The organism is Paracoccus onchidii (genome assembly GCF_028294535.1).
GTDB classification, from domain to species: Bacteria; Pseudomonadota; Alphaproteobacteria; order Rhodobacterales; family Rhodobacteraceae; genus Paracoccus; species Paracoccus onchidii.
This window is the reverse complement of sequence record NZ_JAQBIE010000009.1, coordinates 56,324-113,994: the sequence shown is the minus strand read 5'-3', so window position 1 is coordinate 113,994 and position 57,671 is coordinate 56,324. Positions and strand designations below refer to the sequence as shown.

General features: G+C 61.4%; 49 protein-coding genes and 1 other annotated feature (2 of these 50 running past the window's edge). Of the genes, 27 read left to right on the top strand and 22 right to left on the bottom strand.

What is annotated here, in order from left to right:
* Window positions 1-1,604, top strand: partial view of a gamma-glutamyltransferase gene (gene ggt, locus PAF17_RS08460; protein WP_271888663.1) — the 3' portion only. It extends 208 nt beyond the left edge of the window; 1,604 of the gene's 1,812 nt are visible here — the last part of the coding sequence; its start codon lies off the left edge, out of view; the stop codon is at window positions 1,602-1,604.
* A gap of 69 nt (window positions 1,605-1,673) precedes the next feature.
* On the opposite strand, the gene acnA is transcribed toward ggt, so the two are convergent.
* On the bottom strand, window positions 1,674-4,445 hold the full coding sequence (gene acnA, locus PAF17_RS08455) for an aconitate hydratase AcnA (RefSeq protein WP_271888662.1): 2,772 nt from the start codon (window positions 4,443-4,445) through the stop codon (window positions 1,674-1,676).
* Between the two features lie 306 nt (window positions 4,446-4,751).
* On the opposite strand from acnA, the gene PAF17_RS08450 reads away from it, so the two are divergent.
* Window positions 4,752-5,612 carry a DUF1223 domain-containing protein gene (locus tag PAF17_RS08450; RefSeq protein WP_271888661.1) on the top strand — a complete coding sequence of 287 codons (861 nt, stop codon included), beginning with the start codon at window positions 4,752-4,754 and terminating at the stop codon, window positions 5,610-5,612.
* 76 nt (window positions 5,613-5,688) lie between these two features.
* Window positions 5,689-6,297 (top strand): inner membrane-spanning protein YciB, encoded by a 609-nt coding sequence (locus PAF17_RS08445; protein ID WP_271888660.1) that lies wholly within the window; start codon window positions 5,689-5,691, stop codon window positions 6,295-6,297.
* 19 nt (window positions 6,298-6,316) lie between these two features.
* Here PAF17_RS08445 and PAF17_RS08440 read toward each other — a convergent pair whose 3' ends face one another.
* The gene (locus PAF17_RS08440) at window positions 6,317-7,213 is read right to left on the bottom strand and encodes a DUF726 domain-containing protein (protein WP_271888659.1); all 897 of its coding nucleotides are present in this window, start codon (window positions 7,211-7,213) and stop codon (window positions 6,317-6,319) included.
* 683 nt (window positions 7,214-7,896) lie between these two features.
* Here PAF17_RS08440 and PAF17_RS08435 point away from each other — a divergent pair.
* The 14 genes from PAF17_RS08435 to recN all read left to right on the top strand — a co-directional run bounded on the left by PAF17_RS08435 (window position 7,897) and on the right by recN (window position 25,696).
* The gene (locus PAF17_RS08435; RefSeq protein ID WP_271888658.1) at window positions 7,897-10,638 is read left to right on the top strand and encodes an Rne/Rng family ribonuclease; all 2,742 of its coding nucleotides are present in this window, start codon (window positions 7,897-7,899) and stop codon (window positions 10,636-10,638) included.
* A gap of 124 nt (window positions 10,639-10,762) precedes the next feature.
* Window positions 10,763-11,506, top strand: a complete 744-nt coding sequence (locus PAF17_RS08430; protein WP_271888657.1) for a cytochrome c biogenesis CcdA family protein — start codon at window positions 10,763-10,765, stop codon at window positions 11,504-11,506.
* 130 nt (window positions 11,507-11,636) lie between these two features.
* On the top strand, window positions 11,637-12,800 hold the full coding sequence (gene ftsW / locus PAF17_RS08425; RefSeq protein WP_271888656.1) for a putative lipid II flippase FtsW: 1,164 nt from the start codon (window positions 11,637-11,639) through the stop codon (window positions 12,798-12,800).
* Window positions 12,800-13,885, top strand: coding sequence for a UDP-N-acetylglucosamine--N-acetylmuramyl-(pentapeptide) pyrophosphoryl-undecaprenol N-acetylglucosamine transferase (locus tag PAF17_RS08420; RefSeq protein WP_271888655.1), 1,086 nt, complete (start codon window positions 12,800-12,802; stop codon window positions 13,883-13,885). The genes ftsW and PAF17_RS08420 overlap by 1 nt, the downstream gene beginning before the upstream one ends.
* Window positions 13,882-15,303 (top strand): UDP-N-acetylmuramate--L-alanine ligase, encoded by a 1,422-nt coding sequence (gene murC, locus PAF17_RS08415; protein ID WP_271888654.1) that lies wholly within the window; start codon window positions 13,882-13,884, stop codon window positions 15,301-15,303. Before PAF17_RS08420 ends, murC begins: the two co-directional genes overlap by 4 nt.
* A complete protein-coding gene (locus tag PAF17_RS08410; RefSeq protein ID WP_271888653.1) occupies window positions 15,300-15,557 on the top strand; it encodes a DUF2484 family protein in 258 nt (85 codons plus the stop codon). Before murC ends, PAF17_RS08410 begins: the two co-directional genes overlap by 4 nt.
* Before the next feature lie 74 nt (window positions 15,558-15,631).
* Entirely contained in the window at window positions 15,632-16,552 is a 921-nt protein-coding gene (gene murB / locus PAF17_RS08405) for a UDP-N-acetylmuramate dehydrogenase (RefSeq protein WP_271888652.1), read from the top strand.
* Between the two features lie 214 nt (window positions 16,553-16,766).
* Window positions 16,767-17,657, top strand: coding sequence for a D-alanine--D-alanine ligase (locus tag PAF17_RS08400; protein WP_271888651.1), 891 nt, complete (start codon window positions 16,767-16,769; stop codon window positions 17,655-17,657).
* The gene (locus PAF17_RS08395) at window positions 17,645-18,601 is read left to right on the top strand and encodes a cell division protein FtsQ/DivIB (RefSeq protein ID WP_271888650.1); all 957 of its coding nucleotides are present in this window, start codon (window positions 17,645-17,647) and stop codon (window positions 18,599-18,601) included. Before PAF17_RS08400 ends, PAF17_RS08395 begins: the two co-directional genes overlap by 13 nt.
* A gap of 6 nt (window positions 18,602-18,607) precedes the next feature.
* Complete coding sequence (gene ftsA / locus PAF17_RS08390) at window positions 18,608-19,942, top strand: cell division protein FtsA (RefSeq protein WP_271888649.1); 1,335 nt, start codon at window positions 18,608-18,610, stop codon at window positions 19,940-19,942.
* Between the two features lie 222 nt (window positions 19,943-20,164).
* Window positions 20,165-21,808 carry a cell division protein FtsZ gene (gene ftsZ, locus PAF17_RS08385; protein WP_271888648.1) on the top strand — a complete coding sequence of 548 codons (1,644 nt, stop codon included), beginning with the start codon at window positions 20,165-20,167 and terminating at the stop codon, window positions 21,806-21,808.
* A 230-nt stretch (window positions 21,809-22,038) separates the two neighbouring features.
* Window positions 22,039-22,971 (top strand): UDP-3-O-acyl-N-acetylglucosamine deacetylase, encoded by a 933-nt coding sequence (lpxC, locus tag PAF17_RS08380; RefSeq protein WP_271888647.1) that lies wholly within the window; start codon window positions 22,039-22,041, stop codon window positions 22,969-22,971.
* A 187-nt stretch (window positions 22,972-23,158) separates the two neighbouring features.
* Complete coding sequence (locus PAF17_RS08375) at window positions 23,159-24,010, top strand: outer membrane protein assembly factor BamD (protein ID WP_271888646.1); 852 nt, start codon at window positions 23,159-23,161, stop codon at window positions 24,008-24,010.
* Between the two features lie 39 nt (window positions 24,011-24,049).
* On the top strand, window positions 24,050-25,696 hold the full coding sequence (gene recN / locus PAF17_RS08370) for a DNA repair protein RecN (RefSeq protein WP_271888645.1): 1,647 nt from the start codon (window positions 24,050-24,052) through the stop codon (window positions 25,694-25,696).
* Here recN and PAF17_RS08365 read toward each other — a convergent pair.
* From PAF17_RS08365 to PAF17_RS08345, 5 genes are all read right to left on the bottom strand, one after another.
* On the bottom strand, window positions 25,693-26,025 hold the full coding sequence (locus tag PAF17_RS08365) for a hypothetical protein (RefSeq protein ID WP_271888644.1): 333 nt from the start codon (window positions 26,023-26,025) through the stop codon (window positions 25,693-25,695). The genes recN and PAF17_RS08365 overlap by 4 nt on opposite strands.
* A 120-nt stretch (window positions 26,026-26,145) precedes the next feature.
* A complete protein-coding gene (gene mmsB / locus PAF17_RS08360; RefSeq protein ID WP_271888643.1) occupies window positions 26,146-27,021 on the bottom strand; it encodes a 3-hydroxyisobutyrate dehydrogenase in 876 nt (291 codons plus the stop codon).
* Entirely contained in the window at window positions 27,018-28,025 is a 1,008-nt protein-coding gene (locus tag PAF17_RS08355; protein WP_271888642.1) for an enoyl-CoA hydratase/isomerase family protein, read from the bottom strand. Before PAF17_RS08355 ends, mmsB begins: the two co-directional genes overlap by 4 nt.
* 3 nt (window positions 28,026-28,028) lie before the next feature.
* On the bottom strand, window positions 28,029-29,174 hold the full coding sequence (locus PAF17_RS08350) for an acyl-CoA dehydrogenase family protein (RefSeq protein WP_271888641.1): 1,146 nt from the start codon (window positions 29,172-29,174) through the stop codon (window positions 28,029-28,031).
* A gap of 324 nt (window positions 29,175-29,498) precedes the next feature.
* Window positions 29,499-30,998, bottom strand: coding sequence for a CoA-acylating methylmalonate-semialdehyde dehydrogenase (locus PAF17_RS08345; protein ID WP_271888640.1), 1,500 nt, complete (start codon window positions 30,996-30,998; stop codon window positions 29,499-29,501).
* Window positions 30,999-31,097: 99 nt separating this feature from the next.
* On the opposite strand from PAF17_RS08345, the gene PAF17_RS08340 reads away from it, so the two are divergent.
* From PAF17_RS08340 to PAF17_RS08325, 4 genes are all read left to right on the top strand, one after another.
* Entirely contained in the window at window positions 31,098-32,009 is a 912-nt protein-coding gene (locus tag PAF17_RS08340) for a LysR family transcriptional regulator (RefSeq protein WP_271888639.1), read from the top strand.
* 58 nt (window positions 32,010-32,067) lie between these two features.
* Entirely contained in the window at window positions 32,068-32,529 is a 462-nt protein-coding gene (locus PAF17_RS08335) for a CBS domain-containing protein (RefSeq protein ID WP_271888638.1), read from the top strand.
* A gap of 79 nt (window positions 32,530-32,608) precedes the next feature.
* Entirely contained in the window at window positions 32,609-33,100 is a 492-nt protein-coding gene (gene coaD / locus PAF17_RS08330; protein ID WP_271888637.1) for a pantetheine-phosphate adenylyltransferase, read from the top strand.
* 72 nt (window positions 33,101-33,172) lie between these two features.
* Complete coding sequence (locus PAF17_RS08325) at window positions 33,173-33,994, top strand: DUF2189 domain-containing protein (protein WP_271888636.1); 822 nt, start codon at window positions 33,173-33,175, stop codon at window positions 33,992-33,994.
* On the opposite strand, the gene PAF17_RS08320 is transcribed toward PAF17_RS08325, so the two are convergent.
* The 8 genes from PAF17_RS08320 to pyrC all read right to left on the bottom strand — a co-directional run bounded on the left by PAF17_RS08320 (window position 33,991) and on the right by pyrC (window position 42,893).
* Window positions 33,991-34,713: an SDR family oxidoreductase gene (locus PAF17_RS08320; RefSeq protein ID WP_271888635.1), complete on the bottom strand. Its 723-nt coding sequence runs from the start codon at window positions 34,711-34,713 to the stop codon at window positions 33,991-33,993. The two genes, PAF17_RS08325 and PAF17_RS08320, sit on opposite strands and share 4 nt — an antisense overlap.
* 128 nt (window positions 34,714-34,841) lie before the next feature.
* The gene (locus PAF17_RS08315) at window positions 34,842-35,336 is read right to left on the bottom strand and encodes a bactofilin family protein (RefSeq protein ID WP_271888634.1); all 495 of its coding nucleotides are present in this window, start codon (window positions 35,334-35,336) and stop codon (window positions 34,842-34,844) included.
* The gene (locus PAF17_RS08310) at window positions 35,326-36,669 is read right to left on the bottom strand and encodes a M23 family metallopeptidase (RefSeq protein WP_271888742.1); all 1,344 of its coding nucleotides are present in this window, start codon (window positions 36,667-36,669) and stop codon (window positions 35,326-35,328) included. The genes PAF17_RS08315 and PAF17_RS08310 overlap by 11 nt, the downstream gene beginning before the upstream one ends.
* 148 nt (window positions 36,670-36,817) lie before the next feature.
* Entirely contained in the window at window positions 36,818-38,215 is a 1,398-nt protein-coding gene (locus tag PAF17_RS08305) for a helix-turn-helix domain-containing protein (RefSeq protein WP_271888633.1), read from the bottom strand.
* A gap of 170 nt (window positions 38,216-38,385) precedes the next feature.
* On the bottom strand, window positions 38,386-39,582 hold the full coding sequence (locus PAF17_RS08300; RefSeq protein WP_271888632.1) for a multidrug effflux MFS transporter: 1,197 nt from the start codon (window positions 39,580-39,582) through the stop codon (window positions 38,386-38,388).
* A 31-nt stretch (window positions 39,583-39,613) separates the two neighbouring features.
* Window positions 39,614-41,101, bottom strand: a complete 1,488-nt coding sequence (locus PAF17_RS08295; RefSeq protein ID WP_271888631.1) for a replicative DNA helicase — start codon at window positions 41,099-41,101, stop codon at window positions 39,614-39,616.
* An 80-nt stretch (window positions 41,102-41,181) separates the two neighbouring features.
* Entirely contained in the window at window positions 41,182-41,853 is a 672-nt protein-coding gene (locus tag PAF17_RS08290; protein WP_271888630.1) for an orotate phosphoribosyltransferase, read from the bottom strand.
* Window positions 41,850-42,893: a dihydroorotase gene (gene pyrC / locus PAF17_RS08285; RefSeq protein WP_271888629.1), complete on the bottom strand. Its 1,044-nt coding sequence runs from the start codon at window positions 42,891-42,893 to the stop codon at window positions 41,850-41,852. Before pyrC ends, PAF17_RS08290 begins: the two co-directional genes overlap by 4 nt.
* Window positions 42,894-43,042: 149 nt before the next feature.
* Between pyrC and PAF17_RS08280 the strand changes: the two genes are divergently transcribed.
* Complete coding sequence (locus tag PAF17_RS08280; protein WP_271888628.1) at window positions 43,043-43,357, top strand: antibiotic ABC transporter; 315 nt, start codon at window positions 43,043-43,045, stop codon at window positions 43,355-43,357.
* A gap of 20 nt (window positions 43,358-43,377) precedes the next feature.
* Here the strand turns inward: PAF17_RS08280 and PAF17_RS08275 are convergent, their stop codons facing one another.
* The 3 genes from PAF17_RS08275 to trpS all read right to left on the bottom strand — a co-directional run bounded on the left by PAF17_RS08275 (window position 43,378) and on the right by trpS (window position 47,027).
* Entirely contained in the window at window positions 43,378-44,232 is an 855-nt protein-coding gene (locus PAF17_RS08275; RefSeq protein WP_271888627.1) for a universal stress protein, read from the bottom strand.
* 13 nt (window positions 44,233-44,245) lie between these two features.
* Window positions 44,246-45,736 (bottom strand): SulP family inorganic anion transporter, encoded by a 1,491-nt coding sequence (locus PAF17_RS08270; RefSeq protein WP_271888626.1) that lies wholly within the window; start codon window positions 45,734-45,736, stop codon window positions 44,246-44,248.
* A 66-nt stretch (window positions 45,737-45,802) separates the two neighbouring features.
* Window positions 45,803-45,858: a sequence feature (sul1 is cis-regulatory element that is thought to sense ions involved in sulfur or methionine metabolism; They are found in Alphaproteobacteria), on the bottom strand.
* Window positions 45,859-45,992: 134 nt separating this feature from the next.
* Window positions 45,993-47,027: a tryptophan--tRNA ligase gene (gene trpS / locus PAF17_RS08265; protein ID WP_271888625.1), complete on the bottom strand. Its 1,035-nt coding sequence runs from the start codon at window positions 47,025-47,027 to the stop codon at window positions 45,993-45,995.
* 75 nt (window positions 47,028-47,102) lie between these two features.
* On the opposite strand from trpS, the gene PAF17_RS08260 reads away from it, so the two are divergent.
* Window positions 47,103-47,804 (top strand): rhomboid family intramembrane serine protease, encoded by a 702-nt coding sequence (locus PAF17_RS08260; RefSeq protein ID WP_271888624.1) that lies wholly within the window; start codon window positions 47,103-47,105, stop codon window positions 47,802-47,804.
* A 3-nt stretch (window positions 47,805-47,807) separates the two neighbouring features.
* Here the strand turns inward: PAF17_RS08260 and murJ are convergent, their stop codons facing one another.
* From murJ to PAF17_RS08245, 3 genes are read right to left on the bottom strand one after another with little or no spacing between them, the layout of a single operon-like run.
* Window positions 47,808-49,340: a murein biosynthesis integral membrane protein MurJ gene (gene murJ / locus PAF17_RS08255; protein WP_271888623.1), complete on the bottom strand. Its 1,533-nt coding sequence runs from the start codon at window positions 49,338-49,340 to the stop codon at window positions 47,808-47,810.
* A gap of 6 nt (window positions 49,341-49,346) precedes the next feature.
* Complete coding sequence (locus PAF17_RS08250; RefSeq protein ID WP_271888622.1) at window positions 49,347-52,124, bottom strand: [protein-PII] uridylyltransferase; 2,778 nt, start codon at window positions 52,122-52,124, stop codon at window positions 49,347-49,349.
* An 8-nt stretch (window positions 52,125-52,132) separates the two neighbouring features.
* Entirely contained in the window at window positions 52,133-53,341 is a 1,209-nt protein-coding gene (locus PAF17_RS08245) for a penicillin-binding protein activator (RefSeq protein WP_271888621.1), read from the bottom strand.
* Window positions 53,342-53,451: 110 nt separating this feature from the next.
* Between PAF17_RS08245 and rsmI the strand changes: the two genes are divergently transcribed.
* The 3 genes from rsmI (at window position 53,452) to gshB (ending at window position 55,772) form a co-directional block, all read left to right on the top strand.
* Window positions 53,452-54,363 carry a 16S rRNA (cytidine(1402)-2'-O)-methyltransferase gene (rsmI, locus tag PAF17_RS08240; protein WP_271888620.1) on the top strand — a complete coding sequence of 304 codons (912 nt, stop codon included), beginning with the start codon at window positions 53,452-53,454 and terminating at the stop codon, window positions 54,361-54,363.
* Window positions 54,363-54,758 (top strand): YraN family protein, encoded by a 396-nt coding sequence (locus tag PAF17_RS08235; protein ID WP_271888619.1) that lies wholly within the window; start codon window positions 54,363-54,365, stop codon window positions 54,756-54,758. Before rsmI ends, PAF17_RS08235 begins: the two co-directional genes overlap by 1 nt.
* A 66-nt stretch (window positions 54,759-54,824) precedes the next feature.
* On the top strand, window positions 54,825-55,772 hold the full coding sequence (gshB, locus tag PAF17_RS08230) for a glutathione synthase (protein ID WP_271888618.1): 948 nt from the start codon (window positions 54,825-54,827) through the stop codon (window positions 55,770-55,772).
* Here the strand turns inward: gshB and PAF17_RS08225 are convergent.
* Window positions 55,769-57,283 carry a YifB family Mg chelatase-like AAA ATPase gene (locus PAF17_RS08225; RefSeq protein WP_271888617.1) on the bottom strand — a complete coding sequence of 505 codons (1,515 nt, stop codon included), beginning with the start codon at window positions 57,281-57,283 and terminating at the stop codon, window positions 55,769-55,771. The two genes, gshB and PAF17_RS08225, sit on opposite strands and share 4 nt — an antisense overlap.
* A gap of 125 nt (window positions 57,284-57,408) precedes the next feature.
* On the opposite strand from PAF17_RS08225, the gene coaBC reads away from it, so the two are divergent.
* On the top strand, window positions 57,409-57,671 hold the 5' end (the start) of the coding sequence (gene coaBC, locus PAF17_RS08220; protein ID WP_271888616.1) for a bifunctional phosphopantothenoylcysteine decarboxylase/phosphopantothenate--cysteine ligase CoaBC. The gene runs 991 nt beyond the window's last position; the window shows 263 of its 1,254 coding nt (coding positions 1-263); it begins with the start codon at window positions 57,409-57,411; the stop codon falls past the right edge of the window.

Here is a 57,671-nt window from a genome sequence, read left to right as displayed (position 1 = left end):
TGACGGCGGCAAATCCGCTGGCGGTTCAGGCCGGTGCAGATGTCTTGCGGCAGGGCGGCAGCGCTGCGGATGCGATGATTGCCGTTCAGACCGTTCTTGGCCTTGTCGAACCCCAAAGCTCGGGGTTGGGCGGGGGCGCCTTTCTTGTCTGGTATGATGCGGCAAGCGGCAAGCTGACCACGTTGGACGCACGCGAGACCGCGCCAATGGCCGCGACGCCGACATATTTTCAGGACGAGAACGGCGAGCCTTTGGAATTCTATGATGCCGTGGTCGGTGGTCGTTCCGTTGGCACCCCCGGCACGCCGGCCCTGCTCGAAGCAGCGCATCGTCGTTGGGGCAAAACCAACTGGACCGCGCTGTTCGCGCCGGCGATCAAGCTGGCGCAGGACGGGTTTTCCGTATCGCCGCGCCTTGCCGGTGCTGTCGCCGATGATGCCGAGCGATTGGGCCGTTTTCCTGCCACCAAGGAGTATTTCTTTCCCGGCGGCACCGCGATTGCAGCCGGGGATACAATCGTGAACGAAGCCTATGGCGATGTCCTGCGGCGGCTGGCGGACGAGGGCAGCGATGCGTTCTACAAGGGTGCCATCGCCGAGGGTGTCGTCGAGACAGTGCGCAATGCGCAGGGCAATCCCGGATTGCTGTCCACCGAGGATCTGGCCCGCTATCGCGTGATCGAGCGCCCGGCCGTCTGCGCGCAGTATCGCGATCATGATATCTGTGGCATGGGGCCGCCGTCATCGGGCGCGCTGACCGTTGGTCAAATTCTGGGCATGCTTGGCAATTATGATCTTGCACAGCTTGGCGCCGATAATCCCGAAAGCTGGCGGTTGATCGGGGATGCGTCCAGATTGGCCTTTGCGGACCGTGGCCGCTATATGGCCGACAGCGATTTCGTGCCCGTGCCGACCAGCGGGTTGGTCGATTCGACCTATCTGGCCGAGCGGGCCGGCCTGCTGGTCGGCGACGACGCCTTGCCCGAGGTCAGTGCAGGATCACCGGGCTGGTCACACGCGATGAACTGGGGTTTGGACAACGCCATCGAATTTCCATCGACCTCACATATCTCGATCGTGGATGCGGATGGGAACGCGCTGTCAATGACCACCACCATTGAAAACGGTTTCGGGTCGCGCCTGTTCACGCAGGGTTTTCTGTTGAACAATGAATTGACCGATTTCTCGTTCACGACGCATGACGATGCCGGCTATCCGATTGCAAACCGGCTCGAGCCGGGCAAACGTCCGCGGTCGTCCATGGCGCCCAGCATCGTGATGAAGGATGACAAGCCGGTTCTGGTCATCGGGTCACCGGGTGGCAGTCGCATCATCGGGTACGTCGCCAAGGCGATCGTCGCGCATCTCGATTGGGGGATGGACATCCAGCAAGCCGTTGCCCTGCCAAATATCGTGAACCGCTTTGGCACGATGGATATTGAGGCCGGCAGCAAGTCGACCGAGCTGTCCCAGCCGCTGACCGATATCGGGTTCGAGGTGAATGAACGCGACCTTAATTCCGGCCTGCACGGAATCGCGATCACGCCTGACGGGCTGCAGGGTGGGGCCGACCCCCGGCGTGAGGGGATCGCCATCGGCGGTTAGATCCACCCCATCGCGAAAACGAAAAAACCCCCGGCATGACCGGGGGTTTTCTTTGCTGAGGCGGATTGATCAGGAGGCAGCCAGATTGCGCAGCACATAGTGCAACACGCCGCCATTGCGCAGATATTCGATCTCGACCTCGGTATCGACGCGGGCGCGCAGGGTGATCTGCTTTTCAGTGCCATCCACATATTTGATCGTGCAGGGGACCATCGCCAATGGCGCAAGATCGCCTTCCAGCCCGTCGATCGAGATCACCTCGTCGCCGGTCAGGTTCAGGGTCTTGCGGTTGTCGCCCTCGGTGAACTCGAAGGGAATGACGCCCATGCCAACCAGGTTCGAGCGATGGATCCGTTCAAACGATTCGGCGATCACCGCCTTGACGCCCAGCAGGTTGGTGCCTTTCGCGGCCCAGTCCCGTGACGAGCCGGCGCCGTATTCAACGCCACCGATTACAACCAATGGCGTGTCCTGTTCGGCATAGGCCATCGCCGCGTCATAGATGGCGGCCTGTTGGCCATCGGGCCCTTTGGTATACCCACCTTCGACGCTGTCCAGCATCTCGTTTCGGATGCGGATATTGGCGAATGTCCCGCGCATCATCACTTCGTGATTGCCGCGCCGCGACCCGTAACTGTTGAAATCGCGCGGAGAAACCTGACGCTCGGTCAGGTATTGCCCGGCAGGCGTGGTCGGCTTGAACGAGCCGGCGGGCGAGATATGGTCGGTCGTGATCATGTCGCCCAGCAACGCCATGATGCGCGCACCGTCGAGATTCTCGATCGTTCCCGGCTCCTTGGTCATGCCGCGGAAATAGGGCGGGTTCTGGATATAGGTCGAACTGGCAGGCCAGTCATAGGTTTCGCTGTCGGTGACCTCGACCGCGCGCCAGCGCTCGTCACCCTTGAAGACATCGGCGTATTTCGTGCGGAACATCTCGCGCGTGACAACGGTATCGACCAGTTCCGCGATCTCTGTCGAACTGGGCCAGATGTCTTTCAGATAGACCGGGTTGCCGTCGGGGTCGAAGCCCAGTGGCTCGTTGGTCAGGTCGATATTCATGTCCCCGGCAATCGCATAGGCGACAACCAGCGGCGGCGAGGCCAGGTAATTGGCCCGCACATCGGGCGAGATGCGGCCTTCGAAGTTCCGATTGCCCGAGAGGACCGAAACGGCAACAAGGTCATTGTCATTGACCGATTTCGAGATCTCGGGTTGCAAGGGGCCGGAATTGCCGATGCAGGTTGTGCAGCCAAAGCCGACAAGGTTAAAGCCAAGCGCGTCAAGATCTTCCTGTAGGTTGGCGGCCTTCAGATATTCCTCGACCACCTGTGAACCCGGTGCCAGCGATGTCTTGACCCAGGGTTTGCGGTTGAGGCCAAGCGCCCGGGCCTTGCGGGCAACCAATCCGGCCGCCATCAGCACATAGGGATTCGACGTATTGGTGCAGGACGTGATCGAGGCGATGACGATCGATCCGTCATGCAGTTTGTAATCTTCGCCGTCGACACTGCCGGATTTGTACCCTTCGTGATGACCGGGCAATTCGTTGGGCGCGGGCGACCCCCCCTCCGAGCTCCAGGCGCGGGTTCCGTTTCGGGTCGGTTCGGCCAGTTTGCGGGTGCCGGCGATATATTTGCGGAACTCGAATGCGGAATCGGTCAGAGCAACGTGGTCTTGCGGGCGTTTGGGGCCTGAAATCGCGGGAACGACATCGGCCTGATCCAGTTCCAGGGTCGAGCTGTAGACCGGGGCGTAATCTGCGCCGCGCCAGAACCCGTTTTCCTTGGCATAGGCTTCGACCAGAGCAATACGATCTTCGTCGCGCCCGGTTTGGCGCAGGTAGCGCAGGGTTTCGTCATCGACGGGGAAAAAGCCGCATGTCGCGCCGTATTCGGGGGCCATATTGGCGATGGTCGCGCGATCGGCCAGCGGCATATGGTCCAGACCGTCGCCATAGAATTCGACGAACTTTCCGACAACGCCGTGTTCACGCAGCATTTGCACGACCTTCAGCACAAGGTCGGTGGCCGTGACGCCCTCGGTCAGTGCGCCGGTGATCTTGAAGCCGACCACTTCCGGGATCAGCATCGAGATCGGCTGGCCCAGCATTGCGGCCTCGGCCTCGATGCCGCCGACCCCCCAACCCAGAACGGCAAGGCCGTTGACCATGGTGGTGTGGCTGTCGGTGCCGACCAGTGTATCGGGATAGGCGACTTCCTTGCCATCCTGATCCTGATCGGTCCAGACCGTCTGGGCCAGATATTCAAGGTTGACCTGATGGCAGATTCCGGTTCCGGGCGGAACCACGCGGAAATTCCGAAATGCCTTCTGACCCCATTTCAGGAACTGATACCGTTCGATATTGCGTTCATATTCGCGTTCGACATTGAATTGAAACGCCCGTGGCGTCCCGAATTCGTCGATCATCACGGAATGGTCGATGACCAGATCGACGGGGTTCAGCGGATTGATTTTCTGTGCGTCGCCGCCAAGCGCCTTGATGCCGTCGCGCATCGCGGCAAGGTCGACCACGGCGGGAACGCCTGTGAAATCCTGCATCAGGACGCGCGCGGGGCGATAGGCGATCTCGCGCGGGTTCTTGCCGCCTTTTTCCGCCCACTGGGCAAAGGCGCTGATGTCTTCAGTGCTGACGGTGCGGCCACCATCTTCAAAGCGCAGCATGTTTTCCAGAACCACCCGCAGCGCGGCGGGCAGTCTGGAGAAATCGCCCAGGCCCGCCTCGGTGGCGGCGGCGATTGAATAGTAATCGATTTTCTGTCCGCCAACCTCAAGAGAGCGGCGGGTCTTGGCGGTGTCGGTTCCGGTTTGGATGGGCATCTGGGCCTCCCTGTCTGAAAACTGGATGGGTCTGGCATGCTTCGTCCAAGCATTGCCCTATGGCGCCACCTAGCGCAAGCATACTGCCAACAGGAGTGTATGCAATGGTATACCGTTCACGATCCTGTTGCTCAGGAAGCACGGTGGTGTGTTCACGCATCGGCTAACAAAGCGTTGATTTGTTCAGGTGCGCCTGGTGCAGCTATGCAAGTTGGTATGTTCATTCGGCGCAAGATCAGTTTTGGCAGCAACGGCGTTATCGCTCGGACACATAACTTGTGCCGTGGGGCTATGGTTGCATTGTCATTGGCGATTCCCTGGGTTCCTTCGGCATTGCAGGCGCAGCAAGGTGATGGGGCGCCCGTGATTTCCGCGCCCGATGATCCGGGGCGCATGTCGCCGGATGCCATGAATTTCGCCACCGGGGGCGGGGCGTCATTCAACGGGTTCGCCTCGTCGGGGTCCGCTCCGCCGATGGATCGTATGCCGATCGCTGCAATGCCCGTGGTCGTCGAGCTGTTTACCTCGCAGGGATGTTCGTCCTGTCCCCCCGCAGATGCGATGATTGCGCGGATGTCGGATCAGCCCGGCATCCTGCCGTTGTCGTTTCATGTCGATTACTGGGACTATCTGGGCTGGACCGACAGCTTTGCTCAGCCGGAATTCACGCAGCGGCAGGAAGGTTACGCGCGCGCATCGGGCGAACGGGCCCTGTATACGCCGCAACTGATCATTGACGGGCGCGATACCGCGGTTGCCCCTGGCCCGGCGCAGGTCATGAACCTGATCGAATCGCATCGCATCGCCCCCGCAATGCTGAGCGTCCAGCGGGAAAGTACCGCAGATGGCGAGACGATCGAACTGATGCCCTTGTCAGAGCTGGGCGGACCTGTCGATGTCCTGCTGGTGCGCTTTGCGCCGGAACGGCAGGTGCAGGTGACGTCAGGGGAAAACCGCGGTCGCACGATTACCTATGTGAATGTGGTGCTTGGGTTGGACGAACTGGCCAACTGGACAGGGGAACAGCCGTTGCGCATGACGGTCCGGCCCGATGACACCAGCGGCGAACAATATCCACCCGATACCCGGCACGCCCTTTTGATCCAGCAGGAACTGGGGGATACCGAATTGCCCGGTCCGATTCTGGCGGCGATACCGCTGGACTGAGCGCGAGGCTTTGTCATTCAGCCCCTGCATACATATATATCGGGCTGATCGACCTGAACGGAAAGGCATACGGCAGATGAAAGATCAGAAACCCTGGGTGAAACCGGCCTTGGAACTGGGGCCTGTTCTTCTGTTCTTTCTGGTCTTTGTGCTCAAACGCGGTGACACCGTCACCCTCTGGGGGCAGGATTACAGCGCGTTCATATTCGCGACACTGGTTTTCATTCCGGCATTGGCCATCGCGACGTTGGTCCAGTGGCGCCTGACCGGAAAGCTGGCGCCCATGCAGATCGCCACGCTCGTTCTGGTTGTGGTGTTCGGAGGGCTTTCAGTCTGGCTGAACGATCCGCGGTTCTTCAAGATGAAGCCGACCATGATTTACATGCTGTTTGCTGCCTTGCTGGGCTTTAGCCTGCTGACTGGCAGGAACTGGTTGCAGGTGGTGTTGTCAGAGGCGTTGCCGATGGATGCAGACGGGTGGCGCAAGCTGACCCTGCGCATGGTCATTCTGTTTCTGGCGCTTGCGGTCGCGAATGAACTTGTCTGGCGCACGATGTCGGAAAACACATGGGTCTATTTCAAGACCTTTGGTCTGCCGCTGATGTTGTTTGCATTCCTGATCGCCAATGCAGGCTTGTTCAAGGCGCATGCGCTTCAGGACGGTGACAGCGACAAGCAGGGCTGATGTCAGGGCAGGGCTGATGTCAGGTGCGCATTGCTTCCAGCGTGGAGGGGGCGGCCAGCAGGCGTGACCAGCGGGGTTCGATACGTCCCGGCAGGCGCGTATGCAGCGCAGCCAAGGGCAGCGCCCAGGGCTGGCACAAGGCCGTACGATAGAATTCGAACAATCCGCGGCGCAAATAGGGCGTCCAATGCGACAAGCGCAATGGCCTGCGTTCCGTCGGGAACCCCATTTCTTCCAGCGCAGACAGGGTTTCGCCGTGGTCGATCTGCACATCGACCCAATTTCGTGCGGGCTTGTCGAGGCCAAAGCCCAATGCCTGCCGCCGACCCCGGGCCAGCCATTGTTCCAGTGCAAAATCGAACAGGTCGTTTTCACGCGAGGTGATGTTGATAATCTCGGCCCGACGGCCCGCATCCGACGTCAGCGCCAGCGCGGCGCTGTCACGAAACTCGGCGCCCGTAAGCAGGATGATGCGGCCGATGCTTCCGGGATCGGCATCATTCATTGCCTGAAGCGCGACGCGCGCCCCCAGCGAGTGGCCGATGATCGCGATCGGGCGCCGGGTCTGATCCGCCAGCCGGGAAACGATCCCCGCCAACGTCTTGCCTGCCTCGCCTGCGCGGCGATACGCGCGGCCCAGGCTGCCGCGGGCTTCCCATCCATATGCCAGCGCAAGGCCTTGCATCGGGTCACCGGTTCCAAAGCCCAAGGCGCGCGGCCAAGAGGTGGATCGGCGGCAACGCCGATCGGGATCGAGGGACAGAATGTGGCGGTGTGGGTCATGGGCTGGCTCCGAAGGTGAATAGCGATATCCGTGGACCATCACGATGATGGGCGCGCCTTCGGACAGCTTGTCGGCGGTCTGCCATAGCCGCTGTGACGGCTGGTGATGGGCATTGACCTTGACGACCGGCATTCCGGACCTCCTGAACAGCCACTTTCGGGCGATGGAATATGCCGATGTTGCGACAGAGGCGTGAAAGAACTGTTAAGGCTGCGTGAAGGCTGTTGCTGCAGGTGCGAACTATCCGCAAATTCCGTGCTTTCATGGGCTTGCGAACAAAAGTCAGACAGTTGTTGCGCGGTCGTTTGCCGCGCCGCGTCATTCCCGGCGGCTGCCGTAACGTCAGGTTCTGGAAGGCCGGGGACGGTGCCGGGCCATCAGGAAAGCGGCACGGGAATGGGGTTGGCGCGGTTTTGGCATTGAAATTTCCCCGCTACCGCCTCTATGTTGATAGGACGCGTATTGCGCCCTCAACTTGGGGTTGCCCTGCGCCATCAGTTTCGCAGCGCGGCACCTCTGGTTTCAGCCAGATCGGCAGACGATGTGCCACGCGGAAAACCCGCCTCAGGACGTGCTTGGTCGCGATCGGGGCGATGTCAGACAGTGGCCCGGTCAGTCTTCGACCGACGGGCCTTCGTAAGGAACAGACGCGATGACGCGTGCAGTGGACGGACAAGATCCCAGAGGGCAGGCCAGAGGCCGTGCCGGACTGATCTGCAGACCCATTGCCGTTTCCGCGTCCCAATCATCCAGCAGTATTCGTCATGCGGGCCAGTTGGCGCCGCCGGGCAGGATGCCGCGTGAAAGAAAAAACAATGGCAAAAAAAATGCTGATCGATGCCACCCATCCCGAGGAAACTCGGGTGGTTGTGGTCGACGGAACAAAAGTCGAAGAATTTGATTTCGAGACGGTAAACAGGCGCCAGATTTCAGGCAATATATACCTTGCCAAGGTAACGCGGGTCGAACCGTCATTGCAGGCCGCATTCGTGGATTACGGCGGCAATCGCCACGGCTTTCTGGCCTTTGCCGAAATACATCCCGATTATTACCAGATCCCCGCCGCGGATCGCGAAGCCCTGATGGCGGAAGAACGCGCCTATGCCGAGGCCCTCGAGGCCGAGGAAGCGGCGCGGCCGAAGAAATCGCGCCGCAGCCGGCCCGCGAAGGCAGAGGGCAAGGATGAAACCGTGTCGGCCGAGGTGGCTCTTCCCGAGGGGGCGGATGACGCGGCATCTGCGGGTGATCCCGTGCAATCGCAGGATGCTGATGGCGCGGCGGAACAGCCGACGAGTGACGCTGTTCCTGTTGTCACGCAGGATCAGGGCGATGCGGGTGATGATTCCGGTGACGACGCCAACACATCCGATGATGGCGAAGCGAAAGACGATTCCATCGAATCCGTCGCCGACGAGGATGTGACCGAGGAAATCCGCGCGCCCAGAAAGCCGCGGCCGCGTCGCTACAAGATCCAGGAGGTCATCAAGGTCCGCCAGATCATGCTGGTGCAGGTGGTCAAGGAAGAGCGCGGCAACAAGGGCGCCGCGCTGACGACCTATTTGTCACTGGCCGGTCGCTATTGTGTGTTGATGCCCAACACTGCCCGTGGCGGCGGCATCAGCCGCAAGATCACCAACGCCTCGGATCGCAAGAAGCTGAAGGATATTGCCTCGGAACTGGATGTGCCCAAGGGGGCAGGGCTGATCATTCGCACTGCGGGCAGCCAGCGCACCCGGACCGAGATCCGTCGCGATTATGAATATCTGCTGCGTTTGTGGGAACAGATCCGCGACCTGACCTTCAAATCCGTGGCGCCTGCCGCGATTTACGAAGAAGGCGATCTGATCAAGCGGACCATTCGCGATCTGTATTCCAAAGAGATCGACGAGGTGTTGGTCGAGGGCGAGCGGGGCTATCGCACGGCCAAGGACTTCATGAAGATGATCATGCCGTCCCATGCCAAGAACGTGAAGCATTATGGCGATCAGATGCCGCTTTTTGCCCGTTATCAGGTGGAAAGCTATCTGGGAGGCATGTTCAACCCGGTCGTGCAGCTGAAATCGGGGGGCTACATCGTCATCGGCGTGACCGAGGCGCTGGTCGCCATCGACGTGAACTCGGGGCGGGCGACGAAGGAAGGCTCGATCGAGGACACCGCGCTCAAGACCAATCTCGAGGCTGCCGACGAGGTGGCCCGTCAGTTGCGCCTGCGCGATTTGGCCGGTCTGATCGTGATCGATTTCATCGACATGGAAGAGCGCAAGAACAACACCGCCGTTGAAAAGCGCATGAAGGACCGGCTGAAATCGGACCGCGCGCGTATTCAGGTGGGTCGCATTTCGGGCTTTGGCCTGATGGAGATGTCGCGCCAGCGTCTGCGCCCCGGCATGCTGGAAAGCACGACCCAGCCCTGTCCGCATTGCCACGGGACCGGCCTGATCCGCAGCGATGACAGCCTTGCGCTGACCATCCTGCGTGCGATCGAGGAAGAGGGCACGCGCAAACGCTCGCGCGAAGTTCTGGTCAAGGCACCGGTCGCTGTGAGCAATTTCCTGATCAACGCCAAGCGCGAACATATCGCCGGTGTCGAACAGCGATATGGCATGGCTGTTCGGGTCGAGGCCGATCCGGCATTGGTATCGCCCGATTTCGTGATTGAGAAATTCAAGACGGCGACCCGTTTCGTTCCCGAAGCCTCGCAGGCGGCCTTGTCGGTCGATGCAGAGCTTATGGCTCAGATCGACGATGAAGATGATCTGCCCGAATCCGAAGAGGACAAGGATAACGTCGCTGAAAGCCGTGCCGAAAGCGCCGAGGATGACAGTGGCGAAAACGGCCGCAGCCGCCGCAGCCGCCGTCGCCGCCGCCGCCGGAAATCGGGCGATCGCAGTGATGATCATTCCGAGGCCGTGAACGCGAATGACGGTGACGTGAACGACGCTGACGGGGCCTTGGCCTCCGACGACGGCAAAGACGCTGCGCAAGATGACCGACCCGAGGGTGCTGAGGACACGAATGACCCGTCCCCTAAGGATGGCTCTGCCGAGGTGAAGTCCGAGGAGCAGTCATCGGAAACACCCAAGGCAAAATCCCGCAGCCGCAGTCGCAGCCGCAAGCCCAAGGCGAATCCGCAACCCGCACCTTTGCCCGAGGTGGTGGATCTGCGCGATCAGGCGGATGACAGCGCGGCTGAGGCATTGCCGGGGGTGAATCAAGGTTACGACAACGCTGCCTCTGACAAAGCGGCGGAGAAGGTCGAGGATGGCCCGCTGAAAGCACCGGTTGATCAGGTTGAGGCCGGGCAGGATGCTGCCGCGCGCGATGCGGTGGAAACCGGAACCATTGATCCGGCACCGTCGCAATCTGCCTCCGGCCAGGAAGAAGCTGTTGTTGCCGAGACCGCCGAACCTGCAGATGTTGCAACCTTGGAACCGGCGCCCGAGCCAACGCCCGAACCGGTGGTTCGGGAAAGCGCCAATGACATGGCCGAGCCCGCGGCGGCCAAGGCACCCGAAGCCAAGCCCAAGCGCCGTGGCTGGTGGTCGGCAGGCCGCTGAGCCCGGGGCAACTGATTGAACGGAACGGGCGTGGCAAAGGCTGCGCCCGTTTTTCTTTGCCACCCACGCAAGCGTGACGAAATGCCCTCTGTTGCCTGACGGGATAACGGGTAATCTGCGCGACATGTTTGGAATCGAACTCGCCACCGCCGCTTTTCTGCCCGCCGCCTTTATCGCGATGCTCGCGGGGGTCCTGTCGTTTCTTTCGCCCTGTGTGTTGCCGATCGTGCCGCCTTACCTGGCCTATATGACCGGTGTCGGGGTGAATGGCCTGAAAACGGGCGAGCGCAGCGCCGTTCTGCCGGCCATCTTCTTCGTGATGGGGCTGTCCACGGTGTTCCTGATCATGGGATTTGCCGCCTCGGCGTTCGGGCGCGCATTTCTGCAATATCAGGATCTTTTGTCCAAGGCTGCCGGGGTGGTGGTCATGGTCATGGGGCTGCATTTCCTGCACATATTCCGCATTCCGTTTCTTGACCAAGAGGCCCGGCTCGAAGCGGGGCAACAGGGCGGGGGTGCCGTTGGCGCATATGTGCTTGGGCTTGCCTTTGCCTTTGGATGGACCCCCTGCATCGGCCCGCAGCTTGGCATGATCCTGTCCTTGGCGGCGGCAGGTGGGGAAATGTCGCGGGGCACGGCGTTGCTGGCGGTCTATGCGCTTGGCCTCGGGATTCCGTTTTTGCTGGCCGCGATTTTCATCAAGCGAGCCGTCGGGCTGATGAATCGGATCAAGCCATATCTCAAGACGATCGAGCGAGTGATGGGGGTGTTGCTTGTCGTGGTCGGCCTGATGCTGGTGACGGGCGCGTTTTCGACCTTTTCCTATTGGCTGCTGGAAACCTTTCCCGCGCTGGCGACTTTGGGCTGATAGGCAATGATGCCCACGGCCTTGTGTGTTCAGGCCTGAATAGACGGTGGCGCGATGGTGAAAATCGCGCTATCCTAAGTGCCAGATCCGGAAAACCGGACAGAGCAGAGGCAGTGACGGCGGTATCCCCATGACCGAGATGGTCTTTGGCACCACGCCCGTGCGGGCGGGTGACCCGATTCTTCCACGTTGGTGGCGAACACTTGATAAATGGTCGCTGGCCTGTGTGCTGGGGCTGTTCACGATCGGCTTGCTTCTGGGCTTGGCGGCGTCGGTGCCCTTGGCAGAAAAAAACAATCTGCCGCGTTTTTATTATGTCCAACGTCAGGCCGTGTTCGGCGGTATGGCGCTGTGCGTGATGCTGGTCATTTCGATGCTGTCTCCGCGACAGATTCGCCGGATCGGTGTGCTGGGCTTTCTGCTGTCTTTTGCCCTGATCGTTGCATTGCCGTTCATAGGCACGGATTTCGGCAAGGGCGCGACGCGCTGGCTTAGCCTTGGGTTCGTGTCCTTGCAGCCATCCGAATTTCTCAAGCCCGGTTTTGTCGCGCTTTGTGCGTGGTTCATGGCAGCCAGCCAGGAGGTCGGGGGACCGCCCGGCAAGATCTATTCGTTCTTTGCCCTGGTCGTCATCGTCATGCTGCTGGCCTTGCAACCCGATTTCGGCCAGGCCTCTTTGGTGCTGTTTTCCTGGCTTGTGATGTATTTCGTGGCCGGAGCGCCGATGATCTTGCTGCTGGGCGTTGCCGGACTGGCCATTGCCGGCGGGTTCTTTGCCTATGGCGCATCCGAGCATTTTGCACGCCGCATCAACGGTTTTCTGTCCCCTGACATCGATCCGCGCACCCAGATCGGATATGCAACGAACGCGATTCAGGAAGGCGGGTTCTTTGGCGTAGGTGTCGGCGAGGGTACGGTGAAGTGGTCGTTGCCTGACGCGCATACCGATTTCATCATCGCCGTCGCCGCCGAGGAATATGGCCTGATCATGGTCCTGGCGATCATCACGCTTTACTGCACCATCGTTGTCCGCTCTTTGCTGCGGTTGTTGAAGGAACGCGATCCGTTCGTGCGCATTGCCGGAACCGGTCTTGCCTGCGCCTTTGGGGTGCAGGCCCTGATCAACATGGGCGTTGCGGTGCGCCTGCTGCCCGCCAAGGGCATGACCCTGCCTTTCGTCAGCTATGGGGGGTCGTCGGTGATTGCATCCGGAATTGCGTTGGGGATGTTGCTGGCACTGACGCGCACCCGCCCTCAGGGCGAGATGGCTGAAATTCTGCGGCGGAGACGTTGATGGCCAAGCGACTTGCATTGATTGCTGCCGGGGGGACCGGTGGACATATGTTTCCTGCGCAGTCGCTGGCAGAACTGCTGTTGGCAGAAGGCTGGCGGGTCCGGCTTTCGACCGATGACCGGGGCGCGCGCTATGCGGGCGGTTTTCCCGATCAGGTCGAGCGCAGCATTGTCAAATCGGCCACGACCGCACGGGGCGGTGTCGCTGGAAAGCTAGGCGCGCCATTCAAGATCGCGGCTGGCGTGTTGGCTGCGCGCGCCGAGTTTCGCAAGGATCGCCCCGCCGTCGTGATCGGCTTTGGCGGCTATCCGACAATTCCCGCAATGGCGGCCGCGCTGAGCATGGGTTTGCCGCGCATGATTCATGAGCAGAACGGCGTGATGGGGCGGGTCAATCGCCTGTTCGCGCGACGGGTGCATCGTGTGGCCTGTGGGACCTGGCCGACCGAATTGCCCGCCGGTGTCGAAGGCGTCCACACCGGCAACCCGGTGCGCAATGCCGTTCTGGGGCATGCTTCTGCGCCCTATCAGGCGGCGGGCGATGGTGATGTACATCTGCTGGTGATCGGTGGCAGCCAGGGGGCGCGGGTGTTGTCGGATGTGATCCCGGCGGCGATTGCGGGCCTACCTGATACGTTGCGGGCAAGGCTGCATGTCAGCCACCAGGCGCGGGCCGAAGATGGCGAGCGCGTGATCCGGGCCTATCAACAGGCCGGGGTGCGGGCCGAGGTCGAGCCATTCTTTACCGATGTTCCCGATCGGCTTGCCCGTGCGCAATTGGTCATCAGCAGGTCTGGGGCGTCTTCGATCGCCGATATCTGTGTGGTCGGACGTCCAGCGATGCTGATTCCCTTTGCGGCCGCGACAGGGGATCATCAGACCGCCAATGCCCGCGCGCTGGAATCGGCGGGGGCGGCGCAAATCTATCCGGAAGCAGGGCTTGACCCGGAACGGATGACGCGCGACATCCGCGCGATCCTGGAACAACCGGCGCAGGCCAGGGCGATGGCCCAGGCGGCGTTGGCACTTGGCCGGCCCGATGCGGCCCGGCGCCTTTATGAATTAGTCACGGAGATAGCGAAATGAATGCCGCGACCAAACTGCCCCATGAACTGGGGCCGATCCATTTCGTCGGCATCGGTGGTATCGGCATGTCGGGGATTGCCGAGGTGCTGCTGACCCTTGGCTATCAAGTGCAGGGCAGCGACCTGAAGCGTTCCAAGATCACGGATCGGCTGGCCGAACTGGGGGCTACCATTTTCGAAGGTCAAAGCCAGGAAAATATCGGGGCCGCCGGTGTTGTCGTGATCTCGACCGCGATCAAGAAGGGCAACCCCGAATTGGAAGAGGCCCGCCGTCGTGGCCTGCCCGTGGTGCGCCGCGCTGAAATGCTGGCCGAACTGATGCGGATGAAATCCAACATCGCGATTGCCGGAACGCATGGCAAGACGACGACGACCACGATGGTTGCCACGCTGCTGGATGCAGGCGGCATCGATCCGACCGTGATCAATGGCGGCGTCATTCACGCCTATGGTTCGAACGCAAGGGCGGGCGAGGGCGAATGGATGGTTGTCGAGGCCGATGAATCCGACGGCAGCTTCAACCGCTTGCCCGCTGATATCGCGATCATCACGAATATCGACCCCGAGCATATGGAACATTGGGGCAGTTTTGATGCGCTGCGTCAGGGTTTTTACAACTTTGCCTCGGGCGTGCCGTTTTACGGGCTGGCCGTCTGCTGCACCGACCACCCGGAAGTTCAGGCACTGGTCGGCAAGCTGACCGATCGCCGCGTCGTAACCTTTGGGTTCAACGCGCAGGCCGATGTGCGCGCCATCAATCTGCATTATGCCAAGGGGATCGCGCATTTCGACGTGGCGCTGCAGGGTGAAAGCGATGCCGAAAATGTCGAGGTGATCGAGGGTTGCACCCTGCCGATGCCGGGCGATCACAACGTGTCGAATTGTCTGGCGGCGGTGGCCGTAGCGCGTCATCTGGGCATGAAAAAGGCAGAAATTCGCGATGCGCTGGCCAAGTTCGGCGGGGTGGGGCGGCGTTTCACCCGCGTCGGAGAGGTCGGTGGCGTGACCATCATCGACGATTATGGCCATCACCCGGTGGAAATCGCCGCCGTGTTGAAGGCCGCGCGTCAGGCCACCGAGGGCCGGGTCATCGCGGTGCATCAGCCGCACCGCTTTTCGCGCCTGGCATCTTTGTTCGATGATTTCTGCACCTGTTTCAATGAAGCCGACGTCGTTGCGATTTCTGATGTGTATGCGGCGGGTGAGGATCCGATTGCCGGGGCCGGGCGCGATGATCTTGTTGCCGGGCTGATCGCCCATGGGCATCGCCATGCACGCGCGATCCTGTCCGAGGACGATCTGGAACGGCTGGTCCGTGAACAGGCGCGTCCCGGCGATATGGTCGTGTGCCTGGGGGCGGGCACGATTTCGGCCTGGGCGAACGGGTTGCCGGCGCGCTTGCAAGGGAAGGCGGCGTGACCTCGGTCCAGATCATAGCCTTGGGCATGTCCTGCGCGTGGTTGATCCTGGCGATCGCCTTGCCGCGGCGGGGCGAGGTTGGCGACCTGCGGGTGTTCTGGGGGTTGATCGCGTTTGGTGTGCCGGTTCTGGGTCTTGTGACGCTGAACTGGGGCCCGATGGCGGGCGCGGCGGGGTTCGCGCTGGGGCTGGCGCTGTTGTTGCGACCGCCACGGCAACAGCGGCAGGATGGCGGCATTGCGCCGCTGGAATGATCCGGGAATGATCGGGACGTGACTGGCCACCCGTGTATATTGACGCCGGTTGGCGGGCTGGATACCTGAACTTCATGACAGAACAGCTTCCTGCTCCTCGTGGAGCGTTGACCGAGAATCGTCCGCTGGACAGCCTGACCTGGTTGCGGGTCGGGGGTCCGGCCGATTGGTTGTTTCAACCCGCGGATCCACAGGATCTTGGCGATTTCCTGTCGGGGCTGGATCCGGCGGTTCCGGTGTTTCCCATGGGGGTCGGCAGCAACCTGATCGTGCGTGATGGCGGAATCCGGGGTGTCGTGATTCGCCTGGGACGGGGGTTCAATGCGATTGCGATCGAAGGCGATACCGTGACGGCGGGCGCCGCCGCGCTGGATGCCCATGTCGCAAGACGGGCGGCGGATGCCGGGCTGGACCTGACCTTCCTGCGCACGATTCCCGGCAGTATCGGCGGCGCGGTCCGCATGAATGCCGGCTGCTACGGTTCCTATGTCGCCGATCACCTCGTGTCTGCACAGGCCGTCACGCGCCAGGGCAATACGGTCACACTGACACCAGAGGACCTGGAATTCGGGTATCGCCATTCGAGCCTGGCTGATGGTTGGGTGCTGACCGGGGCGACCTTTCGCGCCACGAGGGCCGAGCCAGAGGATCTGCATGCACGCATGGCTCAGCAATTGGCCAAGCGCGATGCGACCCAGCCGACCAGGGATCGCAGCGCAGGATCGACCTTCCGCAACCCTGCGGGTTTCAGTTCGACCGGGCGCGCCGATGATACGCATGACATGAAAGCCTGGTCGCTGATCGATGGTGCGGGCCTGCGTGGTCATCGGCTGGGTGGTGCCCAGATGTCTGAAAAACATCCGAACTTCCTGCTGAACGCCGATAATGCCACTGCCGCCGATCTCGAGGCTTTGGGCGAGCTGGTCAGAAAACGCGTGCAGGAAAGCAGCGGTCATCTGTTGCAATGGGAAGTCATCCGCATCGGTGACAGTTGACAGGCACCATGCCGGGTTCCCTGACCCATAAATCGCGTCAGCGGCGAAAATTGTTCTTTTGTGATCTGCGCTTTACGGGTATCTTTGCGACACAGGGCGCAGAGCCGGGAACAACCCGGTCGCGCGACAGATGAAAGGTCCGGGCAAGCCGGGCGCGAAAGGCACAAAAGTGGCGGGCAGGTCGAGCAGGACAGCCCACACCGTTGCAGTTCTGATGGGTGGTCCCTCTGCCGAGCGCGAGGTGTCGCTGTCATCGGGGCGTGAATGCGCGAATGCGCTGCGGGTGGCGGGCTATCAGGTAACCGAGATTGAACTCGGGGCGGATCGCGGCGAAGATTTCGTCGCACGCCTTTCGGCGTTGCGTCCCGATGTGGTCTTCAATGCGCTTCATGGTCGCTGGGGCGAGGATGGCTGCGTTCAGGGTATCCTTGAATGGCTGGGGCTGCCTTATACCCATTCCGGGGTGCTGGCCTCGGCAATGGCGATGGACAAGACCGTCGCCAAGCAGGCGTTTCGCGATGCCGGTCTGCCCGTGGTCGAAAGCGTGATTGCCGATGCCGCCGAGGTGTCGCGCCGGCATGTCCTTGCGCCGCCCTATGTGGTGAAACCCAATGACGAAGGTTCGTCTGTCGGGGTCTATATCGTTCATGACGGTGCGAATCAGCCGCCCCAACTGTCCGATTCGATGCCGGACAGGGTGATGGTTGAAACATTCGCACCGGGGCGCGAACTGACCACCGCCGTTCTGGGGGCGCGCGCGCTTGGAGTCACCGAAATCCTGACGGATGGCTGGTATGATTATGACGCGAAATACACCGTGGGTGGATCCCGGCATGTCATTCCCGCGCAAGTGCCCGATGACATCAGGGATGCTTGTCTGGATTATGCGGTGCGCGCGCATGATGCGCTTGGCTGCAAGGGTCTGTCGCGCACAGATTTCCGCTGGGATGAAAGTCGCGGCCTTGCCGGGTTGATTCTGCTTGAGGTGAATACCCAGCCGGGCATGACGCCGACATCTTTGGCGCCCGAGCAGGCGGCGCATGCGGGGCTGGACTTTCCGGCATTGATGCGCTGGATGGTGGAGGATGCGCTGTGCCAGTCGTGATCGATCACCGCCCGCCCCGTCGCCCCGAAGTTGACGCCGCCCAACCGCCGCGCATTCGGCGTGATCCGGCCCCGTCGCGGTTGAAATACCGGTTGGAGCGAATGTGGCTGAAGCCACTTTATCGCCGGATCGTCCGGGTCGGCGTGCCGGCCTTTCTGGTGGCGATGACCGCGGGGGTCTGGCTGGCAAATGAAGATCGCCGCGCCGCGCTGAACGACGGCATTTCGGGGGTGATCGACAAGGTTCAAAGCCGCGAGGAATTTCAGGTCCGCATGATGACAGTCGAAGGCGCAAGCCCGGTTGTCGACAAGGCATTGCGGGCGATGCTGCCGGTCGATCTTCCCGCCTCGAGCTTTGATATCGATCTGCCGGCGTTGCGATTGCAGGTGATGCAGCTTGACGCGATCGAAAGCATTGATCTGCGGATCAAGCCCGGCGGCATTCTTTCGGCTGTCGTGACCGAACGAGAACCGGCCTTGCTGTGGCGGCACCGGCGCGGCATCGAGATCCTGGATGAAAATGGTCACCGCGTCGCCAGTGTGACCGCACGTGATGTCCGCCCCGATTTGCCCCTGATTGCGGGCGAGGGCGCCGACCTGGTCACGCAAGAGGCTTTGGCGCTGTTGGATGCCGCGGGCCCGATCCTGCCCCGTGTTCGCGGTCTGGTCCGGCAAGGGGAACGGCGCTGGGATCTGGTTCTGGATTATGACCAACGGATCATGCTGCCGGCCGAGGGTGCGGTGATCGCCCTCGAGGCGGCCATGACCCTGAATCGCAGCGAAGACATGCTGGGTCGTGACATCAAGGTCGTCGATCTGCGCGATCCTTCGCGTCCGGTGCTGCGACTGGGGCTGGATGCGCGCAACACTGTGCGGCTGGCGCGCGGCTTGCCGGCGCTGGGACCGGACGGGAATGTTCTTGACGAGGGCAAGAAGGGGGGCTGAGTAACGATGACCGAACTGTATCAGACACAACGGGCCATGCGGAACATCCGCCGTGCCGCCTTGCAGCGCGGGGTCATCGGTATTCTGGATATCGGCACGTCCAAGATCGCCTGCATGGTGTTGCGTTTTGACGGCACCGGAACCTTTCGTGAAACGGATGGTGTCGGGCCGATGGCGGGGCAGGCGAATTTTCGGGTGATCGGTGCGGCCTCGACGCGATCACGGGGGGTCCGCTACGGCGAAATCGAGACGATGGCCGAAACCGAGCGTGCCATCCGCACCGTGGTTGCGGCTGCACAGAAGGTGGCCGGTGTGCGCGTCGATCATGTGATTGCCTGTTTGTCTGGCGGGCGCCCTGCCTCTTATGGCCTGGCCGGAGAGATCGTGCTGGATTCGGGCAAAGTGTCCGAACATGATGTCGCATCGGTCCTGGCCGCCTGTGATACACCTGATTTCGGTCGCGGTCGCGAGGTCCTGCACGCCCAGCCGGTCAATTTTGCGGTCGATAACCGCAGCGGGCTGGGTGATCCGCGCGATCATCTGGGCAACAAGCTGGCTTGTGACATGCATGTGCTGACGGTCGATGGCGATGTGATTGGCAATATCGTGCAATGTATCCGTCGTTGCGACCTGGAACTGGCTGGTGTGGCCTCGGCATCCTATGCCTCTGCGCGGGCCAGCCTGGTCGAGGATGAGCAGGAGCTGGGTGCCGCTTGTGTCGATTTTGGCGGCGGCGGCACGGGCGTGTCGATTTTCGTCAAGAAGCACATGATCTTTTCCGATAACGTGCAGATCGGCGGCAATCTGATCACGCAGGATATTGCGCAGGGTCTGCGCGTGCCTCTGGCCACGGCCGAGCGTCTGAAAACCCTGAATGGCGGGGTCGAGGCGACGGGGCGCGATGATCGCGACATGATCGAGGTCGGCGGCGAAACGGGCGACTGGGAGGCAGACCGGCGGACCGTCAGCCGCGCCGATATTATCGGTGTGATGCGGCCCCGGGTCGAAGAAATTCTGGAAAATGTCCGCCAGGTTCTGGATGCGGCGGGTTTCGATTATATGCCCAGCCAGCAGATCGTGCTGACTGGCGGTGGCAGCCAGATTCCCGGACTGGACGGGCTGGCCGCGCGGATCCTCGGGCCGAATATCCGCTGCGGACGACCGTTGCGAATCGATGGGCTTGCACATCAGTTGACCGATCCAAGCTTTTCCAGCGCTGTCGGGTTGGCGTTGTTTGCGGCACATCCACAGGACGAATGGTGGGACTTCGAGATGCCCGCCGAGGCCTATCCCGCACGCAGCCTGAGGCGCGCATATATGTGGTTCAAGAACAACTGGTGATTGAACAATTTTGATTTATGGGGGCGCTATGCTGCGCCCACCATATTCTGCGCGATTGGCAAGATGCCGCCGATTGCAGGATCGGCATATCCCATATTTTGCGTCTGCGCCCCCTTTTCTAGGTGACGCGACAGCTGCTAGGCGTTACGATTGACGGGAATACCCGGGGGATTCGAACGGGCGGCACGGCTCGGTGAGAACAGCGAAAAACAGGCGGAAACCATGAACCTCAATCTGATGATGAACGACGAAGATGAGCTGAAGCCCCGCATCACCGTATTCGGTGTTGGCGGCGCAGGCGGTAACGCGGTCAACAACATGATCGAGAAGCAACTCGACGGAGTCGAGTTCGTGGTTGCCAATACCGACGCTCAGGCCTTGGCACAGTCTCATGCGACCAGCCGCGTCCAGATGGGCCCGAAAGTGACCGAGGGGCTGGGTGCCGGCGCCAAGCCGACCATCGGCGCCAAGGCCGCCGAGGAAACGATCGAAGACATCGTCGATCACCTGATGGGCGCGCATATGTGCTTTATCACCGCCGGTATGGGCGGCGGCACCGGCACCGGCGCGGCCCCGATCATTGCACAGGCCGCGCGCGAGATGGGCATCCTGACCGTCGGCGTCGTGACCAAACCCTTCCAGTTCGAGGGCACCAAGCGGATGCGCCAGGCCGAAGAGGGCGTCGAAGCCCTGCAGAAGGTCGTGGACACGCTGATTATCATTCCCAACCAGAACCTGTTCCGGCTGGCGAATGAAAAGACCACCTTCACCGAAGCCTTTGCGATGGCCGATGACGTGCTGTATCAGGGCGTCAAAGGGGTGACCGACCTGATGGTCCGTCCGGGCCTGATCAACCTCGACTTCGCCGACGTTCGCGCCGTGATGGACGAAATGGGCAAGGCAATGATGGGCACCGGCGAGGCAGCAGGCGAAAACCGCGCCCAGGAAGCGGCCGAGCGTGCGATTGCCAACCCGCTGCTTGACGAGATCAGCCTGAACGGCGCGCGCGGCGTGCTGATCAACATCACCGGCGGCTACGACATGACCCTGTTCGAGCTGGACGAAGCCGCCAATGTCATTCGCGACAAGGTCGACAGCGACGCCAACATCATTGTCGGTTCGACGCTGGACCCCGACATGGATGGCAATATCCGCGTTTCCGTCGTCGCCACCGGCATCGACGCCGCGGCAGCAGCAGCCGAAGTACCAGCTCCGCGCCGCAGCATTGCAGAACCGCTGACCCAGAACCCGTCGGCCACGCAAAAGCCTGAACCCGCAGCGGCACAGCAGGAAGAGCTGCCTGTTCCCCCGCGCCGCACCCCGGCGCCGGCAGCCGATCAACCGACAAGCCAACCCGCGGCAACGGCCAAGGATGACATGCCCGCACCGGCCTATCAGCCGGTCAAGGACACGGCGCGTTCGGCAAATGTGCGCATCGAGGATGATCTGACCGATTTCGTTGCACCACGCTCGCCCGAAGGCAGCCGGGGGCAGCCGACCCCGCAGGTGATGGATCGTTTGCGTCGTGCGGTGGAAAACCATGGCGAAAACCAACGTGCTGCGGCGCGCAATGACGCGCCCCGCAATGCGGCGGCTCAGCCCGCCCACCCGCAGCAATCTGATGACGCCCGCAATTCCAGCCGCATGAGCGGCCTGGGCCGGATGCTGGAGCGGATGGCCGGTCACAATGCCGAGGCCGGTTCCGGCGGTCAGCGCCCCCCTGCGGCTTCCATCGCCGAGCGTGTGAATGATCGCGTTGCTGCCCGTGCGCGTCAGCAGGAAACCGATTTCGACGATCTGGCCAACCCGGATAACGGGCAGGACAATGTCGAAATTCCCGCCTTCCTGCGGCGTCAGGCGAACTGATCATATTACAAGCCTGTCACATTTGCGAATTCTCGAAGGCCGCCTTGTGCGGCCTTTTTCGTTTTTATAACAATGACTTACATCCTGGATGTCCTGCCGGTGTTAGCGATAATCCATGAATGTTTCATGTGGTTACAATTCGTTAATTGAAGGATTTGCCCGCTGCGCCTAGCTGATACTGCACCGGGGCGTTTCGACCCCGGCATCAAGATTTTGAAGGCAGTGTCGTCATGCAGGCAACGTTGAAAAAGATGGTCAGCTTTACCGGGGTGGGTTTGCACTCTGGTGCATCAACCCGTCTGGATATCGTGCCCGCCCCGGTTGGGCATGGCATCGTGTTTCGCCGGACCGATCTGACACCTTCCGTTGATATCGAAGCGCGCTGGGACAATGTGACCCCGTCGAAGCTGTGCACGCTGATGGACAATGGCAAAGGTGTCACGCTGTCGACCGTCGAACATGTGATGGCTGCGCTGGCCGGCACCGGCATTCACAATGCCCTGATCATGGTGAACGGTCCGGAAGTGCCGATTCTGGATGGCTCCTCGGCACCTTTCGTGCACGCTATCCTTGAGGCAGGTATCCGGATGCAACCCGCCAAGCTGCGCGCGATCCGCGTCTTGCGCCCCGTAGAGGTGCGCGATGGCGAGGCCTTCGCCCGGCTGTCGCCCGCGGATCATCTGGAAATCGACTTCCAGATCGATTTCGACGATGCTGCCATCGGACATCAGGAAAAACGGCTGGACATGGCGAATGGCGCGTTCCTGCGCGAACTGGCCGACAGCCGGACTTTCTGTCGTCAGTCCGATGTCGAGGCGATGCGCAAGAACGGGCTGGCGCTTGGCGGCACCTATCTGAACGCGGTTGTCGTTGATGGTGCCCGGGTCCTGTCGCCGGGCGGGCTGCGCCACAGTGACGAAGCTGTTCGCCACAAGATGCTGGATGCGATGGGTGACCTGTATCTGGCCGGCGCTCCGCTGCTGGCGCGATATACGGGGCATCGCGCGGGTCATGCCATGACCAACCGCCTGCTGCGGGCGCTGTTCGCTGATCCAACCGCTTGGGAATGGGAAGTGTGCTCGGATGCGCTCGAAACACGGCTTCCCGGCGCAGGCGTCGCCTCTTATGCAGATCGGGCCCATCCGATCCTGCTGGCAGTCTGAGGTTAAATCACATAAGTGGCATATGCGGTTCGGGGCGTTCGCTTCGGGCCGCATCCCATTCGGGATCAATTCCACGCGAAATTCAACGGATTGCCATTTTGCGCCCCCCGAAGTTCTATGCTAGGACGTGCCGGCAGCCCGGCCTCAGGCGGGCCGACGCACGGCAGAATCGTAGGGCAGGGTGAATATGGCGCGCTCGAAAATATCGGCTTCCTTGTTGGCTGCAGTGCTGGCGGGGATGACTTTGGCGGGTTGTTCCTCACTTGAGAATAACGACGCAGACAAGAAGAATCTCGACCGCTTTACCGCAGAAGAGATTTACAAGCGCGGCGAGTACGAGCTGGAAAACAGCGACGAACCCGAGGACGCGGTTTTCTATTTCAGCGAGGTCGAGCGCCTCTACCCCTATTCCGAATGGGCCAAGCGCGCATTGATCATGCAGGCCTATGCCAGCCATCGCGCAAAAGATTACGAGGTTGCGCGAGCCTCGGCGCAACGGTTCATCGACACCTATCCCGGCGATGAAGATGCGGCTTATGCGCAATATCTGCTGGCACTGTCCTATTACGATCAGATCGACGAGGTCGGGCGCGATCAAGGTCTGACCTTCCAGGCGCTGCAATCGTTGCGGGAAGTGATCGAACGCTATCCCGACAGCGAATATGCCCGCAGCGCGATTCTGAAATTCGATCTGGCATTTGACCATCTGGCCGCCAAAGAGATGGAAATCGGTCGCTATTACCTGAAGCGTGGACATTATGCTGCGTCGATCAGCCGATTCCGCGTCGTGGTCGAAGAGTTCCAGACGACGACCCAGACCCCCGAAGCCCTGATGCGGCTGGTCGAGGCCTATCTGGCCCTGGGGCTTTACCCCGAGGCGCAGACCGCGGGCGCGATTCTGGGCCACAATTATCAAAGCTCGCCCTTCTATCGTGATGCTTACCGGCAATTGCGCGGCCAGGGGCTGGAGGCTGACGTAACAGGCGACAGCTGGCTGACCACGGTCTATCGCCAGACGGTTCAAGGAGAGTGGCTGTAACGCCGGCCAGTTCAGGCCGGCACGGCCGTTTGTGCCCATATGCTGCGATCACTGGACATTCGGGACATGCTACTGATCGACCGGCTCGAACTGGAATTCGGGGCCGGCCTGAATGTGCTGACGGGCGAGACGGGCGCCGGGAAATCTATCCTTTTGGATTGTCTGGGCTTCGTGCTGGGTTGGCGCGGGCGGGCGGATCTGGTGCGCCAGGGGGCCGAACAGGGCGAGGTAACGGCAGTCTTCGATCTGCCAACAGGTCATGCGGCCCGGATCGTTTTGGCCGAGGCAGGCATCGAGGTCGAAGATGATCAGGTGATTCTGCGCAGGATCAACGGCGGCGATGGCCGCAAGACCGGCTATATCAATGATCGTCGTGTTTCGGGTGAGGTGCTGCGCCGCCTGTCGGAACGACTTGTCGAGCTGCATGGTCAGCATGACGATCGCGGGCTGCTGAATGCGCGCGGCCACCGTGCATTGCTGGATTCCTATGCCGGCCTGGACCTGTCGGGGATCCGCAGGGCCTGGGCTGCGCGCAGGGATGCCGCGCAAGCCCTGGATGATGCCTGCGCCGCACAGCTTGCCGCCCGCGAGGAAGAGGATTTCTTGCGGCACGCGGTGCAGGAACTGGAAGATCTGGCCCCGGAACCCGGCGAAGAGGCAGATCTGGACACGCGCCGACGCAACATGCAGGCCGCCGAACGGATCCGGGATGATGTGATGCGGGCACTTGGTCTTCTTGGTGCGGACGGGGCCGAGGCGGCCATGGTCGAATCATCGCGTTGGCTCGAGGGTGCGGCGGACCAGGCGGATGGACGGCTGGATGCGCCACTTGCGGCCTTGTCGCGCGCGATGGTTGAACTGGGCGAAGCCTATCAGGGCGTCGAAGACGCGTTGTCGGGCATGGATTTCGATCCTTATGCGCTGGAAGTCATCGAAGAGCGCCTTTTCGCGATGCGGGCACTTGCGCGGAAACATTCGGTTTTGGCCGATGATCTGGCGGGTTTGTCCGATCAGTTGCGCCTGCGTCTGGATCGTCTGGATGCCGGGGATCAGCAGATCACCGATTTGCAGGCACGGGCGGACGCCGCCGATCAGGATTATCGCCGGTTGGCGGCTGAGCTTGCTGCGGCAAGGCGAAAGGCCGCGATCGCGCTGGACAAGGCCGTTTCGGCCGAACTGGCCCCGCTGCGTATGGAACGCGCGGTGTTCAAGACCGAGATCACCGAAATGGATGCCGGTCCCGATGGGCATGACAACGTTGCTTTTACCGTGGCAACCAATCCCGGGGCGCCATCCGGAGCGTTGGACAAGATCGCGTCGGGCGGGGAATTGTCGCGGTTCCTGTTGGCGTTGAAGGTCTGTCTGGCCAAGGGCAATGATGCCCTGGTGCTGATCTTCGATGAGATCGACCGGGGGGTCGGGGGCGCTACGGCGGATGCGGTCGGGCGACGTCTGGGCCGTTTGGCCGAGGACGCGCAAGTGCTGGTCGTTACCCATTCTCCGCAGGTGGCAGCCCAGGGCGCATGTCATTTCAGGGTGTCGAAATCAGTCAGCAGCGGGATGACGACCTCTACGGTATCGGCGTTGTCCCAGGATGAGCGCGTCGAAGAAATCGCGCGAATGCTGTCGGGGGATCGCATTACACAGGCGGCGTCGGATGCGGCAATTTCGCTGTTGCAGGGCTAGTCGACCAGCGTGCTGACGTCGCGCAGGATCGACAGGATTTGCCCCGTGTCAGGGTCGATACGCAGCAGAAAGTCATTTGCAACCGCGAAAACGCTGCCCGATGGTGGCAAGCCCAGCCCATAACGACCCGGATGCCGGACCAGATGGATGCTGCCGATATCGACGTGATCGCCGACGCGCAGTGTCTCGCCGGATGTGACCTGATCTTGCGCTGCGGGGGCCGCAAGCAGGCTGTTTCGGCCGGCATCTGTCTGGGCCGCGATGGGGAGGGTGGTCAGGATCAGCATCAAGCCCGGTGATGCTGCCACCGCCAGGTCTTGCAGTCGCATGAATGTGTCCCTTGCCAGTCAGCGATCAAACGAGCTGCACCGGTGTCGGGTTCCCTTGCGGGGTTTGCGGCCGGGTCAAATGGGTGTGATCCGGCCGCAAAACGTCGGAAGGGACCGCGCCTATGGCCGGCGGGAACGTGCGGCAAAGCGCGGCAACATTGCCGAGAAATCGCGGCCATTCCCGTCTTCTTCTTCGACAAAGCACTGATATTGCGCAGTTGCCAGTGCACCCATGGGGGTGTCGGCGTCGGCGGCCTCGGCGGCGGCCTGCGACAGTCGCAGATCCTTCAACATCAGTTCTGCGGCGAATCCCGGCTGGTAATCATTGTCAGCGGGTGATTGCGGTCCCACCCCGGGGGCCGGGCAATAGCTGTTGATCGACCAGCTTGCGCCCGAACTGGTGGAAACCACGTCGAACATCTTCTGCCGGTCCAGCCCCAGCTTGTCGGCCAGCGCAAATGCCTCGCAGGTGGCCAGCATTGTGACGCCCAGGATCATGTTGTTGCAGATCTTGGCGGCCTGGCCGGCCCCGGAATCGCCGCAAAGCACCGCTTTTTGCCCCATGATGTCCAGCAAGGGGGCGACAACATCGAAATCCTGCTGGCGGCCTCCGGCCATGAAGGTCAGGGTTCCGGCGCGGGCACCGCCGATGCCACCCGATACAGGCGCGTCCAGGGCGCCAAGATCTGCCGACCGGGCCTGTTGCGACACCGCGCGTGCGCTGTCGACATCGACGGTCGAGCAATCGCACAGAACCGCACCCGGTTTCATCGCGGGAATGACCTGATCGGCCACGGCCCGCAGGATTTGCCCGTTTGGCAGCATGGTGATCACCACATCTGCATCGGTTGCGGCCTGCACGGCGCTTGATACGGATGTGACGCCTTCGGGGGCAGGGGCGGCGGTATCAAACCCCGCGACCGCGTGCCCTGCCGCGGCCAGGTTGGCAGCCATCGGCGCGCCCATGTTGCCCAGCCCGATAAATCCGATCTTCATTTCTGATCCTCCCAGTTCAATTCTTCATCGCCAAGCGACGCGAGCATGCGTTCCAGATTCTCTGGGGACGGGTCCGCCTGCCATTTCGGGGTGCGATCCTTGTCGATGATCTGTGCGCGCACACCTTCCAAGAAATCCGAAAACTCGGTGGCGCGATAGGTAAAGCGAAACTCGCGGCTGAGCGATTCCTGGATGCGTGTGTCATTGCGCGCGGCGCGAACCATCTGCAAACCGGCGGCCATCGACAATGGCGAGTTACGCCTGATCGGTTTCAATGATCCTTCGTCGCCAAGTTCGGACAATCTATCTGAAATAGCGGCGAGATCTGCCATCCCAAAGGCCGACAGATCCCGTTCGGCCAGAGGTGCATGGGGTGGGTTCATGCCGGTGATCGCCGAGACATCGCCGCTTTCCTCCAGCCGCGAGATCAAAGACGGCCATTCGCCTTCGGGCAAATAGATGTCCGCGAAACCGGCATGGATTGCGTCGCCCGGTCCCATTCGCCCTCCGGTCAGGGCGAGAAATTCGCCGATGTGACCGCTCGATCGCGCCAGCAACCAGGTGCCCCCGACATCAGGGATCAGGCCGATTCCGGCCTCGGGCATCGCGATCTGCGTGCTGTCGGTGACGACGCGGTGGCTTGCATGGCCGCCAACACCGACACCGCCACCCATAACAAAGCCCTGCATCAGCGCCACTATCGGTTTTGGGTAATCGGCGATGGTCGCATTCATCAGATACTCATCGCGGAAGAATGCCCGCCCCACGCCATGATCGCCCGCAAGTCCGGCATGATAGACGGCGGCGATATCGCCACCTGAACAAAAGGCGCGCTCGCCTTCGGCGTCGATGATGACCAGGGCAACCTGCGGATCGCTGCGCCAATCGTCCAGCGCGGTCTGTATCGCCAATGCCATGTCATGGGTCAGCGCATTCAGGGCCTTGGGGCGCGTGAACGTGATACGCCCCGCCTTGCCCGTCTTGCGGATATTCAGGTCCTGCACGCGTTACCCCCGTTCCGCCAATAGGCTGCGACCGACAATCAGCCGCATGATTTCATTCGTTCCTTCAAGGATCTGATGCACGCGCAGGTCGCGCACGATCTTTTCGATTCCGTAATCCGCCAGATAGCCATAGCCGCCGTGCAGCTGCAGGCATTGGTTGGCGACGTCAAAGGCGCGATCCGTGACATAAAGCTTGGCCATGGCGCAGAACTTCGATGCGTCCGGCGCGCCGTGATCCAGCTTCCATGCTGCCTGGCGCAGGAAGATGCGCGCCGATTGCAATGCGGTTTCCATATCGGCCAGTCGGAATTGCAGTGCCTGGAACTGGTCGAGCTGTTTGCCGAATGCCTTGCGTTCGCCCATATATGCCAGCGTTTGATCCAGTGCGGATTGCGCACCGCCAAGTGCGCTTGCGGCGATGTTCAGGCGCCCGCCATCCAGCCCCGCCATCGCATAGCTGAAGCCCTTGCCTTCCTGGCCAAGCAGGTTATCGGCTGCAATCACGCAATCGTCGAACTGCACCTGCGCGGTCGGTTGGGCACGCCAGCCCATCTTGTCCTCTAGCCCGCCAAAGGACAGGCCGTCGGTTCCTGCTTCGACAAGAACGGTGCTGATCCCCTTGGGGCCGTCTTCGCCGGTGCGCACCATCACCACATACAGATCGGAATAAGAGCCGCCGGAAATGAATGCCTTGGCCCCGTTCAGCCGATAGCCCTGATCATCGGCCACGGCGCGTGTGCGCAATGCCGCCGCATCCGAGCCGCTGCCGGGTTCGGTCAGACAGTAGCTGGCCACCTGTTCCATGCTGCACAGACCGGGAAGCCATTTGGTCCGGGCGGCGTCACTGCCGAACTTGTCGACCATGCCGGCGCACATGTTGTGAATGGACAGGAACGAGGCCACCGAAGGGCAGGCCATCGACAGGGCTTCAAACACCAGCGTCGCATCCAGCCGGGACAGGCCGGACCCGCCGTTTTCCTCGCGCACGTAAAGGCCGCCAAACCCCAGCTGCGCTGCTTCGATCCAAAGGTCGCGAGGTATCGTCCCTTGTATTTCCCAGTCGCGGGCGTGGGGCGCGATGCGCGATTGGCCAAAGTCGCGCGCCATGTCAAAGATTGCCTGCTGCTCTTCGCTAAGCGCGAAATCCATCTGAAGTCTCCCCCCTTCGTTGATGTTAATTTAACGACTGTTTAATTGTCGGTTGTCATACAGTCTTGCGCAAGCACTGTCAGTATTTGTCGGGATCCCACCTCAATCCGCCCGCCGGACACATGATATAGCTGCGCAAGCTGTTGTCGTGGGGTCTAATGCTGATCACATGGGCGATTCGGGCGCTGCTGGCCAGCGTTGCAGGGGCGGTTTGCGGACCACCCCGCGCAAGGTTGTGGTGGCTGACCTGTCCCGCGGTTCCCCCTGCCCGGATATGCGACGACCCGGGCGGACCCGGGTCGTCTGGCTTTTATAAATGCGGGCCTAGTCCATGGCCTTGAAGTTGAACTCGCCGCCTTCCTTGATGCCCGAGGGCCAGCGCGCCGTGACGGTCTTGGTCCGGGTGTAAAAGCGGAACGCATCGGGGCCGTGCTGGTTCAGGTCGCCAAAACCCGATTTCTTCCAGCCGCCAAAGGTGTGATAGGCCAGCGGAACCGGGATCGGAACGTTCACGCCGACCATGCCGATATTGATGCGATTGGCAAAGTCACGCGCCGCATCGCCATCGCGGGTATAGATCGCGGTGCCATTGCCATATTCGTGATCCATGGCCAGCTTGATCGCCTCTTCATAGCTGCCGGCGCGGACGGTGGACAGGACGGGGCCGAAGATTTCGGTCTTGTAGATATCCATGTCTGGCGTCACGCGGTCAAACAGATGCGGGCCGACGAAGAAACCCTCTTCATAGCCCTGCAGGCTGAAGTCACGGCCATCCACGACCAGTTCGGCGCCCTGGTCGATACCGGTCTGCACCAGGCGCAGGATGTTTTCCTTGGCGGCCTTTGTGACGACCGGCCCGTAATCGACATCGTTGCCGGCGGTATAGGGACCGACTTTCAGCTTTTCGATCCGTGGCACCAGCTTTTCGATCAGCGCATCGGCAGTTTTCTCACCGACCGGAACCGCGACCGAGATCGCCATGCAGCGTTCGCCAGCCGCGCCGTAACCCGCGCCCACCAGCGCATCGGCAGCCTGATCCAGATCGGCATCGGGCATGATGATCATATGGTTCTTGGCACCGCCAAAGCACTGGGCACGTTTGCCGGTCGCGGCCGCCCGTTCATAGATATACTGGGCAATCGGGGTCGATCCGACGAAGCCCACCGCCTGAATGACATCGCTGTCCAGAATCGCGTCGACGCTGCCCTTGTCGCCATTGATGACCTGCAAGACGCCATCGGGCAGGCCGGCCTCTTGCAGCAATTGCGCCAACATCAGCGGAACCGATGGGTCGCGCTCGGACGGTTTGAGGACCATCGCGTTGCCCGATGCAAGCGCAGGGCCGATTTTCCACAGCGGGATCATGGCCGGAAAGTTGAATGGCGTAATGCCGGCGACGACGCCAAGCGGCTGGCGCATCGAATACATGTCGATGCCGGTGCCGGCGCTGTCGGTATATTCACCTTTCAGCAGATGCGGCGCGCCGATGCAGAATTCGATCACTTCCAACCCGCGTTGGACATCGCCCTTGGCGTCGGGAAAGGTCTTGCCATGTTCGGATGACAGCGCCTCGGCCAGCTTGTCCATGTCGCGGTTGATCAACCGAACGAATTCCATCATCACCCGTGCGCGGCGTTGAGGGTTCGTGGCCCCCCATTTGATCTGGGCGCGGGCTGCACTTTCAACGGCGGCGTCCAGTTCGTCCTTGGTGGCCAGGCTGACTTTGGCCTGCACCTCGCCGGTCGCTGGATTGAACACATCTGCAAAACGTCCCGACGTGCCTTTGTATTCCTTGCCGTCGACCCAGTGATGTATCTCTTTCATGGCATCCTCCATTCGTGTTGCCCAGAAGATAGCCTTGCGGAAATGCGGACAAAAGAGGCATGTTGGCAAAGAGGTTTTGCATTTTTGCAAAGGTGGGACGTGGACTGGGACGATCTGAGAATTTTCCTGGCGGTGGCGCGATCGGAAAGCCTGTCGGGCGCGGGGCGCTGGCTGAAAATGGATGCTTCGACGGTAGGGCGGCGTATTGGCCGGTTGGAACATGATATCGGTGCGACACTTTTTGCAAAGACCCCGCAGGGCTATACCCTGACCCCTGAGGGGGATCGCCTTGTTGCCCCCGCCGAAGCTGCGGAAAAGGCTGCCAAGGCCGCGAACGAGGCCACCCGCCGCGATGCCGGTATCAGCGGGGTGCTGCGGATCGGCGCGCCGGACGGTTGTGCCAATTACCTTCTGCCGCAGGTCGCGCGCGCGCTGTGTGACATTCATCCGGGACTGGAAATCCAGATCGTGGCCTTGCCTCGGGTCGTTAACCTGTCCAAGCGCGAGGCCGATATGGCCATCGCGGTCTCGCCGCCGGATACGGGACGGCTGACAGTGCAGCGCCTGACCGATTATCACCTGCATCTGGCGGCCCATCGCGATTATCTGGACAAGCACCCCGCGATCCGCGATCTGCCGGATCTGCGACGGCATCGCCTTGTCGGCTATATCCCTGACATGATTTTCGACCGCGAACTGGATTACCTTTCTGAAACCGGTGTTCAGACCGCACAGATCACCTCGAATTCTGTTTCGGTTCAGATGCAGGCGATCCGGGCGGCGGCGGGGCTTGGCATCGTGCATGATTTCGCGATCCCTTTCGTGCCCGGGTTGCGTGTCGTGCTGCCCGATCAGATCGCGTTGAAACGCAGCTTCTGGTTGTTGCGGCACGCCGATGATCGTGGGTCGCGCCGCATGAACCTGTTGGCCGAAGCCTTGGTGCAGCAGCTTCGCGCCGAGACCGCGCGTCTGGAAGCAATGGTGCAGGCGGCTGCGGATCGTCGGACTTGACGCGACGCGAATACGCGCAAAATATGAACCTGACACTGCGCTGAAGGAGTATGGATCGATGTTGGTTAAACAGTTGCTCTCTATGAAGGAAACCTCTGGCAAGCCGGGAATTGCCGCGACCACGATCGTCACGATCCACCCTGACGCGACCCTGATCGAAGCCGCGAACACATTGTGCGAACAAAAGATCGGTGCGATTGTGGTATCCGAGGACGGTAAAACCCCTGCGGGAATTCTGTCGGAACGCGATATCGTCAAGCAACTAGGCCTGAATGGCGCGGCGGTTCTATCCACGCCGATCAACGAGGTCATGACCAGGAATGTGCAGACCTGCGTGACCGGAGATGACGCCCTGACGGTGCTGGAACGCATGACCGAAGGACGCTTTCGCCATATGCCGGTGGTAGACGAGAACGGGCATATGCTGGGCGTCGTCTCGATCGGCGATGCCGTCAGCGGTCGCCTGAAAGAGTTGTCGGCCGAAAAAGACGCCTTGACCGGGATGATCATGGGCAGCTAGTGGCACCCAACCCACAGCGTTGCAATTGCGGGCGAAATCGGGTTTCCCTGTCCGCGACCCAGCACGAGGATGACTGCCCATGCGCATTGGCCTTTACCCCGGCACATTTGACCCGATCACGCTTGGGCATGTCGACATCATCGAACGCGCCATGGCGCTGGTGGATCGTCTGGTGATCGGGGTGGCCATAAACCGGGACAAACAGCCCCTGTTTAACCTGGAAGAACGGGTCGCAATGGTGCAGGCGGAATGCGATGTGATCGCATCCAGAACTGGCGGAGAAATCCGGGTGCATCCGTTCGAGAACCTGCTGATCGATTGCGCCCGTGATGTCGGGGCCGGTGTGATCGTGCGCGGATTGCGGGCCGTTGCGGATTTTGAATATGAATTCCAGATGGTTGGAATGAACCGTGCGCTTGATGCCCAGATCGAGACGGTGTTCCTGATGGCCGATGCACGCCGTCAGGCCATCGCATCAAAGCTGGTCAAGGAAATTGCCCGGCTTGGCGGGGATGTCTCTCAATTCGTGACAGAACCGGTCAAGCAGGCGTTGCAGGCACGTTATTCGTAACGCGACAATCGTTGCGCGATCTGAAAATCCATCCTAGCATTTCCGTGAATTTGCGCCAGATGGAGGGCTGTCGTGACTCGACCCGATACCGCAAACGCGACCAATGCAAAGGCGCCGCAAGACAGGGCGCAACCAGATGTCCTGCCCGCGCCAGCCCGGATCGAGCTTGCCGATCTGGGCCAGGTTCTGGCCGCCGGCTGGCGTGATTTTCGCATTGCGCCTGCATTTGGGCTGTTTTTCAGCTCGTTCTATGTGCTGGGTGGGTTGATGCTGGCCCTTGTGGCCTTCGCGTCGGGGCAGGAATGGTGGCTGATGCCCTTTGTGCTGGGCTTTCCGCTGATCGCCCCTTTTGCCGCAATCGGTCTTTACGAGGTCAGCCGTCGCATTGAAATGCAGGAACCGCTGGCATGGCCGGCGGTTCTGCGCGTGGTGTTTGCCCAGAAAGACAGGCAGATACCGTCAATGGCAATGGTGGTGTTGCTGCTGTTCATGTTCTGGGTTTTTGTCGCGCATACGGTTTTCGCGCTGTTCATGGGCGTGTCGTCGCTGACCAATATCACCTCGTCTGCCGCGGTTCTGATGGAAGGGCGGGGATTGATCATGCTGTTGGTGGGGACCTTCATCGGCGCCGGTTTCGCCGCTGTGCTGTTTTCGTTCACGGTGGTTGGCTTGCCGGTCTTGCTGGAACGTGAAGTCGACTTCATTACGGCGATCATTGCCTCGGTTCAGGCCGTGACGCTCAACCTGCGGGTCATGATCGTCTGGGCGATCATGATCGCGATATGGTTGTTCCTGGCAATCCTCCCCTATTTTCTGGGGTTGTTGATCGTGCTGCCGGTTCTGGGGCATGCCAGTTGGCACATGTATCGCCGTCTGCTGCCCGACGCCGACTAACCGCGCCCGATATATGGCATGTTGGTGGCCATGACGGTGACGAATTGCATATTCGCACCCTCTGGCAAAGATGCCATCTGCATCACTGTGTCTGCGACGACCGAGGCATCCATCGTGGGTTCGGCCTCGATCCCGGGTCGATTCACGTCCGACAATAGCTTGGTCGAGGCATTGCCGATATCGATCTGCCCGCAGGCGATCCCGAAATCGCGGCCATCCAGCGAAAGACTGCGTGTCATGCCGGTTACGGCGTGTTTCGAGGTCGTGTATGCAATTGATCCGGTGCGCGGGACATGTGCCGAAATGGAACCATTGTTGATGATGCGCCCACCCTGAGGGGATTGGCTGCGCATCTGGCGAAACGCTGCCCGGGCACAGATGAACATGCCGGTGACATTCACATTGATGACGTCGCGAAATTCGGAAACCGACAAAAGGTCCGGTGCCGTGGGTTTGGCGGCGCGCCCGGCATTGTTGAACAGCGCGTCAACGCGCCCCCAGGCCGATGCTGCCTTCTCGAACGCATCATCCACGGCGGCTTCGTCAGTGACATCGCAGGGCAGGATCAGCGCATCGGCGGATCCGGCGGTGTCCAGCAATGCCTCGTGGCGGCGGCCCATCAGCCCGACCTGCCAGCCATGATCAAGAAACAGCCGCGCGGTGACACGTCCGATTCCACTGCCGGCGCCGGTTATCAGGATGTTGCGTGCAGATGTCATGAGCAGTTCCTTTGCGTCAGACATGTTCTGCATGCGGACAGGCTGTTTGCCAAGCCCATTTCCCGCGTGCTGAAACGCGAACGGCCCGCGATTTGCGGGCCGTCGAGCTGACATGATCCGTGCAGTGCTTAGCTTGCCGCCGGAGGCGCCAGCTTTTTCGTGCCGCCACTGGCGAGAGGATCGTCCTGACGCTGGACCGAGCCTTCGAAATGCGCGCCGGATTCGATCGCGATTGTCTTGTGGATGATGTCGCCTTCGACACGGGCCGTGGCGGTCAGGCGAACTTTCAAGCCACGAACGCGCCCGATCACACGGCCATTGACCACGACATCATCGCCGACTATCTCACCCTTGATGGTTGCGCTCTCGCCGATCACCAACTGGTGAGCACGGATATCGCCTTCGACATTACCCTCGATCTGGATATCACCGTCGGTGCTGATGTTTCCGCTGACTTTCAAATCTGCCGACAGAACCGAAGGCGAGGTGCGCTGACGCGGTGTCGAAACCGGTGTTTCGGGTGCACGTTCGGACGTGGGCGAGGAAGAAGGCGCGGCTTCTTCGGGGGCAGGGGTTGCGGATTGTTGTGAGCGGGTCTCTGTCACGCGGGTCTTAGAAAACATTGCTTGCTGCCTTGATGAAGGTCATCGGGTCTACGGCGCGACCTTTCATCCGCACCTCGTAATGCAGATGCGAACCGGTCGAGCGTCCAGTATTTCCCATATCACCGATCAGTTCGCCTTGCGACACCCTTTGACCTTTCTTGACGCGGATTCGCGACAGATGGCCAAAGCGGGTTTCGACGCCCAGCTCGTGCTGGATCTTGATCAGGTTCCCATAACCGCTTTGACGGCCCGCAAAGATCACGACACCGTCGCCTGTTGCATAGATGGGCGTGCCAACCGGGCCGGCCATATCGATGCCTTCATGCATCCGGCCCCAGCGGCGGCCAAAGCCCGACGTATAACGGAACGCGGATTTCACCGGCATGGCCAGCGGAAGTTTCTCGATCGCGATGCGATAGGTGTTCATCTGGTCAAGCGTGACGATGATCTGATTCGCCTTGGTTTCGCCCTTGGACAGCGCGGCATCACCACGGGTCGACTGCGACAGTGGGGTCAGCGGACCGCCCTGACCTGAAAATCCGCTGCGAATCGTGCTGAGAATGTCATCGGGGTTCATTCCGACCGAACGGAACACCTCGTCCAGCGGCTTGACCGACACGGTCACGGCGCTTTCCAGTTGGCTCAGGATTTCGTCGTTGCGGGCAATGATCTCTTCGCGTTCGACCTCCAGGTCCGCCACGGTCGAGCGCGCGGTTTCCGCCTGTTCGATCGCGTCGGCGCGCGCAGCGGCTGCGGAACGCAGCTCTTCGGTCAAAACATCAAGCGTCACCGACAATTCGTCGGCGCTTTCGACGCGTGGGGCACCGGTTTCGGTGGCCTCCGCCTCGGCGACGATGCGTTGTGCGTCATCGCGTTCGTTGATCGCGTCGCGCAGGGTCGACTGAACGACGTTCAGACCGGTTTCCAGTTCACGGCGACGCTCTTCCGAGGCAAGCAGCTTGGACTGCATTTCGGAAACCTGATCCAAGGCAACGGTAAAGCGTTTTTGCGCGGCGATGGCCTCGGCGGCGCGGGCGTCACGTTCTGCCGACAATTCATTGAGCCGTTCTTCAAAGGCCCCCTGGGCGCGCAGAACGCGGTCGCGATCCGACCCTGAACTGATCGTGTCGATCACCAGGATCGAACTTGCCACCAGCATCCAGCCGAACATCGCCGTCGCACCGCCGATTCCGACCAGCTGGGTCAGCGGCCGCAGCCTGACGAAACGCGTCGCATCGTCCGAGCGCAGGAAAAGGCGCTGTTCCGGCAATATGCGTTCCAACGAGCTATTTAGGCGATTCACGAAGTTCAGCGACAAGATATGTCCCCCGGCGGCATACCCCTGGTTGATCCGGGGCACTCTGGTTCCATTCCCATCGGGGTAAACAAGAGCTGTGCCTTCTTGGCAACATATCTGACGCCTGATGGTGGTCAGATGGGCGGATACACGCCTTTTACGGCGAAATTCCGCCGAAAACTCTGATCCATTTGCACGATTGTCATGTGATCTCATAAGGCAGCGGTCCATTCCGGTCGGCGGGAATATGTAGCGGGCGGTCGATCGGGGGCACCGAGCGCTGGTGGCAATCGGGTCGCGGGCAGATTCGGCAGGATATGCCAATGGGTTCGAATGCTTGTGGCTGGCCAAGATCCAGTCCGTCGGCATAGACCATCCCGTTTGCGTGGGCGATCTCGCAGCCCAGACCAATCGCAAATCTGCGGACCGGGGCGTTGAAGGCGCCCGCATGTTTGGACACGTCGCGCGACAACAGCAGATAGCGGACGCCATCCGGGGTTTCGGCCAGTTGACGCAGGAAGCGACCGGGCTGTTCAAAGGCGCGATGAACGTTCCAGAGAGGGCAGGCGCCGCCAAAGCGTGCGAATTGCAAACGGGTTGCCGAATGGCGCTTGGTGATCGTGCCGGCCTGATCGACCCGAACGAAGAAAAACGGCACCCCTTTCGCGCCCGGACGCTGCAGGGTCGACAGACGGTGCGCGACTTGTTCCAGCGACGCGCCGAACAAATGGGACAGGCGTTCCAGATCGTGACGTTCGCTTTGCGCCGCCGACAGAAATGCCCGATAGGGCATCAAGGCGGCGCCGGCAAAGTAATTGGCCAGGCCAAGCCTTGCGATTTCGCGTGCGGTCGGATTTCTGAACCGCGCCAGATCCAGGGTTGCTTCCAGCAGGTCCGACTGACGTTCCAGCGCGACCAGATGCAAAAGCTGGAACAGGCGTGTCGGGGATTCCGCGGCCGCGTTCATGGCAATCGTGCTTCCTTCGCGACGGAACACGGCGTTTGCAGGCAATTCGACGCGCGAGACAGTGATCCCGTTCTGCGCCAGGGCCGAGACCGCCGCGTTCCACAAATCGATGCGTTGGCCCGAAGGGCAGGCAAACCGTTCGGCGGCACGGTCGACGGCATCGATGTAATTGTCGCAATAATGGAAGAAATCGCGCACTTCTTCCCAAGGTGTGGACAATGCGTTCTGCCCGGCGGCGCCGATGGCTTCGTCCAGCGCGGCCAGCCGTTCCTGGCCTTGTCGATGCGCACGATACAGATCAAGGAAGGCGCGCGCCAGAACCGGTGCGTTCGTGGCTGCCAGGCGCAGATCGGCAAGTGGTGGTGTCGTGTCAAATAACGGGTCGGCCAGGGCCTCTTGCATATCGATGACCATGCGTTCCGCATCGCCGGCCGCCAGCGTGGTCAGATCGACCCCGAATTCCTGCGCAAGTCGCAACAGGACCCCGGCGGAGATCGGGCGGTGATTGTTTTCCATCTGCGACAGATATGGCAATGACACGCCCAGCCGTTCGGCAAAACGCTTTTGGGTCAGGCCGCCTCTGGCGCGTGTTTCACGCAGCGCCGTGCCGGCATAGATCTTTTGGGTCGCCATCCTTGCCTCCGTCCTTTGCAAAACCGGCTGTAGCCTTTGCAAAACCGGTCCGGCAAGTCCCATGACGGGAAACATCGCAGTCGGATCCTGTGGCGGCGGGGTGGGGCAGGGCAGCTTCATGCCATCAAGGTGACATGCAATGTTTAAGATAAGGTTCGTGCCAGCGTTGTTCAGCCGACTCGGGCCAATTGCCGTTCCCGGCGCAACACCCAGAGGATTGCGATCAACGATCCCAGCGCCGAGCCGCACATGATCACCAGCAAAGGGGTCGCCCCCGAGCCGGGCTCAAGCAGGGCGCCGGCAATTGCCGATAATGCCGCGCCACCGGCGACGGCCAAGGCGCCGCCCAAGCCGCTGGCGGTGCCTGCAAGTTCGGGACGCACATTCATCATGCCGGCATTCGTGTTCGGCATGACCAGGCCATTCCCCAGTCCCATGAAGCCGATGGCTCCAAAGAAGATGACCGGATTCACAACCCCGGCAAGTGTTGTCAGCAGGGACAGGCCAAGTGCGGTCAGGCAGATCAACGCACCGATCAGGACCATGCGGTTCAGCCCCACCTGGGCCGTGTAGCGGCCTGAAAGGAAATTGCCGGTCAGATAGCCGATCGAAGGGGCCGCAAAGAAATAACCGACTTGTGCGGGGGTCAGGTCAAAGACCTGTTCGCCGACAAAGGGCGCCCCGCCCAGATAGGCAAAGAAACACCCCGAGGCCAACGTGGCCGACAGGCAATAACCCCAGAAACGATGTGATCGCGCGAGGATGGGATAATTGGCGATTTGTTGGCGCATGGGCACGCCTCCGCCGCGAACGGTCTCGCCCATGTCACGCCATGTCACGATCAGGACGATCAGCGCCAGCACGCCCATCGTCGCGAAATTGGCCCGCCATCCAAAGGCTTCGTCCAGAATGCCGCCGATAACGGGCGCGATCATCGGCACGACTGCCATGCCCATGGTGACATAACCGATCATCGAAGCGGCCTTGTCGCCCTCGAACATGTCGCGCACGGTTGCCCGAGACAGCAGCATGCAGACCGATATGATCGCCTGAACCAGACGAAAGAACAGGAAACTGGCGGCATTTGGGGCCAGCAATGTGCCGATGGTTGCCAACAGGAACAGCGTCAGGCCGAACAATGCAACCGGCCTGCGTCCGAACCGGTCGCTGACGGGGCCGCCAAGCAACTGCAACAGCGCGCTTGCGCCGATATAGGCCGAAACCGACAATTGCATTACGGCGTAGTCGACGCCGAAATCGCGTGCCATGCCGGGCAGAGACGGCAGAAAGACATTCATGGACAAGGCCGCAACACCAGAAAGCGCGACCAGCGTCACGGGGTGGGGCGGCGTTCGTTCGGTGCTCATGGACGGTAAATGCAGCCCATGTTGATCGCCATCAGTCCCATTGCGACTGTCGGTCCTTGGCAAGATTCCCGAAGCGCGTGAACTGACCTTCGAAGGCAAGCTCGACCGTGCCGATCGGGCCGTGACGTTGCTTGCCCAGAATGACCTCGGCCTTGCCATGGACCTGTTCCATGATCTGCTGCCACTTGGCCATGGCATCAAGATCCGCGTCCGATGGCTTTTCGCGTTCGCGGTAATATTCCTCGCGGAAGACGAACATCACGATATCGGCGTCCTGTTCGATACTGCCGGATTCGCGCAGGTCCGACAGTTGCGGGCGCTTGTCTTCGCGGTTTTCGACCTGACGCGACAGCTGCGACAGGGCGATGACCGGGATGTTCAGTTCCTTGGCGATGGCCTTCAGGCCCTGCGTGATCTCGCTGACTTCGTTCACGCGGCTGTCCTTGGCGCTGGCGGCCTTGAGCAGCTGAAGATAGTCGACCATCAGCACGTCCAGCCCATGCGTTCGCTTCAGCTTGCGTGCGCGGGCGGCCAGCTGGTTGATCGGCAGGGCGGGGGTGTCGTCGATATAAAGCGGGCAGTTCTGCAGCGCATGCGCGGCCTCGACAAAGCGGCGGAATTCGCCCTCGTCCATATTGCCCGAACGGATGCGTTCGCTGGGAACCTCGGCGGCCTCGGACAGGATCCGGGCGGCCAGCTGTTCGGCCGACATCTCGAGGCTGAAAAAGCCGACCACGCCGCCTTCGATTGTGCCATGCGTGCCGTCGGCCCGTTCACCGGTCTTGTGTGCCTTGGCGATATTGAAGGCGATATTGGTGGCCAGCGAGGTTTTCCCCATCGAGGGGCGACCGGCCAGAATGATCAGGTCCGAATTGTTCAGACCGCCCATCTTGCCGTCCAGATCGATCAACCCGGTCGAGATGCCCGACAGCTTGCCGTCGCGCTGATAGGCGGCGTTTGCGGCCTGCACTGCGCCGGTGACTGCTTTCAGGAAACTTTGGAACCCGCGCTCGGCGACGCCCTGTTCCCCCAGCTTGTAAAGCGTCTGTTCCGCGGCCTTGATCTGTTCTTCGGCATCATCATCCACCTCGACATTGGATGCGCGCGCCGAGATGTTCTGGCCCAGACCGATAAGTTCGCGGCGCAGGGCAAATTCGCGGATCATCTGTGCATAGTCGCGTGCGGCATAGGCAGAGATCGCCGAGGCAGCCAGCCGCGCCAGATAAGGCGCGCCGCCCAATTCCTTGAGGCCATCGTCATTTTCGAGAAAGGCCTTGATCGTGACGGGGCTTGCCAACGCATTCTTGCGAATGCGTTCGGCGCAGATTTCATAGATGCGTGCATGCACCGGGTGATAGAAATGGTCGGGCTTGATCACCTGGCTTACGCGGTCGAAAACGTCGTTATTCGTCAGCAAGGCACCCAGCAATTGCTGTTCGGCCTCGATGGAATAGGGGATCGCGGTCTTGTCTTCGCCGTCGGTTTCCTGCCCCGGAATGATGACCCTCAACCCGCTCATGTGATGCGCCCCCGCCGATTCTTGTTGTTCGGTGTTTATGTCACATCACGCGGCTTTGGGCCATCTGGATATGCCCGGTTTCAGCTGTTTGCTGCCTGCCACGCGCGAGGATCGGTCAGGAAAACACGCACCTCGTCCAGCGTTTTCTGATCGAATGCCTGTTGGGCGCGGGCCTCTTCCAGAACATCCCACCAAGTGCACAGATGATGCAGCTGGACACCGTGATCGGCAAGGCGCTGCGTCGTTTCGGGGAAGATGCCGTAATAGAAGATCACGGCGGTATGGGCACAGCTTGCGCCGGTTTCCCGGATCGCGTCGACGAAGGACAGCTTGCTGCCGCCATCAGTTGTCAGATCTTCGACCAGAAGAACGCGCTGGCCTTCGCTCATGGCGCCTTCGATACGGGCGTTGCGGCCATAACCCTTTGGCTTCTTGCGCACATAGGTCATCGGTAGGGACAGGCGTTCGGCCACCATCGCGGCAAAGGGGATGCCTGCGGTTTCACCGCCTGCAACATTGTCGAACGCTTCGAAACCCGCATCGCGCATGACGGTCGCAGCCAGAAAATCCATGAGGGTCTGGCGCACGCGCGGAAAACTGATGATCCGGCGGCAATCGACATAGGTCGGACCCTTCAGCCCCGAAGCATAGGTGAAGGGCTGTTCCGCGTTGAAATCGACTGCCTTGATTTCCAGCAGCATACGGGCGGTCAGTCGGGCGATTTCCTCGCGCGTGGGATAGGGCAGGCTCATGCGTCCTCCAGATGCCAGTAGAGCGGGAAACCCGCGTCAAAGAGTGTCACCGTTTCATCCCCGGCGGTGATTGTCGCCGGATAGCTGGCCGGATGATCGCGGCGGACCAGACGGATGCGATCCTCGTTCGGGGGCAGGCCGTAAAAGGCCGCGCCATTGAGGCTGGTAAAGGCTTCCAGCCGGTCCAGTGCGCCGTCCTCGGCAAAGACATGGGCCAGGATCGACATGGTGTTGGGGGCCGTATAGCAGCCCGCGCAGCCACAGGGCTGAAGTTTCGCCGCATCGGTATGGGGCGCGCTGTCGGTGCCCAGAAAGAACCGGGCCTCGCCGCTGGTCGCGGCGTCGCGCAGCGCAAGACGGTGGGATTCGCGCTTGGCAACCGGCAGACAGTAATAATGGGGCCGGATACCGCCCGCCAGAATGGCGTTGCGGTTGATGACCAGGTGATGCGTCGTGATCGTCGCGCCCAGATCATCCCCGCCCGAACGCGCATAGGCGACCCCGTCCGAGGTGGTGATATGTTCCATCACCACGCGCAGACCGGGCGTCGCACGGCGGATCGGGTCCAGCACCCGGTCGATGAACACGGCCTCGCGGTCGAAGATATCCACCTCGGGATCGGTAACTTCGCCGTGCACGCACATCGGAATGCCGGCTTCGGCCATGGCCTCCAACACAGGACGCACGCGGTCGAAATCGGTGACGCCGCTGGCGGAATTGGTGGTCGCGCCCGCGGGATACAGCTTGACCGCGCGGATGATGCCGTCACGATGGGCGGCGACCACATCGGCGGGATCGGTGCCATCGGTGAGATAAAGCGTCATCTGCGGTTGCAGTGCTGCGCCTTCGGGCAGGGCGGCCAGAATGCGGTCGCGATAGGCGGCTGCCTGTGCGCCCGTTACCACCGGCGGCACGAGGTTGGGCATGATGATGGCGCGGCCAAAGCCGGCAGAGTGCGGGGCCACGGCTGACAGCATCGCGCCATCGCGCAGATGCAGATGCCAGTCGTCAGGGCGGCGAAGTGTGATGCTTTCGGTCATAAGGTGCCTCTATACACGGCACAGACGGCTTGCCAAGATTGCGCGGGCCGGACAAATCGCATTGTTCTTATGTCCTACTTGCCAACCACGTCCCCGCAGATGCAGGATAACCCGTTGGTATTTCCCAGCACCAAAGGGATTTTCAAAGAATGAAAAAGAAAAACGGCATTATCGAGGCAACCGTCGCACCCTATCGTCTTTGGGCACAAATGACGCGCATCGCGGTGGATTCGCAGATGGTGATCGGATTGCGTATGGCCGGGATGATGGGCCTGACCGCGCAAGCTCCGGGCGAGCCATTTCGAATGGTTGCCGAAAAGCAGGCCGCGGCCTCCGAGTCGATCTTTGCCATGGCGCAGGCCGCCAGTCGCGGGGCAAGCGCGGATCGCGTGATGTCAGCCGCGCTGCGCCCCTATGGTAAGCGCACGCGCGCCAATTCCCGGCGTCTGACCCGCAAGATGTGATCTGCGGGTCAGGGGATGGCTTAGCGGAACATCAGAACCGGCACCTTGCAGCAGCGGACCATTTCCGTCGTTGTCGACCCGATGACAAGCCGACGGATGCGGCTGTGGCCATATGCGCCCATGACAAGCATATCAAAACCCTCGCTCTCGACCAGTGCGCCAAGCGCCGATTCCGGCTGGCCTTCGACCTGACGGGTTTCGACCTGCAATCCGGAATCGCCAAGCGTCTTGCCTGCCTGCTCTATCTTCGCCAGCAATTGTTGATCGGCAGGGCCAACCGTCACCAGGGTCAGGTCCAGCCCCTTGTACAGCGGGCTTTGGGCCATGTAATCGATGGCCTTCTGCGCCGATGGACCACCGTCAAAGGCCACCAGGATCTTGTTCACGGGCCGGAAGGCGCGGGATGCGACCAGCACGGGTTTCTGACTGACGCGGACAATGCGTTCCAGGTTTGACCCCAGATGTCCCTTGGCGAAATCTGCGGCCTCGCCCCGCTTGCCGATCAACACGACACGTGTTTGTGCCTGCAACTCGGCGACGGTCTCGATCAGGTCCCCTTGCAACAGACGTGTGGTGACGCCGGTAGCCCCGGCCTTTTCGGCCAGCGCACGTGCGTCGTCCAGAATGGCGCGGCCATGTTCATTGGCGATGCGCGCGCGTTGTTCGTCCAGCGTCGCAAGCTGTTCCAGCAGACGCGTGCGCGCGCCCAGCCTGATCGAGCCGGACAGATCCTGCTGATCCGCGCCTTGCCGCCGGCCCATCACATGCAGCAATTCGACCGGCGCACCGGTGCGCTGCGAGATCCAGGCCGCGTGTTCACAGACCGAGGCCGCATAAACCGACCCGTCCACCAAAGCGATAATCTTTTCGGCCATCGCGATACCCTCCCTAATGCGCCGCCAGCTTGTCCATTGCGCCCGGCTTGTCATGAATCGCCAGCCGGTCGACAATGGTTTCCGAGGCTTCGTTCATGCCTACCAGTTCGACCTCGGCCCCGTCGCGGCGAAATTTCAAAATCGCCATGTCCAGTGCCTGAACCGAGCTGATATCCCAGATATGGGCACGGCTGACATCGATGATCACCTTGTCCAGCGCCTCACGAAAATCGAAGGCCGCCATGAAATCTTCGACCGAGCCATAGAACAACTGCCCCTGCACCACATAGCGACGCTCGCGCCCGTCGGGCGAAATCGTCGAGCTGACGCTGAACAGCTGTGCGATCTTGGCGGCGAAGAAGATGCCTGACAACAACACGCCGACCAGCACGCCGATGGCAAGGTTATGCGTGTAGACAACCGTTGCGACAGTCGCCAGCATGACGACCGAGGACGAGCGCGGATGCGTGCGCAGGTTCTTGATCGACGACCAGCTGAACGTCCCGATCGACACCATGATCATGATCGCCACCAGCGCGGGCATCGGGATCTGGCTGACCAGATCACCCAATCCCACCACCAGAATCAGCAGGAACACCCCGGCCACGAATGACGACAGGCGGCCGCGCCCCCCCGATTTCACGTTGATCATCGATTGACCGATCATGGCGCAACCGGCCATGCCGCCGATAAAGCCCGTCGCGGTATTGGCCAGACCCTGACCGATACATTCTTGATTGCGGTTCGAACGCGTATCCGTCAGCTCATCCACGAGGTTCTGCGTCATCAGGCTTTCCAGCAGGCCGACAATCGCCACTGCCAGAGAATAGGGCAGGATGATGCGCAGCGTTTCAAGATTCAGCGGAATATCGGGGATCAGGAAGATCGGCAGCGTGTCGGGCAATTCGCCCATATCGCCCACGGTGCGCACATCCCAGCCCAACAGCATGCTGAGCGATGTCAGCACGATGATCGTCACCAGAGGCGAAGGAACGGCCCGGGTGATGCGCGGAAACAGATAGATGATCGCCAGCGCGACCGCGACCAGCGGATAGGTCATCATCGGCACGTTGCGCGGGTCCAGTTCCGGCAATTGCGCCATGAAGATCAGGATGGCGAGCGCGTTCACAAAGCCGGTCATCACCGATTTCGAAACATAGCGCATCACGAAGCCCAGCTTCAGCAAGCCGCAACCTATCTGGATCAGGCCGGCCAGCACCGTCGCGGCCAGAAGATATTGCAACCCATGATCGCGGACCAGCGTGACCATCAGGACAGCGGTGGCGGCGGTCGCGGCCGAGATCATGCCGGGGCGTCCACCGGTGATGGCGGTGATGACCGCGATCGAGAAGCTGGCATACAGCCCGACCTTGGGGTCAACGCCCGCAATGATCGAAAAGGCGATCGCTTCGGGGATCAGGGCCAGCGCCACAACCAGCCCCGACAGCAGGTCGGGTCGGATATTTCCGGTCCATTGGCGTTTATAGGTGTCGAAAGAAAACATGAACAATCCGTTCCCGACCGATGCGGTGGCAAGGCGACCGCGTCGGTATTGTTAAGTTTAGGTTCGGTTTATCCGGCGGATCAGCGGCCGGAAGAGCCACCCGGAATCTCACCGGGTCCATGCGCGATATGGGGGCTGATAGGCGGAAATATCGCCTGATCGCAACCCCTGCCTGCGGCTTTTTCGCGCAGCTGTTGCGAAACGGAAATGCCGCCGCAGTGCGGCGGCGGCATATTCCTGATGTGCTTTCGGGGTGTCAGGGACGGCTGCGCAGCAGGCCCATGATATCCTTGGTGCGATCGAGGATCGGGGTGGCGATCGCGGCGGCGCGCTCGGCGCCTGTGCCCAAAATGCGGTCGATTTCGGCGGGGTCATCCATGAATTCGGCCATTTTTGCCGTGATCGGGGACAGTTTCGCCACCGCCACCTCGGCCAGCGCCGGTTTGAAGGCGCCAAAACCCTGCCCCTCGAACCGGGAAAGAACCTGATCGGGGCTTTCATCCGCAAGCGCGGCAAAGATGTTGATCAGGTTGCGGGCTTCCGGTCTGTCACGCAACCCTTCGACGGTGCCGGGCAGGGGGTCCGCATCGGTGCGCGCCTTGCGGATTTTCTGTGCGATGGCATCGGCATTGTCCGTCAGGTTGATACGGCTGGCATCAGAGGGATCGGATTTCGACATCTTCTTGCTGCCGTCACGCAGCGACATGACACGCGTGGCAGCCCCTTCGATCAGCGGCTCGGTGATCGGGAAGTGGTTGACGCCGTAGTCATGGTTGAACTTGGTGGCGATGTCGCGGGTCAGTTCAAGGTGCTGTTTCTGATCTTCGCCCACGGGAACGGCGGTTGCCTGGTAGGCAAGGATGTCGGCCGCCATCAATGCCGGATAGGCCAGCAGGCCGAGGCTGGCATTCTCACTGTTCTTGCCGGCCTTGTCCTTGAACTGGGTCATCCGATACATCCAGCCGACGCGAGCAACGGTGTTGAACAACCAGGCCAGTTCGGCATGGGCGGTCACCTGGCTTTGGTTGAACAGAACCGATTGGGCAGGATCCACGCCAGAGGCCATGAAGGCTGCCGCGGCTTCGCGTGTGCGCATCCGCAAGGCTTCGGGGTCTTGCCAGACGGTGATCGCGTGCATGTCCACGACGCAATAGATGGTTTCCGACTGCTCGCCCTGCAAGGCGGCAAAACGCTTCAGCGCCCCGAGATAATTGCCCAGGGTCAGTCCGCCCGACGGCTGGATTCCCGAAAAGATGCGGGGCGTGAAACCCGGATTGGTCGTCTCGCTCATGTCTGGCCTGCTTGGATTTTCTGTGTGGCTGGCTTAGCTGTTGCCCGCAGCGTTCGCAACCGTGAAGGAAAACAGATGCGCGATGGCCTGAATGAATCCCCGTTGAACCCGCTGCCGCCAGCGGTCTGGTTGCTGGCGTTGCCGATCATCGCCAGCGAATTTGTCTTCGGCCTTGGTCGGCTTGGCCTTGTCGGCGGCGCCGAGGGCATCGGCCTGCGGCTGTCGGCGATGCAGATGACGGCTTTTGCCCCTGAAATGGTGCAGCGCATGTGGTCGGTCGGGGTCGTCGACTGGGATCAGGTCTATCGCCTTGTGACCTATAGCTTCGTGAATACCTCGCTGACACATGCCTTGTTCGTTTTGGCCTTCACCCTGGCATTGGGCAATCTTGTCGGACGAGAGTTCCGCCCCTGGGCCGTGATCGCGCTGTTTCTTGGTTCGGCTGCGGGCGGGGCGCTGGTCTATACTGCCGCGATGTCGCTGCTGCCGGGACGCCCCGCGCCACTGATTGGCGGATATCCTGCTGTCTACGGACTGGTCGGCGCCTTTACCTTCCTGCTTTGGGCAAGGTTGGCGGCGACAAACGCGAACCGGCTGCGTGCCTTTACCCTGATCGGGATGCTGCTGCTGTTCCAGCTGGTGTTCGGTGTGGTGTTCGGGAATGCAGGCTATGGCTGGATTGCCGAAATCGCGGGATTCGCCGTTGGGTTCGGGCTGAGCTTTTTGCTTGTGGATGGCGGCGTGGCACGCGCCCTGCGCCACATCCGCCAGCGTTGACCCCTAGCGCGAGCGTTTGACGGCCGCCTTCAGTTCCGACAGGCGATACGCGCCGGTTGCAAAGCTGAGTGCGAAATACAGCGCTGCCCCGCCGAATACCAGGATCGCCAGACCGGGAATGCGGCCTATTTCGGCCGCTGCAAGCCAGCCTTTGGTGAACCACAGCGCCGCAGCCATCATCGCCGAGGCCAGCACCATACGCGGGACGGCGCGCAACAGCCGTGCATCGGCTTGCGCGGCCTGTCCCATGGCACGGGTGCCAAGCCACAGCTGGCCCACCATGATCCAGGCCGCAATCGTGGTGCCAAGCGCAGCCGCCAGAAAACCGATAAAGGGCATCAGGCCAAAGGCAATCACGGCGTTAACCACCATCGACAGCAAGGCAAAGCGAAAGGGCGACCTGGTATCTTCCCGCGCGAAGTAAAGCGGTTGAAGGATCTTTTGCAGTACAAAGGCCGGCAGGCCGAGGGCATAGACGATCAATGCATTCGCGGTCTGCACGGTGTCATGGGCGGTGAACTGTCCGCGCTGGAACAGGGTGGCGACCATCGGCTCGGCAATGACCGCAATGGCAAAGGCCGAGGGCAGGGTCAAAAACAGGCCGAACTCGGTTGCGCGCGAAAAGGCGGCTTGACCGCCGGCATGGTCATCGGCGCGAACGCGACGCGCCAGTTCCGGCAACAGCACAACCGCAACTGCGGCGCCCACCACGCCAAGCGGCAGCTGATACAGACGGTCAGAATAGCTAAGCCAGGCGATGGCCCCTTCGAAACGCGACCCGACCTGCCGGCCGATCAGCAGGTTCAATTGCACCACCCCCCCGGCAAAAGCCGCGGGTAGTGCGACGGCCAGCAAACGGCGCATATCCGGTGTCAGGCGAGGGCGACGGGGCCAGAATACCCAGCCTGTGCGGCGGGCGTCCCACCAGACCAGCGCAAGCTGCGATATTCCTGTGACCGGAGTGGCCCAGGCCAGCGTCAGCCCCAGATCCCAACCTTGCCAGCGGCCAAGCGCCATCGCCAGGATGAACAACAGGTTCAGCAAGACCGGTGCCGCAGCCGCGGCCGTGAAGCGGCCATTGGCGTTCAGAACCCCTGAAATCATGGATGCAAGTGAAATCAACAGGATATAGGGAAATGTGATGCGACCGTATTCGATCGCAAGATCGAAACGTTCATCCCCCTGAAACCCCGATGCCATCAGCCAGACCAGCACCGGCATAAAGATCATCGCCACCGCCGAAAGGCACAGCACCGTCGTGAACAGGCCTGAAAATGCTTCCGAGGCAAAGCGCCGTGCATCGTCGCGATTTTCGAGCTTCTTGGAAAAGATCGGCACAAATGCGGTGTTGAAGGCCCCCTCGGCGAAAAAGCGGCGGAACATGTTGGGCAAGGACAGCGCGATCAGAAACGCCTCTGCCACCGGTCCGGTGCCCAGCCACGCAGCCATCAGGATGTCGCGCACAAAGCCCGACACGCGCGAAATGAACGTCCAGATTCCCACCGACAGGAACCCGCGCACCAAACCGGATTTCATGTTGCTCTATGCCTCTGCCCGTTTTGCCCCGTCCGAGATCGCGGCCCGAAGCTTTTTTTCCAGCTGGTCGCGCTTGGACTCGCTGTGCATTTTCAATCCGAACATGTCCTTGACGTAAAAACTGTCTACGACCTGCGCCCCGAAGGTCGCGATAACGGCGCTGACGATCTGGATGTGATTGGCCGCAAGCGTGCGCGTCAGATCATACAGCAATCCGGGACGGTCGCGGGTATCGACCTCGATGATGGTGTAGATATCGCTTCCTTCGTTGTCGAAGGTGATATGTGTCGGGAAACGGAATTCGCGATTGCGTTTCTTGGGCTTGTCACGGCTTGCAAAGGCCTCGCGGGCAACGATTTCGCCCATCAGCGTGCGCAGAATGGTCTGGCGCAGGCGCGGCAGCTTGTCTTCCGAGAACGGGCGTCCGTCGGCATCCTGGATCCAGAAGACCGCAGTCGCATAGCCGTCGCGGGTTGTATAGGTTCTGGCATCGACGACATTGGCCGTCATCAGGGTCAGAGCGCCGGCAAGGCGCGAAAAGATGCCGGGGTGATCGGCCAGAACGAAGGCCGCGCGTGTCGCATCGCGGTCGTGATCCGCCCGAAGGTCGATGCGGATGTCATCGGCCCCGATTCCATCCAGCAGTTCAGCAAAGGCCGCCTGTGTTTCTGTGGGCAGACCCGGCCAGTAATTGTCGTAATGGCGGCCCAGTTCGGTGCGGATCTGGCGTGCCTCCCAGCCATTGGCGACCAGCATGTGCCGCAATGATCGCTTCGCCTCGTTCTGGCGGCGATCCCTGTTCAGCTCTTCCATGCCGTTTTCAAGCACGCGTGCGGTTTCTTCGTGCAGCTTGCGCAGCAGGGCCGCCTTCCAGTTGTTCCACGTGCCCGGACCCACACCGCGAATGTCGCAGACGGTCAGGACCAGCAGCATGTCCAGCCGCTTGCGTGTCTTGACGGCCTTGGCAAAATCGCGAAGCGTGCGGGGGTCAGAAATGTCGCGCTTCTGGGCCACATCGGACATCAGCAGGTGGTTGCGCACCAGCCATTCCACGGTGTCGATGTCATCCTGTGGAAAACGAAAGCGCGTCGCGATACGGCGCGCGATCCTTGCGCCCAGAATCGAGTGGTCTTCGGGCCGGCCCTTGCCGATATCATGCAGCAATGTCGCCAGATACAGAACGCGGCGGTTGATGCCTGCCTGCATGATTTCCGAGGACAGCGGCAGGTCCGAAGGATGTTCGCCACGTTCGATCGCGGCCAGGGCGGCCACGCATTGAATCGAATGCTCGTCCACGGTGAAATGGTGATACACGTTGAACTGCATCATCGCCACGACGGGTTCGAATTCGGGAATGAAGGCGGCCAATGCGCCAAGTTCGTTCATCCGGCGAAGCGAGCGTTCGGGATTGCCGTGTTTCAACAGCAGGTCCATGAAGATGCGGATTGCCTCGGGGTCGTTGCGCACGCCATCGTCGATCAGTTGCAGATTGGCTGAAACCAGCCGCATGGCGTCAGGGTGAATCAGGATTCCGGTGCGCAGCGCCTCTTCGAACAGGCGAAGGATGTTCAGCGGATCGGCCAGAAATTCGGCTTCATCCGCGATTGACAGACGCCCATATTGATCGACGAAACCGGCCTTCAGCTTGCGGCGGCGGCGGAACAGGCGTCCCAGGATGGGGGCGTTGCGGACATGGCGTGATTCAAGCACGGTCAGGAATACGCGCGTCAGTTCGCCGACGCGGGTGGCGTGACGGAAATAATCCTGCATGAAATATTCGACGCCACGGCGCGCCGAGCTGTCGCGATAGCCCATGCGCCGGGCGACCTCGACCTGCATGTCGAAGGACAGAACATCCGCGGGCCGTCCCGCGATCAGGTGCAGATGGCAGCGCACCGCCCACAGGAAATCCTCGGCCTGCCAGAATGCCAGATGCTCGTCACGGGTAAAGACGCCCAGATCGACCAGTTCGACGGCGCGATCCACGCGATGAATGTATTTTGCGATCCAATACAGCGTTTGCAGATCGCGCAGGCCGCCTTTTCCCTCTTTGATGTTGGGTTCAAGAACGTAGCGCTGTCCGCCCTGGCGTTTGTGACGGGCGTCGCGTTCTTCCAGCTTGGCCTCGACAAATTCGGGAACGGTCTTTGCAAACAGTTCGGACCACAGCCGATCGCGCAATTCCTGGGCAAGCGGGGCGTGGCCGGTGACCAGACGGTGTTCGACCAGCGAGGTGCGAATGGTCATGTCGCCCGCGCCCAGTCGCAGGCAATCATCGACACTGCGGATCGAATGCCCGATTTTCAGTTTGAGATCCCACATCATGTAAAGCATGGATTCCACCACGCTTTCCGCCCATGCAGTGATCTTGTAGGGGGTCAGGAACAGCAGGTCGACATCAGAGGCCGGTGCCATTTCGGCCCGACCATAGCCGCCGACAGCCAGCACCGCCAGCTTTTCGCCTTCGGATCCGGCTTGCAACGGATGCAACCGCGTCGTCGCGACATGATGGATGGCAATCACGATGCCGTCGGTCATGCTGGCGATGGCGCGCACGGTCTCGCGCGCGGCGCGCGGATGGGTTGCAAAGCCCGCTTCCAGATCCGCCATGGCCGCGTTGCGGGCGTCTGTCAGCAGCGCGACCGTGGCTTTCCGGATCTCGCGGGGGTCGTGCAGATCCGCCAGCCGCGCATCCAGTGCCTCGAGAAAGATTTCGGGGCTGAACAATTCATGCGCCCCGGGCAGTGCCGGGGCGCTTTGGGTTTGGGTGGTCGAGTCTGCCATGCGCCAGATCAGAAACCAAAGCCGCCAAAGCTTTTGGGGGCGGGGTCAAGGATCAGAACCTGATTGCCGCGAATCGTCGCCACGGCCAAGCCACGCTGGGACGTGCCATCGGGGCGAAGCCGGAAGATGCCGCCGACACCGGCAAAGCCCGAACCCTGCGTCAGGCCAGCGGTCGTGACGGCGTTCTTCTTGCCCGCCCGCACGAGCGAGGCCACCGCGGCGACGCCATCATACCCCAGCGAGGCCAGCTCGTGGGGTTGTTCGCCATAGGCGCTGGCATAGCGCGATTCGAATTGTGACTGCAGCCCCTGATCGGGGATCGCGAACCAGCCGTTCTGCAGTTGCGGCAATGAAATCCGCGAACCTGGCTGGTCCCAGCGCGTCAGACCCATGAATTGCGTCACCTGTGTTGTCACGCCGGCAGCGGCAAGTTTTTCGGTCAGATAAGGCAATACGGCCTGATTGTTTGCGGTCATGAAAACCGAATCCACCTGGCCCGAACTGACCGCGGCGGTGATCTGGGGGGTGGCTGCGTCGATGCCGCTGACCGAAACCGGGTGGTTGGTGCGCCCGGCAAGACGCGCGCCGTTGCGGGCGATGGCCGTTTCGATGGCACGTCCGCCGATTTGCCCGGCGATGTCATCTTCGGCCACGACATAGACATTGCGCTTGCCGTTCTTCACGCCATAGCTGACCAGCCGGTCGGCGACATTCTGGAAGCTGTTGCCCAGAATAAAGACGTTGCCGCCTGCGATTTCCGAGTTGTTCGAGAAAGACAGCACGTTGATTTCACGCGGGCGCATTGCATGCCCGACGGCATTCGCCGCTTCGGCGAAAAGCGGCCCGATGATGATTTGCGCGCCTGCATCCGCCGCGGCATTGGCCTGGGCCACCGCGCGGCCTGTGTCGCCGCCAGTGTCATAGATCTGAAGGTCGATCGTGGCTCCCTGAGCATCCGCCGCAGCCATGCGGGCCGCGTTTTTCAGACTGCGCGACAGCCATTCGAGATTCTCGGAGCCGCTTCCTCCGGGCGTCAGCAGTGCTACGCGCAGGGGTTGGCTGGGATCAATTTGTTGGCCAATGCTGGGGCCCGTTGCCTGCTGGCCCATGCCGGCAGGGTCACAGGCAGCAAGGAAAAATGCGGAAACCGCAGCCCCTGCGCGTAGGATCGCGCGGCGCAGGCCAAGGCCGGGCCGGGTTGTGGCAGATGCGAACATGTGAAACTTCCCTGAAAAATGAACTTGTGCCGGTCAGGCTGGATGCAGCCTATTGGGAACGCTCTTGATTGGCAATTGTCCGAGGCTTCGACGCGGCAAGGAACAACGCGATGAATGACAGACCCGAGATCGAACCAGCGCGCCGCCTGCCGGCCCATATCCAGAATGACCGGCTGGCAGGGGGGCTGTATCTGGTCGCCACCCCCATCGGGACGGCGCGCGACATTACGTTGCGCGCGCTTGATGTGCTGAACAGTGCCGATCTGCTGGCCGCAGAGGACACGCGGGTGATGCGTCACCTGATGGATATTCACGGGGTGCCGCTGCGCGGGCGGCGCATCATATCCTATCACGACCACAATGCCGACCGGGCGCGTCCTGCGCTGATGCAGGCGCTGAATGACGGTGCCAGTGTCGCCTATGCATCGGATGCCGGAACGCCATTGGTTGCCGATCCGGGTTATCGGCTGGCGCGTGACGCGGCGACCGAAGGTGCCCGGATCCATGCCCTGCCTGGCCCTTCGGCCGCTCTGGCCGCCCTGAGCCTTTCGGGTTTGCCCAGTGACAGATTTCTGTTCGCAGGCTTCCCGCCCTCGACCAAGGCTGCGCGGGGGACGTGGTTGCGCCAATGGTCGGCATTGGATGCAACGGTGATCCTGTTCGAAAGCCCGCGTCGTGTTAACCAGACATTGACACAATTATGCGAAATAGACCCGAACCGCGTGACGGTTGTGGCGCGCGAACTGACCAAGAAATTCGAAGAGGTCATTCGGGGCACGGCGCGTGAACTTGCCGATGATCCCCGCATGTCGTCGCTGAAGGGCGAGGTGGTGATGTTGCTTGACCGGGCGTCTCCGGCCGAGGTGGAACCAGAGGATCTGCATGATGCGCTGTTGTCACGGCTGGACCGGATGACCGTCAAGGACGCGGCGCGCGAGGTGGCGACAGAACTTGGCCTGCCGCGCCGCGATGTCTATCAGGCCGCGCTTGCGCTGGCCAAGGGCGATGAAGGGGGGGGCTGATGTCCGACCAGGCTGGCACCGCACCTGTCGCGCGCCGCAACCGGGGGGCGCTGGCCAATCTGTCGGGCGCCCTGGCCGAAGATTGCGTGGCGCGGCATCTGGATATGTCGGGTGCCGAAATCCTGCATCGCAGATGGCGCGGAACCTGTGGTGAGATCGACATGATTGCGCGTATCGGGGCCTGCACCGTGTTCATCGAGGTCAAGCAGGCGCGAACCCATCAACTGGCCGCGCAGCGTTTGGGGCAGGCGCAGATGCGCCGGATCTGCCGGGCTGCGGCTGAATTCAGCAGCTTGTGTCCTGATGACGTGTGCGCCGAGATGCGCTTTGATGCCGCGTTGGTCGATGCGGCCGGACGGGTCGAAATCATTGAAAATGCATTCGATACCACTTGAGTAGCGGCTCTTGCATCCCAAATAGCTTCGGGTGACAAGCAGGTGAGCGCATATCAGGAGCGTGGCATGAGCCTTTACGTAGCTTTGCAGATGGACCCGGTCGAGGATGTCGTGATCGACGCGGACAGCACGTTCCGCATCGGGCTGGAGGCCGAGGCGCGCGGTCACAGGCTGTTTCAGTACACGGTGGACCAACTGCGCTATGATGAAGGCCGGGTTCTTGCCCGTGGCCGGCCTGTCACCCTGCGCCGCAAACAGGGCGATCATGCCGTGTTCGGCGACTGGGCCGAGGTGGATCTGCGCGATTTCGATGTTATCTGGCTGCGTCAGGACCCGCCCTTCGACATGGGATATGTCACATCGACACATCTGCTGGATCGGGTGCATCCTGAGACCTTGGTCGTCAACGATCCATTCTGGGTGCGCAATTGCCCCGAAAAGTTGATGGTTCTGGATTTCCCCGATCTGACGCCGCCGACGATGATCGCGCGCGATCCGGCTGCATTCCGCGCCTTTCGCGAACGTCATGGCGACATCATCGTGAAGCCGCTCTATGGCAATGGCGGTGCCGGGGTGTTCCATTTGCGCCCTGACGATCCGAACCTTTCCGCCTTGCTGGAAACATTCGCAGGGATCAACCGCGAACCGATGATCGCACAGAAATACCTGCCCGCAGTCGTCAACGGCGACAAGCGGATCATTCTGGTTGATGGCGAACCTGTTGGCGCGATCAATCGCGTTCCGCAACAAGGCGAGGCGCGGTCGAACATGCATGTTGGGGGGCGCGCCGAAAAAGTGGGCCTGACGGAACGGGAACGCGAGATCTGCGAGCGGATCGCCCCGGTCCTGCGCGAAAAGGGGCTGCTCTTCACCGGGATCGACGTCATCGACGGCTGGCTGACCGAAATCAACGTCACCTCGCCCACCGGTCTGCAAGAGCTGGAACGTTTCGACGGAATCAACGCGACTGCAGCCATTTGGGAAGCGATCGAGCGTAAGGTCGCCGCCGCTTAACCGCCGGCAACGAAGGGCAGGCGATAGCTGATCGCCTCGGCCAGATGTCGCGGGCAGACGTTCCGGGATTGGTCCAGATCGGCGATGGTGCGTGCAGTGCGAAGGATTCGGTGGTATCCGCGTGCCGTCAGCCCCAGTTTTTCCGATGCCTTCATGACAAGATCACGCCCCTCGCGATCAGGTGCGGCGATCTGGTCCAGCAGCGATCCGGTTGCGTCGGAATTGGCCGCGATCTTGCGGTGATCGCGATAGCGGTCGCGCTGGATGTCGCGGGCCGCCGCAACCCGCGCGGCGATGTCGGGGCTGCGTTCACCATTGGCCGGCAGCTCAAGGTCAAGGAAACTGACCGCAGGCAGTTCGAGGCGCAGATCAAAGCGGTCCATCAATGGCCCGGAAATCTTGTTCATGTAATCCCCGCCGCATGCGGGCGCCTTGGCGCAGGCCCGCGCCGCATCGGCCAGATGCCCGCATCGGCAAGGATTGGCGGCGGCGACCAGCAGGAAGCGACAGGGATAACGCACATGTTTGTTGGCGCGTGCAATCACGACCTCTCCGGTTTCGATGGGCTGGCGCAAGGTTTCCAGAACCTGCCGCGAGAATTCCGGGAATTCGTCCATGAACAGGACGCCGTTATGGGCGAGGCTGATCTGGCCGGGTTTGGCATTTCGTCCCCCGCCCACGATTGCAGCCATGGACGCGGTATGATGGGGGTCGCAATATGGTGCGTGACAAGAAATCCCCCCATCGCGCAGCGTTCCGGCAAGTGAATGGATCATCGATGTTTCAAGCGCCTCGGTGGGCGTCAAGGGCGGCATCAGCCCGACGAGACGCGCAGCCAGCATGGATTTCCCCGCGCCGGGCGGTCCGACCATCAGGATGTGATGACGCCCCGCCGCGGCGATTTCCAGTGCCCGTTTCGCGCGCTCCTGGCCCTTGACCTCTGACAGGCAGGTGGTCGGCAACGCACCGGACAGCAAGCCGGGCTTCGCGGGTGCTATGGGTTTGCGTTCGCCCAGATGATCGATCACTGCGCGCAAAGATCCTGCGGCAAAGACGGTCACGGCATCGATCCAGGCGGCCTCGGGTCCGCTGGCGGCTGGGCAGATCAATGCGCGCTCGTCTTCGGCCGCCGCCATGGCGGCAGGTAGCGCACCGGTCACGGGCACCAGCCTGCCATCCAGCGCCAGTTCCCCCATGCTGACACAGCGGGACAGTTCGTCGGCGGGGATGATGTCAATCGCGGCAAGCACGGCCAAGGCGATGGGCAGGTCGAAATGCGAGCCTTCCTTGGGAAGATCTGCGGGCGACAGATTGACCGTCAGCTTCTTGTTGGGCATGGCGATGGACAACGCGCCGAAGGCGGCCTTGACCCGTTCGCGGGCTTCGCTGACGGTCTTGTCGGGCAGGCCCACGATCGAAAACCCCGGAAGACCGGGAGAGGCCGAGCATTGCACTTCGACCAGTCTTGCCTCGATTCCTTCGAACGCTACCGAATAGGCGATGGCGACCATCATGTTCCTCGCAAGTGACTGCGAATTGGTTAACGCGCCGTGTTTAAGGAAGGGTTAATACGTGTCGCTTCCTTGCGACCTGACGTTCGTCGCATTATCTGTCGGCTAGAATTTCCGGGGGCGATATGAACGGCAAGCGTATCCTGTTGATCATCGGTGGCGGAATCGCCGCCTACAAGCTGCCTCAGCTGATCCGGCTGATCCGCGCCGAGGGTCTGGCGGTGACGCCGGTGCTGACCAGGGCAGGCAGTCAGTTCACCACTGCGATGACCGTGTCGGTGCTGGCGGGCGAGGCCGCGCATGAAGGGCTGTTCGATATTTCGACCGAGGCCGAAATTGGCCATATCCAGTTGTCGCGCAATGCCGATCTGGTGGTGGTTGCGCCGGC

What these genes read in the sequence shown, in the direction of transcription:
- acnA (WP_271888662.1), bottom strand. Translation starts at nt 4,445, where the DNA reads ATGCCCATCCAAACCGGAACCGACACCGCCAAGACCCGCCGCTCTCTT.
- PAF17_RS08445 (WP_271888660.1), top strand. Translation starts at nt 5,689, where the DNA reads ATGAAAGATCAGAAACCCTGGGTGAAACCGGCCTTGGAACTGGGGCCT.
- PAF17_RS08440 (WP_271888659.1), bottom strand. Translation starts at nt 7,213, where the DNA reads ATGCCGGTCGTCAAGGTCAATGCCCATCACCAGCCGTCACAGCGGCTA.
- PAF17_RS08435 (WP_271888658.1), top strand. Translation starts at nt 7,897, where the DNA reads ATGGCAAAAAAAATGCTGATCGATGCCACCCATCCCGAGGAAACTCGG.
- PAF17_RS08430 (WP_271888657.1), top strand. Translation starts at nt 10,763, where the DNA reads ATGTTTGGAATCGAACTCGCCACCGCCGCTTTTCTGCCCGCCGCCTTT.
- ftsW (WP_271888656.1), top strand. Translation starts at nt 11,637, where the DNA reads ATGACCGAGATGGTCTTTGGCACCACGCCCGTGCGGGCGGGTGACCCG.
- PAF17_RS08420 (WP_271888655.1), top strand. Translation starts at nt 12,800, where the DNA reads ATGGCCAAGCGACTTGCATTGATTGCTGCCGGGGGGACCGGTGGACAT.
- murC (WP_271888654.1), top strand. Translation starts at nt 13,882, where the DNA reads ATGAATGCCGCGACCAAACTGCCCCATGAACTGGGGCCGATCCATTTC.
- murB (WP_271888652.1), top strand. Translation starts at nt 15,632, where the DNA reads ATGACAGAACAGCTTCCTGCTCCTCGTGGAGCGTTGACCGAGAATCGT.
- PAF17_RS08400 (WP_271888651.1), top strand. Translation starts at nt 16,767, where the DNA reads ATGGGTGGTCCCTCTGCCGAGCGCGAGGTGTCGCTGTCATCGGGGCGT.
- ftsA (WP_271888649.1), top strand. Translation starts at nt 18,608, where the DNA reads ATGACCGAACTGTATCAGACACAACGGGCCATGCGGAACATCCGCCGT.
- ftsZ (WP_271888648.1), top strand. Translation starts at nt 20,165, where the DNA reads ATGAACCTCAATCTGATGATGAACGACGAAGATGAGCTGAAGCCCCGC.
- lpxC (WP_271888647.1), top strand. Translation starts at nt 22,039, where the DNA reads ATGCAGGCAACGTTGAAAAAGATGGTCAGCTTTACCGGGGTGGGTTTG.
- PAF17_RS08375 (WP_271888646.1), top strand. Translation starts at nt 23,159, where the DNA reads ATGGCGCGCTCGAAAATATCGGCTTCCTTGTTGGCTGCAGTGCTGGCG.
- recN (WP_271888645.1), top strand. Translation starts at nt 24,050, where the DNA reads ATGCTGCGATCACTGGACATTCGGGACATGCTACTGATCGACCGGCTC.
- PAF17_RS08365 (WP_271888644.1), bottom strand. Translation starts at nt 26,025, where the DNA reads ATGCGACTGCAAGACCTGGCGGTGGCAGCATCACCGGGCTTGATGCTG.
- mmsB (WP_271888643.1), bottom strand. Translation starts at nt 27,021, where the DNA reads ATGAAGATCGGATTTATCGGGCTGGGCAACATGGGCGCGCCGATGGCT.
- PAF17_RS08350 (WP_271888641.1), bottom strand. Translation starts at nt 29,174, where the DNA reads ATGGATTTCGCGCTTAGCGAAGAGCAGCAGGCAATCTTTGACATGGCG.
- PAF17_RS08345 (WP_271888640.1), bottom strand. Translation starts at nt 30,998, where the DNA reads ATGAAAGAGATACATCACTGGGTCGACGGCAAGGAATACAAAGGCACG.
- PAF17_RS08335 (WP_271888638.1), top strand. Translation starts at nt 32,068, where the DNA reads ATGTTGGTTAAACAGTTGCTCTCTATGAAGGAAACCTCTGGCAAGCCG.
- coaD (WP_271888637.1), top strand. Translation starts at nt 32,609, where the DNA reads ATGCGCATTGGCCTTTACCCCGGCACATTTGACCCGATCACGCTTGGG.
- PAF17_RS08320 (WP_271888635.1), bottom strand. Translation starts at nt 34,713, where the DNA reads ATGACATCTGCACGCAACATCCTGATAACCGGCGCCGGCAGTGGAATC.
- PAF17_RS08315 (WP_271888634.1), bottom strand. Translation starts at nt 35,336, where the DNA reads ATGTTTTCTAAGACCCGCGTGACAGAGACCCGCTCACAACAATCCGCA.
- PAF17_RS08305 (WP_271888633.1), bottom strand. Translation starts at nt 38,215, where the DNA reads ATGGCGACCCAAAAGATCTATGCCGGCACGGCGCTGCGTGAAACACGC.
- PAF17_RS08300 (WP_271888632.1), bottom strand. Translation starts at nt 39,582, where the DNA reads ATGAGCACCGAACGAACGCCGCCCCACCCCGTGACGCTGGTCGCGCTT.
- PAF17_RS08295 (WP_271888631.1), bottom strand. Translation starts at nt 41,101, where the DNA reads ATGAGCGGGTTGAGGGTCATCATTCCGGGGCAGGAAACCGACGGCGAA.
- PAF17_RS08290 (WP_271888630.1), bottom strand. Translation starts at nt 41,853, where the DNA reads ATGAGCCTGCCCTATCCCACGCGCGAGGAAATCGCCCGACTGACCGCC.
- pyrC (WP_271888629.1), bottom strand. Translation starts at nt 42,893, where the DNA reads ATGACCGAAAGCATCACACTTCGCCGCCCTGACGACTGGCATCTGCAT.
- PAF17_RS08280 (WP_271888628.1), top strand. Translation starts at nt 43,043, where the DNA reads ATGAAAAAGAAAAACGGCATTATCGAGGCAACCGTCGCACCCTATCGT.
- PAF17_RS08275 (WP_271888627.1), bottom strand. Translation starts at nt 44,232, where the DNA reads ATGGCCGAAAAGATTATCGCTTTGGTGGACGGGTCGGTTTATGCGGCC.
- PAF17_RS08270 (WP_271888626.1), bottom strand. Translation starts at nt 45,736, where the DNA reads ATGTTTTCTTTCGACACCTATAAACGCCAATGGACCGGAAATATCCGA.
- trpS (WP_271888625.1), bottom strand. Translation starts at nt 47,027, where the DNA reads ATGAGCGAGACGACCAATCCGGGTTTCACGCCCCGCATCTTTTCGGGA.
- PAF17_RS08260 (WP_271888624.1), top strand. Translation starts at nt 47,103, where the DNA reads ATGCGCGATGGCCTGAATGAATCCCCGTTGAACCCGCTGCCGCCAGCG.
- murJ (WP_271888623.1), bottom strand. Translation starts at nt 49,340, where the DNA reads ATGAAATCCGGTTTGGTGCGCGGGTTCCTGTCGGTGGGAATCTGGACG.
- PAF17_RS08250 (WP_271888622.1), bottom strand. Translation starts at nt 52,124, where the DNA reads ATGGCAGACTCGACCACCCAAACCCAAAGCGCCCCGGCACTGCCCGGG.
- PAF17_RS08245 (WP_271888621.1), bottom strand. Translation starts at nt 53,341, where the DNA reads ATGTTCGCATCTGCCACAACCCGGCCCGGCCTTGGCCTGCGCCGCGCG.
- rsmI (WP_271888620.1), top strand. Translation starts at nt 53,452, where the DNA reads ATGAATGACAGACCCGAGATCGAACCAGCGCGCCGCCTGCCGGCCCAT.
- PAF17_RS08235 (WP_271888619.1), top strand. Translation starts at nt 54,363, where the DNA reads ATGTCCGACCAGGCTGGCACCGCACCTGTCGCGCGCCGCAACCGGGGG.
- gshB (WP_271888618.1), top strand. Translation starts at nt 54,825, where the DNA reads ATGAGCCTTTACGTAGCTTTGCAGATGGACCCGGTCGAGGATGTCGTG.
- PAF17_RS08225 (WP_271888617.1), bottom strand. Translation starts at nt 57,283, where the DNA reads ATGGTCGCCATCGCCTATTCGGTAGCGTTCGAAGGAATCGAGGCAAGA.